The following is a 54402-nucleotide window of genomic DNA, read 5'->3' as shown; positions in this document are numbered from 1 at the left end:
ACGGCACGATCGACGCGCTGGCCGCGGTCAGCACCAACCCGGTTCCGCCGCCCAGCACCGCCAGGCCCAAACCACTGCCGCTCGCCGCTCCGCCGGTGCCCGGGCCGCCGGATCGTCACGCCCGGGACACCGCCTTCCGCGGTGCGGCGATCTGCCTGGCGGTGCTGACCGCAGCACTCGTCGCAGGCGCCGCGTCGCGCCGGTTACGGCGGTCCCGCGGCGACGGTGTCGCGGGCGACTGACGCGTTCTGCCGGCTCAGTTCCGGTCCGGACGGCAACACCGCCAGCACCGGCCACGGCGCCGGGACCGCTGCCGACGTCAGCCCCAGGTCATGCGCCGCGTCGTCGTCATGGATCGCGAACCGCACCCCGGTTTCGGTGACGAGGTATCGTCTGCCCGCTCGCACGTAGGCGGTGCGGCCGGGCGGCAGGTAGACCGCGTCGAGCGCGGGACCGTTTCCGTCGGCTTGGGACATTCGCGCCGCCGCGTGCCCGGCTGGGAGCGGCAAGCCGGTGCCGGTCAAAAACGCGATGTCGGCGTGGCGTCCCGAACCGGGCGCCCAGGTCGCGCAGACGGCGTTCCCACCAACCACGAGTGTTGGCGCCCGGCCCGGAAAGGTGGTGACCGGCAGTGTGTTCACCACCGGAGCGGCGCGGATCACGTCGGGCGCCACCGCGATGACGTGCACCGCGCCCTGCGAGTTGCTGAACATCAGCAGATCCGCAGCGACCCGGCCGATTCGCTGCGCTCCAGTGACCAAAACCACGTAGTACTCGTCACCATCGCCCCGTGTGATGCGCAGCACGCTGCCGACCGGAAACCCGGCGAGCCCGCCCTGGGCCCGACCGCCCGCGCCGCGGATGCGTGGGACAGCGATCGACGGTACCTCGGGAACGGCGTTCAGCAACGACTGTGCGACGGTGACGGGCGCCCGGCCCTCCAGCCGCAGGGCACGCACAACCGCCGGGTCGGCGAGATCCACCATCGCCCGTCGTCCGTCGTAGAGCAGATACGCCGGCGAACCGGAGGCGGGCGCGACCAGGATCGCCTCGCCGGGTGCCAGACGACGCAGGGCGGGTCCCACGACGGGTCCGACGACAACGGTGGTTGCCGCGCCGCGGTCGGTGTCACAGATCGCCCAGGTTGATTCGTCACCGGTCAGCGGCTGCCCGAGGAATTGCGGCGCACCCGGAATACCCAACAGCGGACCACGTTTGGCGCGGCTCAACTCGGATTCGCGTACCGGCCGCGGGCTGGCGTCGGTCGCCGCGATCAACCGCGCCGAAGCCAGGTTCAGCACCGGATGCCAGGTGTCGCCCACCCGTACGTACAACGCGCCGGATTGCTGGCCCATCACGATCTGCTCGCGATCCAGCGCCGGCTGCGGCTGCAGCAAAGCCAGAAAGCCGCATCCGGCCAACCCGACGAACGTCAGCACACATCCCAGCGCCAACGACGCCGTACGCGTGCGCAGCGGTTCGTTGACCGTGCCGAGATCTCTGCGCAGCAACGCGCACTCGACCCGACGCAGTAGAAGCCGGTGACCGCTGACGTGCAGCCGTGTCGTGGGTTGCCGCGGCACTGAATCCCCCGGGAATCGAATTGACTGCGCCCAAAATAGGCCGCCAAGGCGGCCGCGAGCAGACCACTTTGCACAGCCGATACACAGCTGCGGGCGTTTCCTGTCACCCGGTTACGGTTAAAATTTCGGGGTGAACCTCCACCGCATGGGTCGCTGGGTCAACTCAGGAGCTGCCGTCCTGGCCGTCGCTACCGTTGTGGCCACGCCGAGCGGTATTTTCGGCGCCCTTCCGAAGGCGTCAGCCGCTGATTGCACGGACGCCGAGGTCGTCTTCGCGCGCGGCACCAGCGAGCCGGCCGGCGTTGGCCGGGTTGGCCAGGCCTTCATCGACTCCCTGCGCCAGCAGGCCCCCGGCATGAACATCGGGGTGTACGCGGTGAACTACTCCGCCAGTCGCCTCCAGCTGCACGGCGGCGATGGCGCCAACGACGTCATTTCGCACGTCAAGTCCATGGCGTCGTCGTGCCCCAATACCAAGATCGTGCTGGGCGGCTACTCCCAGGGCGCCGACGTGATCGACATCGTCAGCGGTGTTCCCATCGGCGGTCTCAATTTCGGCAGCCCGCTGCCGCCCGAGTATGCGGACAACGTCGCGGCGGTCGCGGTATTCGGCAACGTGGCCAACCGCGCCGGCGGATCGCTGACCACCCAGAGCGCGATGTTCGGCGCCAAGGCGGTCGACCTGTGCAACCCCAACGACCCGATCTGCCACGCGGGTCCGGGCAACGAGTGGAGCGGGCACACCGAAGGCTATGTCCCCGTCTACACCACCCAGGCAGCGGCTTTCGTGGCGTCCAAGCTCTTGGCCGGGCACGGCCAGCAGGTACCGGGGTTCGGTCCGCAGCTGCCCGGCCTCTCCCCGCAGGCGCCCGGGCCCACGCAAGCACCCGGCCCCACCTCCCAGGCGCCCGGCCCGGTCCCGCCTGACGCCGCACACGGCTCCGTCGTGGGCGCCCCCGGAACCGGTGTGCAGGTTCACTGACGGTCCGTAATTAGGCCCGTTAACATCGGTGCATGAGGCTCCGCCGCCTCACGGCCGTCGCATTGCTCGCACCGACGTTGATGGTTGCCCCGGCACCGGTGGCAGCGGCAGCGTGCCCGGGTGCTGAGGTGGTATTCGCGCGTGGTCGCGAGGAACCGCCTGGCGTCGGTTTAGTCGGCGACGCGTTCGTCAATTCGTTGCGCGGCAAGACGCCTATGTCGGTCGGGGTGTACGGGGTCAACTATCCCGCCAACATCAGCGTCGACAGCGGCGCCAACGACATGAGCGGCCACGTTCAGTTCATGGCGAAAAATTGTCCGAACACCCGCGAGGTGCTCGGCGGATATTCCCTCGGTGCTGAGGTGGCTGACCTCGCCACCTGGAGCCGTCTGCCGGCGGGTGTGGATCAGCACGTCGCGGCGGTGGCGTTGTTTGGTAACGGCACCAGGCGGATCGCCCCCGCCTTTGCCGGGAAGACGATCGATCAGTGCGCCAACGGCGACCCGATCTGTGGCAGAGGCACGAACTGGCCGTCGCATCTGCAGCCCTCATACATCGGCTCCGGGCTGGTGGATCAGGCCGCCGCCTTCGCCGCCGGGAAGCTCTAGCGCACGCTCACATTTAGCGCGAGCGCAGATCGCGGGTGATCAGGTTCCGCGACTCGAGCTCATTGTCGGGCGGATAGTCCACTCCGACGAGCGTCAAACCGTGCGCCGGCGCGATCGCGAAATCGCTGGACCGGCCTGTCGCAGCGAGTAACTCACGGCACCAGGCCGCGGTGCGCCGATGCTCGCCGACCGCCAGCAGCGCGCCCACCAGCGATCGCACCATCGACCAGCAGAATGCATCGGCGGTCACGTGCGCGGTGACCAGGTCGCCGTCGCGCGACCAGTCCAGTCGTTGCAGGTCGCGGATCGTGGTGGCACCGTCGCGATGCCGGCAAAATGCCGCGAAGTCGTGCAACCCCAGCAAGTCTCGTGACGCGACGCCCATCGCCTCCACGTCCAGCGCGCGCGGCCAGGCGGTGACGTAGCGCGCCTGCTGCGGCTGCACTCCGTACGGCGCCGTCGACAACCTGTAGACGTAGTGACGGCGCAGCGCAGAGAATCGGGCATCGAAACCCGCTGGCGCACGCGCTATTTCGAGCACCCGGACATCGGCGGGCAGGAACCTGCCGAGACGCTGTAGCAGTGGCGAGAATTCCGGATCGCCGTCGCGCGGCGAACGGCCGTACACGTTGGGCAAAGCGTCGGCCGGCACATCCATGTGGGCCACCTGACCGGTCGCATGCACCCCGGTGTCCGTACGGCCCGCAGCGCGCAGCCGCACCGGAGTGCGGAAGACGGTCGTCAGCGCCTCGTCGAGGACGCCGGCGACCGTCCGCTGCTCCGGCTGCGCTGCCCAGCCCGCGAAATCGGTTCCGTCGTAGGCGATGTCAAGCCGAAGACGGACATCCCCACTAATTCTCGGGGGCCTCTTCGGGTTCGTCGACCCCGGCCTGCGGCGCCGCGGCCGCCGCCTCGGGTGCGGCTTCGGTGGTGGTGTCGTCGGCCGTGGCGGTTTCTTCGGCAACCTCATCGGCCGTCGGACCGACGGCGGCCTCGGGCTCGACCGCCGCTTGCGGTGCGGCCGCTGCCGCCGCCGGAGCGGCCTGCTCTGCCTTCTTGGGCTTGGCCTGTGCACCTGCTACCCGACGCGCCCGGTTGGCCTCGGCCGTCACCGTCTTCTCCCGCACCAGCTGGATCACCGCCATCGGAGCGTTGTCGCCCTTACGTGGCTCGACCTTGATGATGCGGGTGTAGCCGCCGTCGCGATCGGCGAAGAACGGCCCGATCTCGGCGAACAGCTTGTGCACCACGTCCTTGTCGCGGATCTTCTTGAGCACTTCGCGCCGATTGTGCAGCGCGCCCTTCTTGGCGTGCGTGATCAGCTTCTCCGCATAGGGCCGCAGTGCCCGTGCCTTCGGCTCGGTGGTCTTAATCTGCTCATGCTCGAACAGGGACGTGGCCAGGTTGGCCAGAATCGCCTTCTGGTGCGAAGACGACCCGCCGAGGCGAGGACCCTTGGTGGGCTTGGGCATTGCGCGCTCCTGTGTCTAGTACGAAAAGCCTTAAAGCTGCTCGGTTTCGGCGTAGTCCTGGTCGTCGTAGGCGCCCTCGGTGGACCAGGTGCCGGTGGCGACGTCGTAGCCGGCGACCTCCGACGGGTCGAAGCTCGGCGGGCTGTCCTTCAGCGACAGGCCCAGCTGGTGCAGCTTGACCTTCACCTCGTCGATGGACTTCTGACCGAAGTTGCGGATGTCGAGCAGGTCGGACTCGGTGCGTGACACCAGCTCGCCGACGGTGTGCACACCCTCGCGCTTGAGGCAGTTGTAGGACCGCACGGTGAGATCCAGGTCGTCGATCGGCAGCGCGAACGACGCGATGTGGTCGGCCTCGGCCGGCGACGGCCCGATCTCGATGCCTTCCGCCTCGACGTTGAGTTCGCGTGCCAGGCCGAACAATTCGACCAGTGTCTTACCGGCCGACGCCAGCGCGTCGCGTGGGGTGATCGAACTCTTGGTCTCCACGTCGAGGATCAGCTTGTCGAAGTCGGTGCGCTGCTCGACACGGGTCGCGTCCACCTTGTAGGTCACCTTGAGCACCGGCGAGTAGATGGAATCGACTGGGATACGGCCGATTTCGGCGCCCGAAGCCCGGTTCTGCACCGCCGGGACGTAGCCGCGGCCACGCTCGACGACGAGCTCGACTTCCAGCTTGCCCTTGTCGTTCAGCGTCGCGATGTGCATGGCCGGGTTGTGCACGGTGACGCCGGCCGGCGGGACGATGTCACCCGCGGTGACCTCTCCGGGGCCCTGCTTGCGCAGGTACATCGTGACCGGTTCGTCCTCTTCCGAGGACACGACCAGGCCCTTGAGGTTCAGGATGATGTCGGTGACGTCTTCTTTGACGCCGGGCACGGTGGTGAACTCGTGCAGTACACCGTCGATGCGAATGCTGGTGACCGCCGCGCCGGGAATCGACGACAGCAGGGTTCGACGCAGTGAATTGCCCAGGGTGTAACCGAATCCGGGCTCCAGCGGTTCGATGACGAACTGGGACCGGCTGTCGGTGAGGATTTCCTCGGACAGTGTGGGGCGCTGTGAGATCAGCATGGGTGTTTCATTTCTCCTTCTCGGCACCCGCTATTTGATGCCGTTAGGTTCCTGCCGCTGCGGTCGCAGTGGCAGAAGTCTGCGGTTACTTCGAGTAGTACTCGACGATCAGCTGCTCGGTCAGGGGCACGTCGATCTGCGCGCGGTCGGGCAGCTGGTGGATCAGGATGCGCTGCCGCTCCCCGACCACCTGCAGCCAACTCGGGATCGGGCGGTCGCCCGCCGTCTCCCGCGCGATCTGGAACGGCACCGTGTTCAGCGAGTTGTCACGCACGTCGATGATGTCGTACTGCGACACGCGGTAGCTGGGAACGTCGACGCGCACGCCGTTGACGGTGAAGTGACCGTGGGTGACGAGCTGACGGGCCATCCGCCGAGTCCGGGCCAGCCCGGCGCGGTAGACGACGTTGTCGAGCCGGCTTTCCAGGATCCTCAGCAGTTCCTCACCGGTCTTGCCGGGCTGCCGAACGGCCTCTTCGTAGTAGCGGCGGAACTGCTTTTCCATCACGCCGTAGGTGAAGCGGGCCTTCTGCTTCTCCTGCAGCTGCAGCAGGTATTCGCTCTCCTTGATCCGCGCGCGGCCATGCTGGCCGGGCGGGTAGGGACGCTTCTCGAAGGCCTGGTCGCCGCCGACGAGGTCGGTGCGCAGCCGGCGCGATTTGCGGGTGACGGGTCCGGTGTAACGAGCCATGGTTTGTCTCCTGACCCTTCTAAACTCTTCTGCGCTTGGGCGGGCGGACGCCGTTGTGCGGCTGGGGGGTGACATCGGAGATCGCGCCGACCTCCAGGCCCGCGGCCTGCAGCGACCGAATCGCGGTCTCGCGGCCCGAGCCCGGGCCCTTCACGAACACGTCGACCTTGCGCACTCCGTGCTCCTGCGCCTTGCGCGCGGCGTTCTCGGCGGCCAGCTGAGCGGCGAAGGGTGTCGATTTCCGCGATCCCTTGAAGCCGACGTGGCCCGATGACGCCCAGGCGATGACGTTGCCCTGCGGGTCGGTGATCGTCACGATCGTGTTGTTGAAGGTGCTCTTGATGTGGGCAGCGCCGTGCGGAACGTTCTTCTTTTCCCGCCGCCGGGTCTTCTGTCCCTTTTTCGACGATGAAGTCGTCGTCTTCTTCGGTGGCATCGGTTACCTGGCCTTCTTCTTGCCTGCGATGGTGCGCTTGGGGCCTTTGCGGGTGCGCGCGTTGGTCTTGGTCCGCTGGCCGCGCACCGGCAGGCCGCGGCGGTGCCGCAGACCCTGGTAGCAGCCGATCTCGATCTTGCGACGGATGTCGGCCTGCACCTCGCGGCGCAGATCGCCCTCCACCTTCAGGTTTGCTTCGATGTAGTCACGCAGGTGGGTCACCTGGTCATCGGTGAGGTCCCTGGTGCGCAGGTCCTTGTCGATGCCGGTGGCCGCCAGGATTTCGTTGGAGCGGGTGCGGCCGATGCCGAAGATGTAGGTCAGCGCGACCTCCATCCGCTTATCGCGCGGCAGGTCGACGCCTACTAGTCGTGCCATAGGTGGCGTTTCCTCTTATCTCAAGCGGAGGTCTGATCCCAGTCCGTTCCTGCCCCCAAAACGGACTTGGGTGCGGGGCCCGGCCTCCGTCCGGGCGTGGATGAGCCGGCCCATCTCTATAGATGCCAGCCGCTCATTGGTGCTGGGAGGTCTGCATTCAGTTGTCTGGTTGTCCGGCAGCTAGCCTTGCCGCTGCTTATGGCGCGGATCGGAGCAGATCACCATGACCCGCCCATGCCGGCGGATCACCCTGCACTTGTCGCAGATCGGCTTGACGCTCGGGTTGACCTTCACGGCTCTTTCGATCCTGTTCTTTGCTCTGGTGTTCGTTACTTGTATCGGTACACGATGCGGCCCCGGGACAGGTCGTAGGGCGACAACTCCACCACGACGCGGTCCTCGGGCAGGATGCGGATGTAGTGCTGCCGCATCTTGCCGCTGATGTGGGCGAGCACCTTGTGACCGTTCTCCAGCTCAATGCGAAACATCGCATTGGGCAGTGGTTCGACCACTCGACCCTCGACCTCGATGGCACCGTCTTTTTTGGCCATTACTTCTTGGCGATCCTTCTCTATCCCTCGTCAATGCATCTGGTTCGGCGCAGCCTGTGTCCGGACTACACAACGTGAGCCGGTGGTGGAAATTCCGCGAAGTGCTCCGAGAAATTTCAGAACTGGGCACGCCAAGAGTCGGCACGGACGCCGCACCGTTGTCCCACCTTACCCGCATCGCCGTAGTCGGCGCAAAACCGCAGACGTCAGGGCAATATGTCGTTACCGGCGGCGTCGGCAAACGCGGCTTGATTTGCTCATTTTTGCCGCAGCGCGAAAACCTTGTTGTTGTTGCCGGCGACGTACACGGTGCCGTTGTTGTCGACCGCCAGGCCCCACGGATAGTCGAGGTCGGTGAACGGCAGCACAACTTGCTGGGCCGTGCCCGCGGGAAGTTTCAGCACACGATTGTCCACGCTGTCGGTGACGTATATTGAACCGTCGCCGTCGACAGTCACACCGCCGGGGTCGGAAAGGCCGGTGAAGGGCACCTTTACTTGTTGGTTTGAACCAGGCGTCAATTTCAGCACCTGATTGTTGCCGCCATCGGCGACATAGATGGTTCCGTCGTTGCCCACCACCAGGCCGGTCGGAGAATTCAGACCAGTGAACATGATCTCACTTTGCTTGTTGGAGCCGGCGGTGAGGGAAAAGATCTTGTTCTTGACGGTGTCGGTGACGTAGACCGTGCCGGCGGTGTCCACTGATAGGCCCGTCGGACGTTCCAGGCCGGTGAACTGAAGCACGCTCTGCTTCTTCGTGCCGGCGGACAGCATGACCACCCGCTTGTTGCCGGCGTCGTTGACGTAGACATTGCCACTGCGATCAGCTGTCACACCGGTCGGAAAGTTGAGGTCTTGGAAGGGCAGCTTGTCGGGGTGCGGAGCGCCCGCCGGTAACGCCCATATGTTGTTGTGCAGGGTGTCGGCGACATAAACGGTGCCCGCGCTATCAACCGACAACCCCTGTAACCGGAGTCCGGTGAACGGCAGCGTCGTCTGCTGGGAATTCGTGGGAGTTGAATCGTGGCCCATGAAAGCGATAGCCCCGACAACCACAGCGACGGTGAGCACGGCCGCGGCAGCGATGATGCCGGCCTTGCCGCGCCACCACGGCGGGGACGGTGCGAGTGGGGTTGGCGCCGTGGGCCGGGGGGTTTGCGGCGAAGGGGGCGGAGTAGCGGGTGGCCGGACCACGAGCGGTTCTCGCCGGGCGGCGGTGTTCGCCTCGAGGGCTGGCTTGCGCAGGGTTTCCTCGCCGGAGGGGTTCTGCGGCACGGGGACCGGCCTACGTCCATAGTCGGCGCGGGGCGGCGGCATGCCCGGCTGCGGCATGCCTGGCTGCGGGCCGGTCGGCCGCCGAACTGGAGGGCGCGGCTCCGGTGGCCGCGGCACGGGCACGGGCGCGGTGATGGCGTTGCGGGCGGCTCGCGCCAGCTCCACTGCGGTGCCGTAGCGATCGGCGGGGTTCTTCGCCATGCCCTTGGCGATGACGCTGTCAAGGCTTCGCGGCAGCCCAGGGTTGGTATTCGACGGCCGCGGCGGCGGAGTAACCAAGTGGTTTCCGATTTGCTGTTCCAGGCTGTCGCCGCGGAATGCATGCTGTGCGGTCAAGCACTCATACAGCACGCAAGCCAACGCGTAGATATCTGAGCGGGCGTCGATGGGCGGGGCGCCGGCGTCTTGGGATTTGAACCGCTCCGGGGCCATGTAGTGGAACGTCCCGATGACGTCGCCGACGGTCGTCAATCCCGCCTCGCCTACCGCCAGCGCAATGCCGAAATCGATCAGGTAGGCGTCCCCGTCGTCGTCGATCAAGATGTTGGACGGCTTGACATCCCGATGCAACAGCCCGATCTTGTGGGCGGCGTTCAATGCCTTGGCGATCTGCTCGATGATGGCAACCGCCCGGGCCGGCGGCAGCGGGCCCCGGTCGAGGATCGACTGTAGGTCTCGGCCCTCGATCAGCCCCATTTCCACGAACAGCCGGCCGTCGATTTCCCCGTGGGTGTGAATCGGCACGATGTGCGGACTTCTCAATCGCGCAGCGGCGTGGGCCTCACGACGAAATCGCTTCTGAAACACGTCGTCTTGGGAAATCTCGGCAGGCAAGATCTTGATCGCGACGATCCGGTCGATGACGGTGTCGTGGGCTCGCCATACCTCGCCCATGCCGCCACGGCCCAGCAACTCGATCAGCTGGTACTGTCCGAACGAAGTTCCCTGCAACGAGCCTCCCACAGCAACTGCTCAGCACCATAACGCGCCACCAGCAATGGTGGCAGGTCTTTCCGCGCGCTCCGGTGCGGCACGCAGTCCGGCTCGATGTGGCACGGGTGATCCCGGCACCCGACCACACGCCCCGCCCGCGAGGCGAGCTTCCCGCCGAAGGGACATATGTAGACGATACCAATTCGGGTATGCGCACGTGATTACGCGAGCAATCCGGACGCGGTTTGCGGCCGCCTGAAGTGAAAATTCGTCGAATTTGCTGGCCGCTTTCACAAAATTCGATCGCTCACCAGTGAGCGCTTTTCACAGCGGAACTAATTCCGCTGTCCACTTAAGCATGCGTAAATAATGTTTTGTCCGGCAGGGCCCTGATTCGAGCGCGACGCCGTTGCCGGCTGGGTCAATCGGTGCGTCCGGCCCGGAATAGGACAGCTCGGCTCGGAGGTTGGAGCAACCATGACCGATGCTCACGCGACTTCTGCCTCCAGTGCAACCAGCAAGCCCAATCTCGGCCGGTTCGGATCGTTCGGACGCGGCGTTACGCCGCAACAAGCCCAAGAAATCGAAGCCCTCGGTTACGGCGCCGTCTGGGTGGGCGGCTCACCGCCCGCCGAGCTGGCCTGGGTGGAACCGATCCTCGAGGCGACGACCACGTTGCAGGTGGCCACCGGGATCGTCAACATCTGGACCGCGTCGGCCAAGCCGGTCGCCGAATCGTTCCACCGGATCGATAAGGCCTACCCCGGCCGCTTCCTGCTGGGGATCGGCGTCGGTCATCGCGAGGCGATCAGCGAGTACCGCAAGCCATACGACGCGCTGAGCGAATACCTGGACCGGCTCGACGACTACGGCCTGCCCGCCAACCGTCGCGTGGTGGCGGCGCTGGGCCCGCGGGTCCTCAAGCTCTCCGCGCAACGCAGCGCGGGCGCGCATCCGTACCTGACCACTCCGGAGCACACCGCGCAGGCCCGTGAGCTGATCGGTCCGTCGGCATTTCTGGCGCCGGAGCACAAGGTCGTACTGACCACCGACACCGACAAGGCGCGCGCGGCGGGTCGCAAGGCGCTCGACATCTATCTCAACCTCGCCAACTATCTCAACAGCTGGAAACGACTGGGCTTCACCGACGACGATGTCGCCCGGCCGGGCAGCGACCGCCTCGTCGACGCCGTGGTCGCCTACGGCACGCCCGATGCGATCGCGGCCCGGCTGAAAGAGCACCTCGACGCCGGCGCTGACCATGTGCCCGTGCAGGTCCTTACCAAGAGTGAAAATCTGGTCCCCGCGCTGGCCGAACTGGCCGGTCCGCTGGGTCTGAACTCCTGACCAACGCTAGGGTTTTGACCATGCGGCTGCTGGTCACCGGCGGCGCCGGCTTCATCGGCGCGAACTTCGTGCACAGCACCGTCCGCGAGCGACCCGACGTAGTGGTGACGGTGCTCGATGCCATGACCTACGCCGGCAGACGAGAGTCCCTGGCCGACGTCGACGACGCCATCAGGCTGGTAGAGGGCGACATCGCCGACAGCGAGCTGGTTTCGCGGTTGGTCGCCGAGTCCGACGCCGTCGTGCATTTCGCCGCCGAAACCCACGTGGACAACGCGCTAGATGATCCGGAACCCTTCCTGCACACCAACGTGGTCGGGACATTCGTGATCCTGGAAGCGGTGCGACGGCAGGGCGTGCGGTTGCACCACGTCTCGACCGACGAGGTCTACGGCGACCTGGAGCTGGACGACCCGCGGCGGTTCACCGAGTCCACGCCCTACAATCCATCGAGTCCGTATTCGGCCACCAAAGCGGCAGCCGACATGCTGGTGCGGGCCTGGGTGCGGTCGTACGGGGTGCCCGCGACAATCTCCAACTGCTCCAACAACTACGGCCCGTACCAACACGTCGAAAAGTTCATCCCACGTCAGATCACCAATGTGCTCACCGGGCGACGACCCAAGCTGTACGGCACCGGTGCGAACGTCCGCGACTGGATCCACGTCGACGATCACAACGACGCGGTCTGGCGAATTCTCGAAAAAGGTCAGATCGGCCGGACCTACCTGATCAGCGCCGAGGGAGAGCGCGACAACCTGACGGTGCTGCGCACGCTGCTGAAAATGATGGGCCGCGATCCCGACGACTTCGACCACGTGACCGACCGGGTCGGTCACGATCTGCGTTACGCGATCGACCCGTCGGCGCTGTACGACGAATTATGCTGGGCCCCAAAGCACACCGACTTCGATGATGGTTTGCGCGCAACCATTGACTGGTATCGTGCCAACGAATCCTGGTGGCGCCCGTTGAAGGACGCGTCGGAAGCCCGATACGAAGAACGCGGCCAGTAGATGCACGTTCGCGAACTCGACGTCCCGGGCGCGTGGGAGATCACCCCAACCGTTCATGGCGATTCCCGCGGGTTGTTCTTCGAGTGGCTCACCGATCGCGAGTTCAGCGCCTTCGCAGGTCACCATCTGGACGTCCGGCAGGCGAACTGCTCGGTGTCGTCGGCCGGCGTGCTGCGTGGGCTGCACTTCGCCCAGGTGCCACCCAGCCAGGCCAAGTACGTGACCTGCGTGTCCGGCTCGGTGTTCGATGTCGTCGTCGATATCCGTTTGGGCTCACCGACTTTCGGGAGGTGGGCTTCGGTTCTGCTGGACGACACCGACCGCAGGACGATCTACGTCTCCGAGGGCCTTGCGCACGGGTTCCTTGCGTTGCAAGACAATTCGACAGTCATGTACCTATGCTCAGCGGAATACAGCCCGCTGCGCGAGCACACCATCTGCGCCACAGATCCGGCTCTGGCCATCGATTGGCCGCTGGTCGACGGGGTCGCCGCCAGCATGTCCGACCGCGATGCCGCGGCTCCCAGCCTCGACGAAGTGCGCACGGCCGGCCTCTTGCCCACCTGGGACGAGACGCAGCAGTTCATCGGTAAGATGCGCGGTGAATAGCGTTGTGGCCGTGCATGTTTGGATCTGACAATGGGAGAACTTGGTGAAGCCTGAGTGGTTGATCGCCGCCAGCGCCGCGATCATCGTCGCTGGGGTGGCGGGGTGTTCCCACGACAACAAAGCGTCAGGTCCTCCAGCACTCCCGTCGCGACCGCTGGAACGAAGGTCGTTGTCGACGGCAAGCCGCAGAATGTCACTGGCCCGGTGGTCTGCTCAATGACCAACGGCAAGTTCTCCATCGCCGTCGGAAAAATGCTGACCGGCATCATCATCGGCCTGGAACCGGATGGATCGGCTGTCCACAACGCCGGGCTCGGCACCGTTGACGGCGCGGTCATGAGTTACACCGAGGGTGTGCCCGGCAACGACGCGAAAGCCAGCAAGTCCGGCAATACATACAAGATCACGGGCAACGCCAGCGGCGTGGACAACGCGGGCCAGCCGGTCAACAAGCCCTTCGATGTCGAGGTCACCTGCCCCTAGAAGGGCGGGGCTCGTTGTTTGCGACAGTGGGCTTGAACCGTTCATCGCACGAAAACTGCCTCCTCAACGGGGGCGAAGCTGGCGGTCGGCGATACACAACATGACCGTCATCACTTCAGCAACCACACTGCCTAGCGCACAGGGCGACGGGTCCCATCCGTGCTCGGTGAAGCCCGCGACCCCCACGGTCCTCGACAGGATAAACGCCACCAGGGAGCCGAGAGCCACTGCAGCGGACGCCCAGCGAAGCCAACCGGGTCCGCCAACCAGAATCAAGATCGCCAACGCGTACGAGACGCTGGCCTGTACGAGAAAGCCGGTTCCAATAGTCGGGATGTGATGGTAGCCATGGACATAGAGGTAGGAATGAATGGCAGCGCTGACGGCCAACGAAGCCGCCAGACCAAAGCGGACCGCGATTTCCCTTGAATTCATTGCAGCGTCCGCTCTTTCAGAGCCAACGCGTGCTGTCCACTGGTGTAGCCGACCTCGCGGACGCCGAGGACGTCCCGGAGCTTACCGGCCGGCAACGTCACCGGCTTTGGAGCCGGCCCGTCGCCGGGATGCGGTAGCGGATAGGCGGTGGCCGCCCCGCTATAGAAGTTCACCTGACCCTCGGTTTTGGAAAACAGTTGGTGGACATGTCCATTAAGACAGGTAACGGAGGAAAATCGGCGCAGGTAGCTCAACGCCTGGGCGGCGTCGTCGGTACCCCAGCCCCAGTCCGGGTACATCGCGAACAGCGGGATGTGGCTGATCACGATGATGGGCGTATCGCTCGACAGCGACGCGACGTCCTTGGCGACGAAGTCGAGCTGTTCGGCACCCAAGTGCCCAAGCTTCTTCAGGTTCAAAGTGTTGACCAGTGCGATCACGTGCACGCCGGCGATATCGAAGCTGTACCACCCGTCACCCGGTCCGCCCGTGCCGAAGAAGCTTCGATATTTCTGTCCCGCATCATCAACCGAGTCGTGCTCGCCAGGCACGGTGAACACGTGCGGTGTCTTCAGGCTGCTCATCATCTGCTTCGCCTGGTCGAACTGCTGGGGACTGGACAGGTGCGTGATGTCGCCGCTGTGAATGACGAAATCCGGTGTGTAACCGAGGTTGTTGATCCGATCGATCGCGTGGCCGAATGTGTCGGCGACGTCGAGGTTGGCCGGTCCGGAGAATCCGAGATGGCTGTCGCTGACTTGCGCGAACCGCAGGGTGGGCCGGGAAGCAGCATGGCCTGCCGCACCGGCATGTGAGATGACCTCGCCCCCGACGACGGCGAAACCGACCGCGGCGCCGAACCATGCGGTGTGGCGGATGAGCTGGCGGCGACTCATCGCGTTCGCATCTTTGGTCATTGGGTCACCACCACGGTGCCGTGCATCATCGGGTGAATCGAGCAGACGTACTCGAACTTTCCGGGGCTGGAGAAAGTGTGCGAAAAGGTAGCCCCCGTTCCCATTCCGGGTGAGCGGAACGAACCGTCGCTCGCCGCCACCGTGTGAGGTTCTTCGTCGCGGTTGGTCCACGTGACGGTGCTGCCCGCGCTCACGGTCACGGTGAGCGGGACGAACGCGAAATCGTCGATGCTGATTTGATTGCCATTCAACAGCGCGACGGGTGCGGTGACCGACATGCTGGGCGTCGGGCCGATGGTGGCGCTGGGCTTAGATACCGAGCACCCGGCCAGCAGCAACACGCCCAACGCCAACCACGCCAAGGGTTTGCGAGTCATGCCAAGAGATAGGGCCACGGGTTACGTTTCCGGTCAGGGCCTCCACCGAGCAGCGCGACGGGAGACTCAGGCTGGGCGGGTCGGCGCGAACACTTCAATGGCGTCGTCGACCTCGCGAACCATCAGTGTGGGCAACGGCTTTGGGGCGATCGGCAACTGGTGGGTGAGCACCTGGCCGCTAGGCGCAAACGACGTCGAGTGGCATGGGCAGCGCAGCCGATCGTCGGGCGCGTCGAACCATAGTCGGCACCCTTGGTGTGTGCACACCCCCGATACGGCTTCGACCTTGCCGTCCACCCGTCTAACGAACCCACTGACCGTGCCGAGATCAAACGGATGCATGAGCCCGTCGGGCACCTCTTCACTGGCCGCGACGCGCGTCCAGCGTCCATCGCTTGGCGTGAGTTGACCACCAGCAGTGGGTGGTTCGGTGGTTCGGCCCCGGACGGCGAGTCGATCGACGGACACCGCCGCCGCAGCGGCGACCGCGGCGGCGGACGTGCCTACCATCACCTGACGACGCGTCGTGCTTTGCTTCGGCATCGGTTGCGGCGAGTTGGCACTCATCTGCTCCGCGAGGCGCCGGTGCAGATCGGTGAGGAATCCATCGCTGGGTACATCGCCGTCCGGTCTGGCCGCTCGCAGCTCGATCGCCGCTCGCAACTGCGCCGCCTCGAAGTCGTCGGCCTGGAAGGGCTTTGGCCGGCGACCCCGCAGTAGGTCGTCGATATAACTGCGCAAACCTCGCGCGTTCATGGCTGGCCCTCGTCGGTGACTTGTGCCGCCAGGCGCAGCGCGCGGTGTTGCAGCACTTTGGCGTTGGCAACGCTGACCCCGAGCTCGGCGGCGGATTCTTTGATCGAACTGCCTTGCAAGAAACGCAGTTCCAGGACTCGGCGGTAGCGGTCCGGCAGTCTGTCGAGAACCTGGGCGACACGCTGAGGCGCGGTGCTGATTGCTTCCTCACTATTTGGACTATCGGTGCCCAATTGTTCGAGGGCCTCAATCGAGGTTATCTCCCGGCCCATCTTTTCCCGCCAATGCGCGGCCAGCACCGTTCGGGCGGTGGCCCGCAGGTACGCGCGCACCTCGGGAACGCTTGCCGTCAGGCGCAGCGGTCGCAGCGCTGCGAGGAAGACCTCGGCGGTGAGGTCCTCGGCGTCGGCCCTGTTGCCGACGCGCGCGAACAGCGTGCGGTACACCCACGTCGCGTTGTCCTCGTACACCGCTTCCCAGTCGGCATAGCCCTGGAAGCCTTGGTCGGGCACCGCGCGCAGGGGTCGCGGGCCGACGGGCTCGTTCCGTGCCGTCACGTGCCTCCTTCGCCGATCAATATCGGCGTGGGTTACACGAGACGTCGGGTGGCCGGGTTCAGGTGGCGCCGGGACCCGCGTTTGCGAAGGCCGCGAGGCATTACTAGGATATGCAAGTATCCCCCTACTTCTTCCCTACTGATCTTTTGGATGGCCATGACCACACAAATTCCGCATTTCATCGACGGGCGGCGCAGCGACGGCCAGTCCACTCGCACCGCTGACGTCTTCAACCCCAGCACCGGCGCGGTCCAGGCCATTGTGCCAATGGCCGGGCAGGCGGACGTCGACGCCGCGGTGGCCTCGGCCGCAGCGGCGCAGAAAAGCTGGGCTGCGTGGAATCCTCAGCGCCGCGCCCGGGTACTGATGCGGTTCATCGAACTGGTCAACGACCGCGGCGACGAGCTGGCCGAACTGCTGTCCCTCGAGCACGGCAAGACGCTGGCCGATGCCCGGGGCGACATTCAGCGCGGTATCGAGGTGATCGAGTTCTGCGTCGGGATCCCGCATCTGCTCAAGGGCGAGTACAGCGAAGGTGCCGGCCCGGGCATCGACGTCTACTCGCTGCGTCAGCCCCTCGGCGTCGTGGCCGGCATCACCCCGTTCAACTTCCCGGCGATGATCCCGCTGTGGAAGGCTGGTCCGGCCCTCGCGTGCGGAAATGCCTTCATTCTCAAGCCCAGTGAGCGTGACCCCTCAGTTCCGGTCCGACTGGCCGAACTGTTCCTCGAAGCCGGACTGCCGCCCGGAGTCTTCCAGGTGGTGCACGGCGACAAGGAAGCCGTCGACGCCATCCTGAACCATCCCGACATCAAGGCGGTCGGATTCGTCGGCAGCTCCGACATTGCTCAGTACATCTACTCCCACGCCGCTGCGACCGGCAAGCGTTCGCAATGCTTCGGCGGCGCCAAGAACCACATGATCGTCATGCCCGACGCTGACCTCGATCAGGCCGTCGACGCGCTGATCGGCGCGGGTTACGGCAGCGCCGGCGAACGCTGCATGGCGATCAGCGTCGCGGTACCGGTTGGCGAGCAGACCGCGGAACGATTGCGCGCCAGGCTGGTTGAACGGATCAACGGCCTTCGCGTAGGGCACAGTCTGGATCCCAAAGCCGACTACGGGCCGCTGGTCACCGAGGCTGCGCTGACCCGGGTGCGTGACTACATCGCCCAGGGCGTGGAAGCGGGTGCCGAACTGGTCGTCGACGGCCGCGAACGAACCAGCGACGACCTGACATTCGCCGACGCGAACCTGGAAGGCGGCTTTTTCATCGGTCCGACAATGTTCGATCACGTCACCCCGGAGATGTCGATCTACACCGACGAGATCTTTGGGCCGGTCCTGTGCATACTGCGCGCCCACGACTACGAAGAGGCGTTGCGACTGCCTTCCGAGCACGAGTACGGCAACGGCGTGGCGGTCTTCACCCGCGACGGCGACACCGCCCGGGATTTTGTCTCCCGGGTGCAGGTGGGCATGGTCGGCGTCAACGTGCCGATCCCGGTTCCGGTGGCCTACCACAGTTTCGGCGGCTGGAAGCGTTCCGGCTTCGGTGATCTCAATCAGCACGGACCGGCGTCGATCCAGTTCTACACGAAGGTCAAAACGGTCACGTCACGCTGGCCGTCCGGCATCAAGGATGGCGCCGAATTCGTCATCCCGACAATGAACTAGGGCTGGCACCGACATGCAATTCTTAGCCCTCAACGACGACGAGCGAGTGATCACCGAGACGGCGGCTGCCTTCGCCGCCAAGCGCATTGCCCCGTACTCCCTGGAATGGGATGCGACCGAACACTTTCCGATCGACGTGCTCCGCGAAGCCGCCGAACTCGGTATGGCGGCGATCTATTGCCGCGATGACGTGGGCGGCAGCGGACTGCGCAGGCTGGACGGCGTGCGCATCTTCGAGCAGTTGGCCATCGCCGACCCGGTCACCGCTGCCTTCCTATCCATCCATAACATGTGCTCGTGGATGATCGACAGTTACGGCACCGATGAACAACGCAAGACCTGGATTCCGCGTCTGGCGTCGATGGAAGCCATCGCCAGCTACTGTCTGACCGAGCCCGGGGCCGGATCCGACGCCGGCGCGTTGAGCACTCGCGCAGTCACGCAGGGCTCAGGAAAAAACGCAGACTATGTGCTCGACGGCGTCAAGCAGTTCATTTCCGGGGCGGGAGCCTCCGACGTATACGTGGTGATGGCACGTACCGGAGGGGAAGGCCCGCGCGGCATATCGGCTTTCATCGTCGAAAAAGACACGCCCGGAATCAGTTTCGGTCCACACGAAGAAAAGATGGGCTGGCACGCGCAACCCACCGCGCCGGTGATCTTGGAGGGAGTGCGGATACCGGCCGACGCGATGCTCGGTGGCGCAGACGGCGAGGGTACCGGCTTTGGCATCGCGATGAACGGCCTCAACGGCGGCCGACTCAACATCGCGGCGTGCTCACTCGGTGGCGCTCAGGCCGCCTTCGACAAAGCCGGTGCATACGTTCGTGAACGGCAGGCGTTCGGCGGCTCCCTGCTTGACGAGCCCACCATCCGGTTCACCCTGGCCGACATGGCGACCGGGCTCGAGGCATCACGAATGTTGTTGTGGCGAGCGGCAAGCGCGCTAGACGCCGATGATCCCGACAAGGTCGAGTTGTGCGCGATGGCCAAACGCTATGTCACCGACACGTGCTTCGAGATCGCCGACAAGGGTCTGCAGTTGCACGGTGGCTACGGTTATCTGCGCGAGTATGGTCTGGAAAAGATTGTCCGCGATCTGCGGGTGCATCGAATTCTGGAAGGGACCAACGAAATCATGAGGGTGGTCATCGGCAGGGCCGAAGCCGTGCGGTTGCGTGCTGGTTAGCACCATCCGCTAGAAAAGGGAAGCATGACGGAACATCTCACGATCGCCTTCCTGGGGCTGGGCCACATGGGTGCGCCGATGGCCGCGAACCTGCTCGCCGCCGGCCACGCCGTACGCGGGTATGACCCGGCGCAGGCCGCGGCCGCCGCCGCTGCGGAAAAGGGCGCCACCGTGTTCGACAGCGCCGCCGCCGCCGTGGCCGACGCCGACGTGGTCATCACCATGCTGCCCAACGGCGACGTGGTCAAACGCTGCTACGCCGAGGTCCTGCCCGCCGCGCGAGAAGGCGCGTTGTTCATCGACAGTTCCACGATCTCGGTCAACGACGCACGCGAGGTGCACGCCCTGGCCGGCTCACATGGCATGCCGCAGCTGGACGCGCCGGTGTCCGGCGGCGTCAAAGGCGCGGTGGCCGGCACGCTGGCGTTCATGGTCGGCGGTGACGAGTCGGCGCTGCAGCGAGCGCGCCGGGTGCTGGAACCCATGGCGGGCAAGATCATTCACTGCGGGGCGGCCGGGGCCGGTCAGGCCGCCAAGGTGTGTAACAACATGGTGCTGGCGGTACATCAGATCGCGATCGGCGAGGCATTCGTGCTGGCCGAGAAGCTCGGCCTCTCGGCGCAATCGCTGTTCGATGTCATCACCGGCGCGACCGGCAACTGCTGGGCGGTACACACCAATTGCCCGGTGCCGGGCCCGGTCCCGACATCGCCGGCCAACAACAACTTCCAGGCGGGCTTCGCCACCGCACTGATGAACAAGGACCTGGGCCTGGCCATGGACGCCGTGGCGTCAACCGGTTCGACGGCGCCGCTGGGAACCCACGCCGCGGAGATCTACGCTGCGTTCATCGCATCCGATGCCTCCCATGGTGAGAAGGACTTCAGCGCGGTGATCGAAACGCTGCGCGGCAGCTGAGTCCGGGGCGAGCGTTCACTGCACCTTTCGGCCCAGAAATGCGGCCAGTTGATCGGCGGGCGGGCGCTCCGGTGAGCAGGGCTGCTCCTCGCCGAAAGGCTTGCCCGGCCCGCGAAACTGAGGCCCCACGAAGGCGCGTGCGGCGGCCAGCTGCTCGGTTGCCAGCTCGGGCTCGATATCCGTAGGTTGGCCACTCGCAGCCGCGAGATCCCATGCGTGCGTTAACACATCGGTGGTGCGGAGCCCGACGAAGAGCTGCCCGGGAAGCTCCCCGAACGGCAGTTTGAACGTGGTGGACAGTCCGTCGGGCGCCGCGAAAACCGCTTGAGCGGCCCCGGCCGCAGTTCGGTGGGCCGCAGCGACGTCGTCGGGCCGGGCCGGCGGCTCGACGGGGTTGACAGCCCACATTCCGACGTGCTCGTTGCCGCCGATGACGTGTTCAACCAAATCCTGAATCGTCCACTCCGAGCACGGCGTCGGCGCGCCAAGTTGGTCAGCGTTGATGTTGGCAAGGACGCCAGCGAATGCGTCCTGAGCGCGCTGATGAGCAATCAATGGGTCCACTGTCCCGCCTTTCTCGCAGACGCGTCGTCGGCATGACGACAAGTGTGCCACTGCAACCTAGGCCACCATCAAGTTTGGCCGACGTGGCCAGGGACGCGCGCGCTCAGAAATCACCCGCGTTGCGCCGCAGCGTTTCGATCGAGGAAACCAGCGACTGCGACTCGTCAGCGGCCATCCCGATGTTCGCGAAGACCTGCTCGTTAAGCGTGACGGTGGCGTCTTCGACGGTGGAGCGGCCGAGGTCGGTGATCTGCACCAGCGTCGTCCGCCCGTCGGTGGGGTGCGGCACTCGCTGCACCAGCCCGTCGGCCTCCAGCCGCCGGATCGCGTGGGTGACGCTGGTGACATGAACCTGCAGCCGATCGGACGCTTTAGTGATCGGTAATGCCCCGGTCCGGCTGAACGCCAACAGCCGCAGCAATTCGTAACGCGAAAAGCTCAGGTCATAGGGACGCAACGCCGTCTCAACGCGGGCGAGCAAGATCTGGTGCGCACGCATCACCGAGGTCACCGCGACCATGCCCTGCGACACATCGCCCCATCCGGCGCGCTCCCAATTGGCCCGCGCCACGGCGATGGGGTCACGTTTCTTCTCCGGGGCCACACACTTTCTTACCGCACATGCGGCGGACGTGGGGCCCGGATTCAGCTTGCGGTAGCTGCGGGCTTTGCCACCGCGTCCAGGACCGCCAGTGTGGACTCGCGGCTACCCACGGTGATTCGCGCGCCGCCGTCGGCGTAGAACCGGATCTGCAGCCCGCTGCCGGCGAACACCTCACGCCACGACAGGCCGCGGGACGGTAGATACACGAAGTTCGCATGCGCGTCCGGTGTGTATATCCCGATCGCGCTCAACCGCCGCCGTAGATAGCGACGTTCGGCGGTGATCGACCGGACCCGTTGCAGCAGTTGATCTTCGGCATCATAGGAAGCCGCGACCGCGAGCAAGCTGGTGATTGCGATGCCGAACGGCAACTGCTGCGTCCACAGCGTCCTGGCCAGCTCCGCGGAGGCCACGCCGTAGCCGATTCGCAGGCCGGCCAGTCCGTACGCCTTGGAGAAGGTGCGCACCAGCACCACGTTGGGAAAGTACGCAGTCAGGCCCCAAACATCGATCCGGTGCTGTGGGGCGGCGAATTCGATATAGGCCTCGTCGAGCAAGACGATCGTGTCGCGCGGCACCCTGCGCAGAAACTGCACGATCTCGGCCGTCGGCTCCAGCGTGCCGGTCGGGTTGTGCGGCCGGCACACCACCACCACGCGGGCATTCGCGGCAGCGTCGGCCAGCCCGTCGAGATCGTTGTGGCCGTGCTTGTCCAGGGGCACCGTCACCGGCTTCAACCGCGCCATGTCCGCCATGATCGGATATCCGTCGAAAGTCGGCGACGCCATGGCAATCGAGTCGCCCGGAACAGTCAATGCCTGCAGCGCCTGCAGCACCACGCCCGTCGCACCGGCGCCGAGCACCACCTGGTCCGGGGGCAGACCGATCCGACCGGCGATCAGGCTACGCAGCCGCTCGGGCAGAAACTCCGGATACCGGTTGGCCGCATCGATCGAGCGATACAGCGCCGAGCGCACCGCGGGAAGCGGCGGATACGGATTTTCGTTGAGCGACAACGCAAACGGATCGATAGCGTCAGGAAACGTGTCGCCGACTTCGGCGGTGGCGGGACTCGCAAACGCTGACATCAGGCGCGTCCGCCCCAGCGGACCGCCGCTGCGCCGGCGAAGTCGCCGGCGTGCGCGAAGGCCGCCATCAAGACCAGATCTCCGTCCTTGACCTGCCCGTCGGAGATCGCGTGGTCCAGGTTGACCGGGATGCCCGCACCGAAAAGGTTGCCGCACTGGTCGAAGGTGTCCCGATGACGTTCGGCGGGCAGCTCCAACGCTTCGCGCCAATTGCGCAGGAACACCCGGTTGGGCTGATTGGTGACCAGCAGGTCGACGTCTTTGGGAGACATGCCGATTCGGTCGCAAACTGTCAGCGACACCTCCGGAACCTGCCGGTTGCCGCGGGCCAGCACCTTGGTGATCTTGCTTTCGGTGAAGCCGATGCTGCCCTCGCCGTGCCCGGCGGCCCACCACTTGCGAGGCGGGTCGTAAGAAAGAGTCATTTCACCGGCGTACTCGCCATAGGTGCGGCACTCGACATCGAGGATGGGCGATTGGTCGGACAACGCGACCAGGCCCACCGCCGCCCCGTCGCCCGGCACCGCAGACTGCGCCTTGCGGCGAATTGTGGGCTGATCGAAGAACTGCCCGGCCGCATTCGCCGCGATGGCAATCAATGCGGTGTGCCCCGCTCCCGACGACAGCAGTTTGCGAGCCACGTTGAGCGCCAACACGAATGCCGCACACCCGCCGTTGTTCAGGTCGAGCACCCACGACGGCCGCAGGCCCAAGCGGTGCGCGATGCCCCCACCTTCGCCGTAGAACGCCATGTCCGGCACCTGGGTGTGGGTGATCAACACGTCGACGTTCTCGATGACGTCATGGCCATGCCGATCGATCAGCCCCTGCGCCGCACGCTCCACCATGTCGGTCGCGGTCTCGTCCGGCGCGACGTGGTGGCGAAACTTCGGCGCGCGGAACATCAGATTGTCACGCAGGTCATCGGACTCGGCGAATTGCGCGTAGTACTCCGCGCCGATCGGCTCGCCCGGCAAGTAGGTGGAAACGTCGATCAGACTGACGTTCGGCTTGCTCATAGTGCTCTCGCTTCTTCTTTTCAGGACATCCAATTCGGGGTCACCGGCAGTCCGTTGCGGTGCCGATACTCGGCGATTGCCTTGAGGTTCTTCAGTTCCAGGAGGTGGCCGGGACCGAACATGTCCCAGAAATCACCGACCCAAACCGGGCGCTGCGCCGGCGCGGTCTCCGGATACGGGTTCTTGTCATAGAACGGGTGGTGGCAATTGGTCCACAGCACAACCGAACCGGGCTTGTCGAGGACCACCTGGGCGTCGATGACGCGCATCAGATAGATCATCCACAAGTGCTTGCCCTGATCCCATGCGCAGTGGTAATCGACGGTACGGGCCTGCTCGTCGGCGATGGTGCGGGTGTAGATCTCGGTCTCCGTGCCGAGCCGGTCGTACGCGAGCCAAAGGCCGGGTTCGTCGGTGGTGGTGAAGCCGCGCAGACTGTAGGTCCACTCCTCGAGGCTGCGGGTGTCGGCCATGTAGGCGTATAGCTCGTCGGGCGGACAGTCGACGTAATCGTTGACGGTGCAGTACTGCCCGAAGACCTCGTCGTGCGGGTACACCGACCGCATCATCTCCATGATGATCGGGGTGGCCTTTTCCCTGGGGCTGTTTTCGATCCGGACCAAACCGTCGATGGCCTCATGGAGGCCGGTCTGGGCCAAGTGATGGGTTTGAATATCGTCAAGCGCTGGCAGCGACATCGGTGTGGTTCTCCTTAGCAGTTGTAATCGTTTCCTTGACAGGTCTTTTGTCCGCTGGCCCGCTGAGAAAGGCTGCGAAAGGCGGGATTTCGTCGGCAGCACATTCGACGCTGACGACAGCCGGTCCATCGATGTCCAGCACAGCGCGCATCGCGGCGGCGAAGCCGTCGAGGTCGCCGACGTCGATGGACGCCAGACCCGGGAACATCGCCGCCAGGCCGGCACCCAGTCGGCTGGGCCGGAATCGGTTGTAGCTGTAAAGGTCGTCGTAGAACAGCTGCTCGCGGGTGACGCACATGGCGTGGGCATTGTTGTTGAACAACACGAACGTCACCGGAAGCCGGTAGTGCACCGCGGTGTGCACCTCCATGCCGTGCATGAAAAACGCTCCGTCCCCGGCGATCACCACGGTGCGCCCGGGGGGACGTCCGGCGTTGGGGCGTCCGAACGCCATCCCGATGCCGGCGCCGAAGCTATAGCCCATGCCCCCCATGCCGAGCGCGACAGCGAATCTGCCACCACGCCGCGCGGGCAGGTAGTGGATCGCCGACGCGCCGGTGTTGCCCGCGTCGACCACGATGTCCGTCCCGTCGGGCAGGGCGCCGTCGAGCACCGCCATGGCGTCGCGGTACCGCACGCCGGTCCCGAAGTACGACGGGGGCTTGAGTTCCGTGCGCCGCACCGCATCTGGCACCCGCAGGCCCATTGGTCGTCCACGTCCGGACAAGGCCTGGATCATCATCCGCAGCGACCCACGCAAGTCATCGGTGTGCACGTGGGTGCACGAAATGTACGGCGGCGCAGAGCCGATCGAGACCGTTCGCACCCGCGACAGCACATCGTCGAGGCCGGCGCGCGCGGTGACCGACAGCCGGGTGCCCACCACCAGGCACACGGCGCTGGCGGCCACCGCTTCGGCCACCCCCGGGTGGCCCATCACACCGCTCACGCCGAGCGCCGAGGACGACCCCAAACCCGGCGTGCCGGCGACGTCCTTGGCGTCGGGGACGGTGGCCACCCGTGCCCGCAGCACCGCGCGCAGCGTCTCGAGCTCGGCTCGAGCGTCGTCGCGGGCCACCTGCTCGCCCACGATGATGGTGACCGGACCGTTCGCGTCGCGCAGCACTCCGACAATCGGATGGGGATTGCCGATGGGCCGCGGATCCTGAAGGGCATATCCGTTGAGTCGGCGCGCGATCTCGATGCTGCCCTGCTGAATATCCTTGGGCAACAACAACACTGCCGGCCCGCCGGTGCGCGCGGCCGCGATCGCGCGCGGCAGCGCGGAGGCGATACCGGCCGGTGTGAGCACTCGCTCACATGACACCGACACCGCGGAAAACAGCGCCTCGGCGTTCAGCGATCCATTGCGGCCGCTGGTGTCCTGGAAGCTGCCCAGCCCGTCCATCGTTGTGGGGGCCTGGCCGACCAGCGCCAACATCGGAACACGGCTTGCCAGAGCCTCGCCCAGTCCCGCAACCAGATTCAGCGCACCACCACCCGAGGTCGCTGCTACGACACCTAGTCCGGCCCCGCTGCGGCTGTACCCGTCTGCCATTGTGGCGGCGGAGAATTCGTGCTTGGCCAGCACCGCAGCGATGTCGGACCGGAAATGCGCCGCGTCGTAGAGGTCCTCGATGTTGGCGCCATCCACACCGAAAATGTGGTCGATTCCAATTGCGGCCAGTCGGTCGACGATGTAGTCGACCACCCGGTACTCACCTGGCATCTGCTCACCTAAATCTGATTGGTTGAGACGATGCCAATGACACGACGTGCGGCTACATTCAGTTCACCGCGGCTTAAAAATTAGAGCGAGCGCTGCAGCAGAATCTGACCGTTGTCCGCGGAAACCACTTGCACCGCGGCGATCTGGTTCATAGGCGTCGAGATGCTGCCCGCGGGCGTCGCGGTGTGACCGGGCTCGGCCACCCAGGTGGCCAGCCGGGTTTGGCTGCCGTCGCGTCCAACCACGACCATCGCCAGCGTGTCATGGTGCGCCTCAAGCGGTGCAAGGCACACGCAGCGCAGGTTGATGAACGTGCCCCAGTGCTGGGGGGTGACCGCCACCGTCGAGGCCAGCATGCTAGTCCCCACTTGCGCCATCGGCTGGGAAGATGCCGTCACCTGCTGGGGAGAGGTCGCGGTGTGGCCCTGAACTCCGACGAACACGCCGACCCCCAGCACCACGGCGGCCGCGGCCGAAGCCGCCCAAGTCGTCATGCGGGTACGACGGCGGCGCCAGCGCACCTTCTGCAATAGCGTCGGCAATAACTCCGGTGACATCGCTGGTGTCGGCGAAGGAGTCCCCGCACCGCTGCCTGAGTCACCTATCGCGGCCACTTCTTCACGGTCGAGCTGCGAAAGCAGCGCCGGCACGCCACTGAGGTCCGCGACGGCCTCCCGGCATTGCGGGCATTGGGTCAGGTGCGACTCGAATTCGCGTCGCTCGGCGGGAGAAAGTGACCCCAGCACGTACGCGGCGTCCCACGTCGCGTAGTGGTCATCACCCATCGTCAGGTCACGTATCTCTCTGTCACCGGGTGTGTCACCCGGCGGGCCGATTCCCCGAAGCGGCGTCCTCATGTCATTTCTCCCGTCACCCTCAAGTATTCGGAGCCGATCGCCAGCCGGATGAGCCCGAAATTGAGCTTCCAGAAAAACCCAGCTGTCATCGGGTTACTCCAAGTTCCTGCAGAGTGAGCCGCAATGCCCGTACCGCATAGTGTAGTCGCGACTTCACTGTTCCTTCGGCGATTTCAAGGTCGGTGGCAATCTGCGCGGTGGTCCATCCGCGGTAGTAAGACCGTTCGATGACCGCCCGGTGCTCGGCGGACAACTGGGCCATCGCGTCGCCGATCAGCATCCGGTCCAGCGCCGCGTTCACCTCGTCCGGCGTGGACTGCTCGGGCGCGCCCACCTCGTCGGTCGAACCGACGACATTGCGGAATCGCGCGCTGCGCCGATCGTCGATGATCATGTTGCGAGCGACGGTGAACAGCCACGCCCGCGCCGAGCGTTCTGAGTCGCCGACCACCTCCGGATGTTGCCACGCCCGCAACAGCGTCTCCTGGACCACGTCCTCGGCCTGGCTCGCATCGCCCGTCAGCCGCAGCGCGTAGCGCCACAAGACGGCGGCATGCTCGTCGTAGAGCGCCTTCATCAGAGCGGCTTCTGCAGCCACCGCGCCGGCAACCCGAGCCACTCGATCACCTCCCGCAATAAATACGAGCCGAGCACGTATTTAGTTCAGGCGAGGGTCAGGACACGCGGTCCGCTCTCGGTCACCGCCACCGTGTGCTCCCAATGTGCCGCACGCGACCCGTCGGCGGTGGTGACCGTCCATTCGTCATCGAGGACCACCGTCTTGCCGGTTCCCAGGGTCAGCATCGGCTCGATGGCCAGCACCGACCCGGCCGCCAACAGCGGACCGCGCCCAGGCGAGCCTTCGTTGGGCAGGAACGGATCCATGTGCATATGCCTGCCGATGCCGTGGCCCCCATACCCCTCCACGATCCCGAACGCCCGTCCGTAGCGGACCTCCGCCGCCCGCGTGCCCAGCTCGATGGCGTGTGCGACATCGGTCAGCCGATTACCGACAACCATGGCCGCGATTCCGGCTTCCAGCGATTCTCTGGTGGCCTGCGACAGCGCTTCGTCGGCCGGGTCGAGGATCCCGAGGCCGAACGTGATCGCGGCATCACCGTGCCAGCCGTCCAGGACCGCGCCGCAATCGATGGAGACCAGGTCACCGGCCGCGAGGATCTCAGAGGCCGACGGGATGCCGTGGACCACGCGGTCGTTGACCGATGCGCAGATCGAGGCCGGGTAACCGTGATAGCCCAGGAACGACGGTGTGGCGCCCGCTTCGCGGATCACCGACTCGGCGATTTCGTCGAGCCCGAGGGTCGATACCCCGGCAACAGCGGCGGCGTGGACGGCTTTCAGCGCGACCGCGACGACGGCACCGGCGGCGGCCATCGCGTCCAGCTCGCCGGCGCTGCGCTGCGGCACGACCCTGCGACTTCGCAGTCGTGCCAAAGCACTCATGGTTAGTGCCCTAGTGCCTGCAACGCGCGCGCGAAGACTTCATCGAGACTTCCGACGGCGTCGACGGTCTTCAGCTCGCTGTTGTAGTACTCCAGCAGCGGCGCGGTTTCGTCGCGGTAGACCTTCATCCGGTTGACGATCACCTCTTCGGTGTCGTCGGCACGGCCTCGCCCTTTGAGTCGCTCCAACAGCTCTTCCTGTGACACGCGGAACTCCACCACCGCGTCGATGTCGGTGCCCCGGCGCTCGAGCATCTCGTGCAGCGCCTTGGCCTGCTCCAGTGAGCGCGGATACCCGTCCAGGATGAAACCGTTGGCCGTGTCGGGACGGTCCAACCGGTCGTCGACGAGCTGGTTGGTCAGCTCCGAGGGCACCAGATCACCGGCGTCCAGATAGCGCTTGGCCTCAAGGCCCAGCTTGGTGCCGTCCTCGATGTTCTGCCGGAACAGTTCGCCAGTGGAGATCTGCGGGATTCCGAGCTTCTCGGCGAGCTTTTGGGCCTGGGTCCCCTTGCCCGCTCCCGGCGGTCCCAGCAAAACAACCCTCACTTGAGGAACCCTTCGTAATTGCGCTGCATGAGCTGACTCTCTATTTGTTTGACCGTATCCAAACCGACACCGATCATGATCAGAACGGCCGTCCCCCCGAAGGGTAGGTTCTGGACCCCTCCGCCGTTGCCGATCTGAAGGAACAGATTAGGCAGCACCGCGATCACGCCGAGGTAGATCGAGCCTGGCAGCGTAATGCGGCTCAACACAAAGCGCAGATAGTCGGCGGTCGGCCGGCCCGGCCGGATGCCTGGGATGAAGCCGCCGAACTTCTTCATCTCGTCGGCCCGTTCGTCGGGGTTGAAGGTGACCGACACGTAGAAGTAGGTGAAGAAGATGATGAGCCCGAAGTAGATGACGATGTAGACCGGATCGCTCGGGTTAGATAGGTACGTCCCGACGAACTTGTCCCACCAGCTGTTGGCCGCCCGGCCACTGCCGCCGCTTCGGACCAGCTGGGTGATCAGATGCGGAATGTAGATCAGCGAGGACGCGAAGATGACCGGGATAACGCCGGCCTGGTTGACCTTGAGCGGCAGGTAGGTCGATGTGCCGCCGTACATGCGCCGGCCCACCATGCGCTTGGCGTACTGGACCGGGATACGGCGCTGGCCCTGCTCGACGAACACCACCCCCACGATGATGAGCAGCGCGGCCCCGCATACGGCGGCGAAGATGGGTCCGCCGCGGCTATCCAGGATCTGCTTGCCTTCGGGGTAGATGCGCGCGGCGATACCGACGAAGATCAGCAGCGACATCCCGTTGCCGATACCGCGTTCGGTGATCAGCTCACCCATCCACATCACTAACGCGGCACCGGCCGTCACCACCAACACGATGACGACCAGGCCGAAGATGCTCTGGTCGGAGATGATCTCTTCCTGGCAGCCCTGCAGCAGCTGGCCGCTGGCCGCCAGTGCCACGATACTGGTGGCTTGCAGGATGGCCAGCGCGATCGCCAGATAACGGGTGTACTGGGTCATCTTGGCCTGGCCGGCCTGACCTTCTTTGCGCAGCTCTTCGAAGCGCGGGATGACCACGGTGAGCAGCTGCACGATGATGCTGGCGGTGATGTAGGGCATCACCCCCACCGCGAACACCGTCACCTTCAGCAGCGCACCGCCGGAAAACAGGTTGATCAGCGAGTACATCTGACCGGCCTCGCCACCGGTGGCCACTTTGATGCACTGCTGCACGTTCGCGTAGTTGACGCCCGGCGACGGCAGCGCGGCGCCGACGCGATACAGAACGACGATGCCCAGCGTGAACAGGATCTTCCGTCTCAGGTCGACTGTCCGCAGCGACGAGATGAAAGCCGAAAGCATTTTCCTCCTGCGCAGCCCGGGGTCATCCTGAGTTACGCGCCCAACACCCGCAGGTCACGACGTACGGCGTCGCGCGTCAAACCGTGTACGAGACTAACAGCTGGTCTGGGCTGGTCCTTTCAGGGCCGTCGGGGAAGCAGCGGAAGCGGGTAGAGTTTCGGGTAGCTCATTACATTTGCTAAATATCCAACGCGCGCTCATCGAGAGGGAGCACCATGACACGCACTGACTCACCACGATCCCCTGGGGACAGCTGGGACCTGGCTTCCAGTGTCGGTGCTACGGCGACGATGGTGGCCGCCGCGCGTGCGCTGGCCACCGAGGAGACCAACCCGATCATCGACGACCCGTTCGCGGCTCCGTTGGTGCGTGCGGTCGGTCTCGACTTCTTCACCCGCCTGGTCGACGGCGAGATTAGCCCAACGGTGGATGCCAGCGACGCCGAACGAGACTTGCAGTTCGAGACCGACTCGATGGCGGTGCGGACCCGTTTCTTCGACGAATTCTTCCTCGACGCGGCCCGCGCGGGCATTCGCCAATTCGTGATTCTGGCCGCCGGCCTCGACGCGCGGGCGTACCGGCTGTCCTGGCCGGACGGCAGTGTGGTCTTCGAAGTGGATCAGCCCAAAGTCGTCGAGTTCAAGAGCGCCACCATGTCCGCCCTGGGCGCTGCTCCGGTCGCCGATCGCCGGGCCGTCAGCATCGATCTGCGCGAAGACTGGCCGGCCGCGTTGCGCGGCAGTGGATTCGACGATACGAAACCCACTGCATGGAGCGCGGAAGGCTTGCTGATGTATCTTCCGCCGCAAGCTCAGGACCGACTGTTCGACAAGATCACCGAGCTCAGCGCGCCCGGGAGTAAGTTGGCCACCGAATTCCACCCGGAGTCGTCCGGCTCCGATGTGACAATGTCGCAACGCGCACAGGAATTCAACCAGCGGTGGGTCAATCTGGGGTGCGACATCGACCTGTCCGGACTGTTCTACGACGGCGAGCGCAGCAATGTCGTTGAGTACCTGGACGATCAAGGCTGGCAAGTCACCACCCGGCCGCGTCGGGACATGTTCGCCGACTACGGCCGCACTTTCCCGGACGACGATGAAGCGGCCCAGTTCCGCAGCATCGCCGCCGTCACCGCGACGCGCACATAGGACTGTTTCGATGAGCGATACCGATGCCGGTGCCAAACGATCCGACGGCGACAGCTGGGACCTGGCGTCCAGCGTGGGGGCAACCGCCACGGCGGTCGCTGCCCGGCGAGCGATGGCCTCCAAAGGGCCCACTCCACTGATCGACGATCCCTTCGCCGAGCCACTGGTGAGAGCCGTCGGCGTCGACGCATTCATCCGGATGATGGACGGCGACATCGAGCTCGCCGAAGACGATCCCGCGTTCACTCCGCAGCGGCTCAGTGAAGGAATGGCGGTCCGCACCCGGTTCTTCGACACGTTCTTTCTGACCGCCACAGCCGCCGGCGTACGCCAGGCCGTCATCCTGGCCGCCGGACTCGATACCCGCGCGTATCGGCTGACCTGGCCGGCCGAAACCGTGCTCTTCGAAGTTGACCAGCCCCGCGTGATCGAGTTCAAGGCCCGCACCCTGGCCGGCCTGGGGGCAACACCGGCCGTCGATCACCGCGCGGTCGCGGTCGACCTGCGCGACGATTGGCCGGGTGCGCTGCGCGACAGCGGATTTGACCCGACGAAGCCGACGGCCTGGATCGCCGAAGGATTGCTGGCGTACTTACCGCCGGACGCCCAGGACCGCTTGTTCGACCACATCACCCGGCTCAGCGCCCCCGGCAGCAGGCTGGGCACCGGCTATGTTCCGGACATTCGCAACCGTCTCGAGAAGCGGGGCCGCGAGATCAGCGAACGATGGCGGCGCCTTGGGTTGAATCTGAACTGGGCCGACTTGATTTACGACGGCGAACGCAACGATGTCGCGGGGTACCTGGCGGATCGCGGTTGGCAGGTGACGGTGCGCAGTACACCAGAGCTCTACGCCGACAACGGCTTTGAGTTCCCGACCGAGCCATCGATGGTCGCCTTCGGCGATATCAGGTACGTATCGGCCTCGACTTGACCAGCCTCGGCTGTTAGTCAGTCCTCCGCCGACGTGGTGGCCACGCTGAAGCCATACAGGTCGAAACCATGCGGCAACGGTCTGCCGGGGTTCAGGCGGTTTCCGGAACAGCGGGTCGCGCCGGCGTCGATCAGGTGGGCCAGGACCGCCTGCCCGAGGAATATCGCCAGTCCGGCACCCGGGCAGCCCTGCGGGCCGTGGCTGAAGAAGTTGTACGACCAGTCGTCGCCGGCGTCCCCGCTGACCCATTCGCCCGGCGAGAACTTGTCCGCGTACGGGATTCGCTCGCGGTTGCGGTGGTTGAACACGTTGTAGATCAGCACCTGCTGGCCCTCGGGCAACACGGCGCCGTTGGGGAACTCGACGTCACGAGCGGTCACCCGGCCGAACAGCTGGGTGGTGGGCCAAAGCCGCATCGCCTCGAACAGGCACCCGGCCAGGTATTCAAGCTTGGCGATGCCGGTGGCCGAGCCGATGTCGGCGCCGGCCATCTCGGCGTTCACCTCACGCAGCTGCTCACTGTGCGTCGACAGCACGCCCAACGTGCGAAACGCGTTGGCGGCCAACGTGTCTCCGGTCGCGAACAGCCAATGCACGAGCTGGCCGGCTGGTGACACGCCCGGATCGGGCGCCTGCGGTATCAGCGCGGCCAGGCTGTCCGCTCCGGGGTCCGACAGGTAGCTCTCGATGCGGGAGATGAACTCGTCGTAGCGCGGCGCGGGTTCACCGGGCATGCGATTACCTGCCGACATCAGCTCGCCCAGCAGCTCGGTCAACTCGGTGTCGTCGGCGGCCGCGGCACCGAACACCACTCGCCGGGTCATGCGCTGGAACGCCTCGTTGAAGTTCTGCCAGCGGATGGTGCCCGATGCGAGTTCCTGTGCGGTTTGCGCGGCCACATCGACGAATGGCTGGGCGAGCCGATGCAACGGCTTGTCCGTGTCGAGTACGGCCTCGGCGAACTTGCGGCGATCCTGCCACTCCTGGCCCCGCGAAATCGTCAGCGCCTCAGGCTGAAACGCGGTCATCCCTTTGCGTTTGGCGTCCGGGTCGGAGGCGAAGGGATCCGGGGAGCCGCCGAGCACGAATCGCAAGTCGTCGGGATGATGGACCAGCAGCGCCTCGTCGCGGGCCACACGGACGTAGAACGGTCCCGGCCCGTAGCTGCGCACCATTCCGTCCACCAACCGGTAACCGAGGTAGTCGGCGGCCACAATCGAGGCGACCCGGGTGGGGACTTCCCGCTTGCTGAAAAGTCCGAGGATGATGTTGGGAGCGCCGATCTGGGCGGTGAAACGCAGGCCCTCCAGGACGGACGCGTGCGGAAAGTCGGCCACGGACTTACCCGCCCCACGGCATGTACGCGCGGACCGAGTCGGCAAGACGCAGCACGGGGTGCTTCTTGCCCTCTACCGCTGCGCCTAGCTTCGGCCATGGCGCGAAAACCCGCTCCGCGTCGCCGATCACCGGCTGTAGTTCCGGATAGTGGCGCAGCAGAACATCTTTCATCGTCGTATGGTTCACCCAGTCGTATCCGACCTGTGTGTACACCTCGGGGCGGAAATCGTTGGTGAAGAATCGGTCGCTCTTCAGTCGGCGCGATGCCATCAGGATGAAGATGCGGAATGCGGTGTCGGAGAACCCGAAACCCTTCGGTGGCTGCTCTGCCTGCATGCCGATCTGCAGGTCGACGGAATCCACGTCGCCGTTGTAGACCTCGTTGATTTCGGCGGCCCATACTTTGTTCGGCGTGATCTCGTCGATGGACTTGCGGCGCGGCATCCGGATGGCCTCGCGGAAGTCGTTGTAGCGCGGCACGCCACGTTCCCGGTCGCGCACGATGTCCAGGGTGGCAAGGTCGGTGATCTGCCCGTCGACGCGGGTAAGCCGGCGCAGTGCGTTCGGATAGTTGTGCAGGCAGACCGCGCCCGCACTGGCCAGACCGAACGAGTACCACATGTCCCCCATTTCCATGCGGTCCATGAAGTCGCGCGTGAAACCTCCTTGCAGCTCGGTGAAGTCGCGCTTTTCGAGGTGCTCACCGGTTTCCAGCGAGAAGAAGTTCCAGTCGTCGGGAATGAGCGGGTGCATGCGGTAGACCGATACGAACTCCTCGGTCAGCGAGAACGCGGCGCTGTGGTGATCGGCCGACGAGCCGATGATGCCGGACAGCGCCTCGCTGTCACCGATGCGGCCGATCCGGTCTTTGAACGTCTCGCCGAGTGCGCCAAACCAGTTGGCGTTCATGCCGATCTGCAGCGCCGGGTGGCGCAGCACGCATGTTGTCCATTCCACCGTGTGGATCTTGGCGATCAGCGCCGAGACCACCAACACGCCGACCTCGAAAAGGCGTTGGTCGTCGAAGCTGGGGTAAGCCTTCTTCAGCGCGTCACAGACGGCGTTGTGCTCGCGCGCGAACAAGGTGTGCAGCAGACCCACACCGACCCACCAGTTCTCCCGCATGCCGGTGAGGTCGATACCGGGTATATCGCTCTTCGGGAGCCTGCCGTCGCCGCCGACCTTGATCTTGCCGTCGACGAAGGTACGGACCTCGGCCTGACGTTCCTTGCCGCTGCCATAGATTTGCGAACCGTCCCACCAATGGGTTTCGACGTTTCCGAACACCGGCGCCGGGCAGCCGTCCACGATATCTCCGCGCGGCGGGATGGTACAGCGGATCCGCATCGGGTCCTCGGGGAAGTCGTCGCCCTTGCGCAGTGGAATGTCGATCGTCTTGTCCGCCACACCGTCACCGTGGAAGAACCAGTTGTGGTTTTCGAACTGCAGCCAGGCGGCCGCCAATGCGTTGATGATTCCGGCGGGCTTGAATTCGTCACGCGCCATCAAGCGACGGCTGATAAGCCGCGGATCGGGGTCGAGTAGCCGTTTGGTGTCGGTGACCGTTTTGGCCAGTGGGACATTGCGCCCAAACCCCGATCCCTTCGAGCCCATCCACGGATCGGACAGATCGTTGAATGTCCCTTCCGGGGTCCGCGCCCGCTTGACTTCCTCGGTGGGCTCGCCGAGATCGTCCTTGGGGCGAATGCCGTCGCCTTCGAACAAATTATGGTTGCGCAGGTCGTCGCGCAGACCTGAAAGCGCTTTCAGTTGCAGAACCAGCGACGGATGCTCATACCATTGACGACTCACTTGAACCACCGTTCTGTCGAAGTTGCCATGCTCTGCTCGGCCTATGGGAATGGGCCTGGTGGGGACTAACCGGGATTCGCCGCGGGCGCGCGGACGACCAGGGGCACGGCGGGGAAATACCACGCCATCTCCGACCGCGACTTGCGTAGCGCGGCGGTGCCGTAGCCCCTCTTGCGGTGCTCGGGGTGGATCCAGATGCGGACGTTGACCTCGCCGCGAAGTAGTTCGCCGAAAACCATGCCAACCTTCTGCCCGGAATCGACGGCGACGAACCATGCCGCTTCTTCGGCGTCGACGCGGTCCAGTGCCGCACGGATCTCGTCGTCGATGTTGCCGGCCGGCCGGCCGGATCCGTCGCCGGCGGTGTGCATCTCCTCGGTGCGGGTGATGAAAATGTCGCGGTCCTCCGGCGCGGAGAAGGGGCGGAGTTCGAGACTCTCACCCGAGCTTGCCGGACGGTCGCCGAGCGCGAAGCTCAGCTGTTTGTTCAGGTCGTCGAGTTCGGCGAGGACCTTCGTGCGCGCGTCCTGAGTGAGCTGGTCGAACCTCATGCTCATCACGGCTTCGGCGGCCTGCTCAGAGGTGTCGAGCAGTTTCACGATCGCCTTGACCGCGGCCGCCTTGTTCGGCGACTCCACCACGACATCGGCTATCTCGTGGCGACGTTCAAGGGCTTTGAGCAGGGCGTCTGTGATCTCGCGGCGGACAGCTGTGCGATCGTGATCGGTCATCGCCTAAGCCTAGAACGACTTACCAGGTCTCGCGCCAGACTTCGGCCAGATGCCACTGGCCCTATGGTGGCGACCCGCTTCGCCCGGCTACGCCGCCCTCGCGATCGCCACTAGCCCCGCGGGGCCTGGTCGCTCAGGTCGAGAAACCGCCGATAGCGGTCCTCAACCACCGACGCCCAGGCCGGCTGTGGGTCGACGACGCGATCGATCCGCGCCCAGCGCGTGGCGTCGGTGATCGTCGTTTCCAGACCGACCGCCATGCGGGCGAGGAAGGCCGCGCCCAATGCCCCGCCCTCGGCCACCCCGGACACCTCCACCGGCCGACCGGTGGCGTCGGCGATGGCCTGGATCCAGGGCGATAGCCGGCTGCCGCCGCCCGCGGCCACAATGCGCGCCACCGGCGCCCCGCTCAGTTCGATGAGTTGACGGACGACGAAACCCGAAGCCTCGTAGGCCGCCCGCCGCACGGATGCGGCGTCGTGCGTGAGATCCAGTCCGTCCAGCATTGCCCGGCGATTGGGATCGTGGAACGGGGTGCGCTCGCCGCGGATATACGGCGACCAGACCGGCACCCGGCGCGGATCCGCAGGCTGCTCATCACCCGCCGGATCACCCGGTGCGACAAGGCGATTCACCCAGTCCAGGAATAGTCCGCCGGCGTTGCTGGCTCCCCCGATCTTGCTCATGCCGGCGACCGTATGCGGGATTGTCCACAGCCCGGGCACCCGTCTGGTGCCCGCGATCGTCGTCCACACGATCAGGGTGGTGCCACACAGCACCAGCACGTCGCCTTCCCGGTCGGCACCCGCGACGAACTGTTCACACAAGGCGTCGACCGCGCCGGTGGCCAGCACCGAATCGGTGCCGTGCACTTGCCCGACAGCCACCCCGAACGATTCCACCCGGGGCATGCGGTCAACCGTCACGCCGCAGTCCGCACACGCCTCCGGGCTCCAGCCGGTCCCGTCGAACAGCGGAAGGCTGGTGATCGCGGTGGCGGAGTCGATCACCGCCTCCCCCGCCAGGGCGTAGTTGGCCACCGCCGCCGCCGGCCAGTAACCGGCCGCGTCGGGCGCGTGGGCGGCCGTCCAGCGCAGAAACTCGGCGGCCTCGCCCACGGCGGGCAGTGGCAAGTCGGCTGCGGCCGGTACTTGGCCCCTGGCGTCCCCGTAGAGCAGACCGGGTGAGATGGGCCGGCCGCCGGAATCGACGGCGGTCATCGACGGGACCATTGCCGCCACGGCCACCGCCCGGGCGTTCGATTCCGGCGGTAGGGCCAGTTGATCCAGGGCCGCCAACGGCCCCCGCCGCCATGACTCGTCGGCGTCGTGCTCCAGGAGATCCGGCGCCGGCACCCGCAGTTGGTGGGGAATCCGCAGCCGCGCCGTCACGCGACCGTTCTCGTCGGCGGCAACCGCTTTGACTGCCGTGGTGCCTATGTCGATGCCGATTGTGACGTCTTCGCGTGACACGGGCGCCACCGTACGCCAGCATTGGCATTCGTGACGTCTCGACCACGTGCACTGGTGACAGCTCCGCTGCGGGGACCCGGCTTCGACAAGCTCCGCGGGTTGGCCGACGTCGTTTACGACCCCTGGATCGATCAGAGCCCGCTGCGGATCTACAGCGCCGAGCAGCTGGCCGATCGTGTTGCTGACGAACGCGCCGATGTCGTTGTGGTGGAGAGCGACTCGGTTTCCGGCCCGGTGTTCCAGCTCGGCTTACGAGCGGTCGCGTCCACCCGGGGCGATCCCAACAACGTCGACGTCGCCGGAGCCACGGCAGCCGGGATCCCGGTACTCAACACCCCGGCCCGCAACGCCGATGCCGTGGCCGAGATGGCGGTAGCGCTGCTGTTGGCCGTCACCCGTCATCTGCTGACCGCAGACTCAGATGTGCGCAGCGGCAACATGTTTCGTGACGGCGTTCTTCCCTACCAGCGCTTCCGCGGCTGGGAAATCGCCGGCCGTACCGCCGGGCTGGTCGGTCTGGGCGCCGTCGGCCGCGCCACGCAATGGCGACTGAGCGGGCTGGGCATGCGCGTCATCGCCTACGACCCGTACAACGACGAAGCCCGGCACAGCCTCGACGAGTTGCTAAGCGAGGCCGACATCGTCTCCCTGCACGCACCGGTCACCGACGACACCGTCGGAATGATCGGCGCCGGGCAATTCGCGGCCATGCGCGACGGCGTCGTCTTCCTTAACACCGCCCGGGCCCAACTGCACGACACCGACGCGCTGGTCGATGCCCTGCGCGGCGGCAAGGTGGCCGCAGCGGGCCTGGACCACTTCGTCGGCGAATGGCTGCCGACCGATCACCCGCTGGTGGCGATGCCGAACGTCGTCCTCACTCCACACATCGGGGGGGCCACGTGGAACACTGAGGCCCGGCAGGCGCAGATGGTTGCCGACGACCTGGAAGCGTTGCTGTCCGGCCAAACGCCCGCCCACATCGTCAATCCGGAGGTGCTAGGCCCATGACATCCGTGAAATCCGTCGTCAATCCGGAGTCCGCGGTGCTGGCGGCGGCCAAAGACATGCTGCGCCGAGGGCTGGTCGAGGGAACCGCCGGCAACATCTCGGCCCGGCGGTCCGACGGCAACCTGGTGATTACGCCGTCGTCGGTCGATTACGCCGACATGGAACTCGACGATCTCGTACTCGTCGATCCCGACGGCGCGGTACTGCAGGCCAAGGACGGGCGTATGCCGTCGACGGAGATGAAGCTGCACCTGGCGTGCTATCAGGCGTTCGACGACATCGGCAGCGTCATACACAGCCATCCGGTGTGGGCGACCATGTTCGCCATCGCGCACGAGCCGATTCCGGCGTGCATCGACGAGTTCGCGGTCTACTGCGGCGGGGACGTTCGCTGTACCGAGTACGCCGCGTCCGGCACACCCGATGTCGGCGTGAACGCGGTCAAGGCGCTGGAAGGCCGCGGCGCCGCGCTGATCGCGAACCACGGCCTGGTCGCCGTCGGTCCCCGCCCCGACAAGGTCCTGCATATCACCGCGCTGGTCGAACGTACGGCCCAAATCGTTTGGGGTGCAAGGGGTCTTGGTGGCCCCGTACCCATTCCCGAGGACGTGAACCGCAACTTCGCCGGCGTCTACAGCTACCTGCGCGCCAACTAGGTATGGGTCGAGTCCGGCTGGGCCGCGCGGCTGTCGCGCGCGTCGTAGAACTACGGTTCGACCTGGCAACACGGTTCTTCTTAAAGACGTCCCCGTCGGGGTGGCGGGACAATGCCGATCTGCTGGTGCCGGACTTCTTCAACCCTGACACCGACGAGTGGCACATCGCTATCCAGAGCTGGGTCATCGAGGTCGACGGCCTGACCGTTGTGGTGGACACCGGCGTCGGCAATGACCGGGTGCGCCCGCAAATGCCACCGCTGGACCATCTGAACACCGGGTTCTTGGCCGCCCTGCGGTCGACGGGCATCGACCCCGGCGCCGTGGACGTGGTGGTCAACACCCACATCCACTCCGATCACGTCGGCTGGAACACCATGGCGCAGGACGACAGCTGGGTACCGACGTTCCCAAACGCCAGATATCTGGTGCCCGCCCCCGACTACCGCCACTTCCACCCAGACGGGGATGCGGCGCGGCGACCGCCTCGCACCGAGCAAGAAGAATTGCAACAGCGCGGTGACCGACTGGTGTTCGAAGACAGCGTCTTACCCGTCGGCCCTCAGATCGTCCAGTGGTCGGACGACTATGAGATCAGTCCGTCACTGCGGCTGCGGCCCGCCCCCGGGCACACACCGGGCTCCTCGGTGCTGTGGCTGGATGCCGGAGAGCCGGCGGTCTTCGTCGGCGACCTCACCCACAGCCCGCTGCAAGTGCGATTACCCGATCACCCCTGCGCCTTTGACGTGGATGCCACCGCTGCTGCGGTTACCCGCCGCCGGATATTCGCCGAGGCCGTCGAGAGTGGAGCCGCCGTCATACCCGCGCACTACCCGGGCCGCGGCGGCGCAACACTTCGCGCCGTCGGCGACCGATTCGACCTCGACGATTGGTTGGACCTCGAAACCCTTTGAGCCGGACTGCCTCAGCCGCCGCATCAAGTCACATCCGCCACATTGGCCTCGATGCGGAAGGCACTTGTCCATTTATCCAGCTCCCAGCGACAAATTAGCTTGGCGTACAACGGTTGTCGCGCGGAGGTGGACAACGAGAGATGTCTTCCTGGACGGATACGCCTGTGGCGCAAGTGACTTAATGGAGTGGCCCTGCGCGACGACATCCAGAGTTTTCAGACTGTCACATGTACCGGCGCCAGTTGCGCGGTGAGGCGCCGTGCGCGCGGGTGAACAGCCGACTGAAGTAGCCCGGGTCGGTCACCCCGACCCGACGGGCGATCTCTGCGACCGGCAGGTCCGTCTCGCCCAGCAATACGCGCGCTTCGGCCATGCGGCGTTCGATGATCCACTCCTGCACGGTGCGTCCGGTGCGGCGACGCACGACGGTGGTCAGGTGTCCTGGCGTCATGCCCACTTCGCCCGCCACGTCGCGCAGCGAAAGCGGCTCGGTATGACGCCGGTCGATCACCGCGAACACGTCGGCCAGCAGCGGTTCACCGCTGCGCCGCAGATCGGCCACCACGTCGCGGGCCAAGCGTGCGAGCTCGATCAGCAACAGCGTCAAGTGCGCCAGAGCGGCCTGCCGATAGCCCTCCTGCCTGGCGCTCAGCTCCGTCTCGATCGAGCGGATCGCGTTGTCCCACGCGGGGCGCCGGGCCTCAGGCACCTGCAGTCGCAGCACCCCGCCCGACTTTCCGTGCAGGAACGGGAAGAGCAGCGGGTGCGCCCGCCACGCGGGCCACGGCGATCGCCCGTCCTCGCCAAGTGCGGCGGGGTCGAAAAACACCGCAACCCCGTCATCCAAGCGCTGCAGCTGCCGGGGATCGAGCACCTCACCGGCGGCCGCTACGAACACCGTGCCCTGCAAGGGGACGTACCAGAGTGCCGGGAAATCATGAATGTGACGCTCAAGTTCCCCGAAAACGCCGTCGGCGTGCCGATGCACCGATATGGGAGATGCCCCCGGATCGGTCCGGTATCGGTAGATGGGCACACCGTCACGGTGGCTGATGACCCGAGTCGCCTGCGTCATGTCACGTCACTAAAGATCGTCCTACTTTTGCCAAGTATCGCCCAATTCTAAAGTCATCCCCGGGCGCAGTATGGATTCTATGGTCAAACATCATCCACATGACTACCTCCCAGCTGCCGGCCACGATGCGCTGCTGCCAGGTTATGACCTTCTGACCCGTCTCTTTGGCTTCAACCGCGTCTATGCGAAGCTCATCGCCCAGGCCGGGCTCACAGACGGTCAGCGCGTCCTGGAAATCGGCTGCGGCACTGGCAATCTCACCACCCGGGCGAAACGCGATCATCCCGGAGTGGAACTGATCGGATGCGACCCTGACCCGCGTGCGCTCAGTCGGGCGCAGCGCAAGTCTCGCCGATTGACCGGTATTCGCTTCGAACGTGGTTACGCGCAACGGCTTCCCTACGCCGACGGCGAATTCGACCGGGTGCTGTCGTCGATGATGCTGCATCATCTGGACAGCGAAGCGAAAACCGATGCGGCAGCCGAGATTTTTCGTGTGCTGCGTCCGGGCGGCAGACTGCATTTGGTCGATATGGGCGGCAACATGACCGAGCACGACGGCCTGGCGGCCCGACTTGTCAAGCACAGCCCCCACGCCGCTGGCAACCTAGGCGACGCCATTCCGCGGCTACTGGAGGCGGCAGGGTTGGACTGCACCGAGGTCGCCACGGAGCGGCACCGCTTCGTTGGACGACTCACCTACTATCGCGCCACCCGCCCCGCCTAGCGCTGGTCGAGGGCGGGCCTAATCGGCGTCGAACAGGCGCAAGCCCTCCACCCGATCGAAGTGTTTGCGGTTGCGTGTTGCGAACGGCAAGCCGAAATTCAAGCAGATGCCAGCCTGCAAGCAGTCGGCCAAGCCGATGTCCTTGCCGGCTCGTTTCAGCGCTGCGGCCACTTCACCCGCGCGAAGCGCGCTACCAGGGTCGAGTGGAAAGGTCCGGGAGCGCACCAACCGAAGGATGTCGTCTCGACGCAGCAAGAAATCGGCACCCACACGCAGTTCGAACGCGGTTATCGCCGTGACGCGCAAACTATGGCTGACGATCAACTCGCGAACCAACGACGCCCCAGGACCTTTGCCGCGGAGAAAGTCGATCACCAGATCGGTGTCGACGACTACGAGACCCGCCATGTAGTTCTCACATCATCGATGCGAGAACGCATCTCGTGCGCATCAGAGTCGGTGAGCACACCCTCCAGTCCCAGCAGGAGGTCGACTTCGTCGACGTTCAAGTTGGCTAGATACCCATCCAGGGCTTCCTGGACGAGCAGCGAAAACCCACGTACGCCGCGACGCTGAGCGATCGCACTCAGGGCGCGATGCTGTTCGTCGGTAATCTCCACCGTCGTCCGCATGCATGCATGCTAGCACATGCCTGCGAGGGCTAGCCCTGGCGCTGATCGAATGCCACCTTCACCGCCCCGCTCTCGCCCTGGTTGGCGATCGCGAGGAACGCCTCGCGCCACTGTTCCAGCCGGAAAGTGTGAGTCAGCATGGGCCGCAAGTCGATTCGGCCCGTAGTAACGAGCTCGAGGTAGTGCGCGATCGCGTGTTTGCGCGCCCCCTCGATCTCTTCGATCCCGAAGGCATTGGAGCCTGCCCAGCTGATCTCCTTGAAGTACAGCGGGCTCCACTCCCACCGGCCGGGCGCGTGCACACCGGCTTTCACCAATGTCCCGCGGGAGACCAGCACCCGCACCCCAACTTCGAACGTCTCCGGTTTGCCCACGGTGTCGTAGACGACGTCGACCGCGCCCGGGTACGCCATGGGCAGGCCCTGCAGGGGCTGCCGCAGCCGGCCACCGCCCCAGGCGGCCAGCTCTTCGACGACGGCCAGGCGCGGCTCGTGCGCCAATACTTTTTCGGCGCCGAAGCGGCGGGCCAGTTCGGCCTGGGCCGCGAACCGCGCCACCACCGCCACCGCCACGTCGGGGTAGAGCGCCCGCAGGATCGCCACCGCACACAAGCCGAGCGACCCTGCCCCGTACACCAGAACCCGGCCCGAGCGGGGCGGCGGGTGGCGGGTAATCGCGTGCAGCGACACCGAGAACGGGTCGGCGAACACAGCTAGCTCGTCGGGCACAGACTCGGGCACCGGGAACAGCATGCTGTCGTGGGCGGGCATCAACTCCGCGTATCCACCGGTCACATCCGCCGACACTCCGGTGTGGATGCCAGGCTTGATGTCGCCGTCGGTGAAGCTCCAGCACAGGCTGTAGTCACCGGTTTCGCATGCGGGACAAGGTGGTTCGATGCCACGCGGCCCGCAGGACAGCCACGGGTTAAGCACCACCCGTTGCCCCACCTCCAAGCCCCGTGCCTGCGGTCCCACCGCCACCACATCGGCGACCACCTCGTGACCCATCACTTGGGGAAAGGAACAGAACGCCGCCATCGCGTTGTCGACGTCGTCCTCGCCGAAGTCCATCAGGATCTGCTTGGAATCCGACCCACAGATACCGGTCAGCCGCGGCCGGGTGACCACCCAGTCCTGGTGCAGCGGTTGCGGATCCGGCACCTCTCGCAACGCCGTCGGAGTCCGCGACAGGTTCTGGGTCAACACGTTGGCGTTCTCGCGCACCGCGAACGGCTCCGGTGGCACGCCGTAAACCAGCGCCTTCATCGCGGCGCCATCAGGGCCGAGCCGGCGATGAACGCATCGAGGTCCGCGTTCTTGGCGTCGACCACCGCTTTCATGTCCGGAACATAGTGCTCGAAGCGGTCGCCGCCCATGGCCGCGATAATGCCTTCGGCCACCTCATCGGCTGTGAACTTGGGCCCCTGGTAGAGGGGTTCCTCGTTGCCGCGCTGGTCCCAGATCTCGGTGTCCACCGGTCCCGGCTCGATCAGCTTCACGGAGACTCCACTGCCGTGCAGGTCGACGGCCATCGCCTCACTCCATCCGCACAACGCGAATTTGCTTGCACAGTACGCGGTTTCATGGATGATTCCGAGACGGCCACCGACGCTCGACACGTTGACGATCAGGCCTGAGCCGCGCGCCAGCATCCGCGGCAAGACGGCGAGCGTGAGCCGCATCGGGGCGAAGAAGTTGACCCGCATGACCGCTTCCACCTCGGCGGGCGCCAACTGGCTGACGGGCCGGCGCTTCGGGATTGCCGCGTTGTTGATCAGCACGTCGACACCGCCGAGCACATCCCAGGCTTGCAACGCCAACTCGCTCAGGGCCGCGGTGTCGGCCAGGTCGGCTACCCACATCGCCGAGGATGGCGACGTCCGCCGGCAGTCGGCCACCACGTCGCTCAGACGATCGCGCCGACGGGCGACCAGCCCCACCACCGCACCCTTGGCGGCCAGCTGTCTCGCCATCGCCGCTCCCAACCCCGACGAAGCACCAGTGATCAGCACCCGCTTGCCGGCGGCCGAGTACGCCATTGCTCCAGGTTGCACTGCGCGTCAAGTCTGCGGGAACCTTTTGCGCGCCGCATTTGTTATATTGGCTAAGTATCAACTACTACAGGGGCAACACATGACGTCCACCGGTTCCACCAGGTATGAGGGCGACACCTGGGATCTGGCATCCAGTGTCGGGGTGACGGCGACGATGGTCGCCGCGGCCCGTGCGATGGCAACCCGCGCCGACAACGCGCTGATCAACGATCCGTTTGCCGAGCCGCTGGTCCGGGCGGTCGGTGTGGACCTGCTCACCAGGCTGGCCAGCGGCGAAGTCGACCCGGCCGACCTGGACGACAAGGATCATCCGGGTCGCTCTTCCGGGGCGATGGCCCGCATGACCGACAATATGGCCGTCCGCACGAAGTTTTTCGACGACTTCTTTGTTGACGCCACCAAGGCGGGCATCCGACAGGTGGTCATCCTGGCTTCCGGGTTGGATTCGCGCGCCTACCGATTGCCGTGGCAGGCCAGAACGATGGTCTACGAGATCGACCAGCCCCAGGTCATCGAATTCAAATCCCGCACCCTCGCAGAGCTGGGTGCCGCGCCCACCGCCAACCGCCGGGCGGTGGCCATCGATCTGCGCGACGACTGGCCCGCTGCTTTACGCGCGGCAGGCTTCGATCCGGCCCAACCGACCGCGTGGAGCGCCGAGGGGCTGTTGGGATACCTGCCACCGGACGCGCAGGACCGATTGCTCGATACGGTCACCGAGCTCAGCGCGCCGGGCAGCCGATTCGCCACCGAAAGCGTCAGCAACGTGGACCCGGCCGATCAGGAGAAGATGAAGGAGCGCATGCAGACGATCTCCGAGCGTTGGCGGGCGCACGGCTTCGACATCGACATGACCGGGCTGGTGTACTTCGGCGACCGCAACGAGGCGGCAACGTATCTGGCCGGCCATGGTTGGCGGCTGACCACCATCAACGCCCGGGACCTGTTGACTGCCAACGGACTTCCCCCCTTCGAAGACGACGACATGCCCCGGGCGGATCTGTTCTACGTCAGCGGAACTCTCGACAAGAACACCAGACAGGAGTTGGCTGAATGACCACCGATTCGGGACGAACCGACGGCGACAGCTGGGGTCCGTCATCCAGTGTGGGAGCGACCGCGACCATGGTCGCCGCCTCGCGCGCCCTGGCCTCTCAGGGACCCAACGCGCTGCTCGACGACCCGCTGGCCGACCCGCTCGTGCGGGCGGTGGGCCTGGACCCGTTCATTCGCATGATCGACGGCGAGAACACCGTCGAGGATGACCCGCTGTTTCGGCGCGAGGCGATGAACGAGCAGATCGCCGTCCGCACCAGATTCTTCGACGACTTCTTCACGGGGTCTGCCGGGGCCGCCGCTGCCGGCGTCCGCCAGGCCGTGATCTTGGCCTCCGGCCTGGACACCCGTGCCTACCGGCTGCGCTGGCCGGAGGGCATGGTGGTCTACGAGATCGACCAGCCACAGGTCATCGACTTCAAGACACGCACACTTGCCGATCTCGGCGCCGCCCCGACGGCGGACCGGCGGCCGATCGGCGTGGATCTACGAAACGACTGGCCGGCGGCGTTGCGGCAGCAGGGCTTTGACGTCAACCAGCCGACCGCATGGTCTGCCGAGGGTCTGCTGGTATATCTGCCGCCCGAGGCTCAGGATCGACTGTTCGACAACATCACAGCGCTCAGCGCACCGGGCAGTCGGGTTGCCACCGAGCATCTCCCCGACCCTCAGGCCTTGTTCGACGATCGGGCGCAGCGACTCTCCGAACGCTGGAACCGATTGGGAGTCGAGATCAACATGTCCGACCTGATGTACGACGGCGAACGGAACACCGTCATCGACTACCTGACCACGCACGGCTGGGACGTGACCGCTCGCACCGCCAGGGAATTGTACGCACACAACGGCTTTGAATTCCCCGACGACGAGATGGCAGCGGTATTCGGCAAGGGGAGTTACGTCGTCGCCACCCTTCGGTAGGGTTTCCTCATGCCACGCGCTCACGACGACAACTGGGATCTGGCCTCCAGCGTCGGCGCGACCGCAACAGTGGTTGCGGCCGCCCGGGCGATGGCCACCAAGGATCCCCGCGGTTTGATCAACGACCCGTTCGCCGAACCACTGGTGCGCGCGGTCGGGGTGGATTTCTTCGCCAAGATGATGGACGGCGAACTCGACCTGACGGCGATCGAGAACTTTTCGCCGGCGCGGGCCCAGGCGATGGTCGACGGGATGGCGGTGCGCACCAAGTACTTCGACGACTACCTCGTCGGGCCTCTTGGGGCCACCAAAACCGGGGTGCGTCAGGTGGTGATCCTTGCCTCTGGGCTGGATTCGCGCGCCTACCGGCTGGCTTGGCCAACCGAGCCGACTCGGACGGTGGTGTATGAAATCGACCAACCGCAGGTGATCGAGTTCAAGACGACCACTTTGGGCGATATCGGTACCGAACCGACGGCAACCCGGCGAACCGTCCCCATCGATCTGCGTACCGACTGGCCCGCGGCGTTAAAGGCGGCCGGACTGGACACCTCGGCACCGACTGCGTGGCTGGCCGAAGGCCTGTTGATCTACCTGCCGCCCGATGCCCAGGATCGGTTGTTCGACAACATCACCGCGCTCAGCGTTCCGGGAAGTACCATCGCGACCGAATTCGTGCCCGGCATAGTCGATTTCGATGTCGCGCGGGCACAGGACATGCCCAGTCCCCTGCGAGACCACGGCGTGGACATCGACATGGCGTCGCTGGTCTACACCGGCGAGCGCAACCACGTCCTGGACTATCTGGCGGCTAAGGGGTGGAAGGTCGACGGGGTGACGCGGGCGGAACTATTCGTCCGCAACGGCTTGGATGTGCCCGCCCCGGAAGACGACGACCCGCTGGGTGAAATCATCTTCATCAGCGGCAGTCTGAGCGGCTAGAAACGCGAGTCGCCCAGCCACAGCACGTTGGCCCCACTCATCGTCTGCTCGACGCGTTCGATGATCCCGGCAACCGAGCGGCTCAACAGTGCACCGACCGCCTCCGGCAGCGACGCCGCAGCCGGTTGCGACGAGGAACGAGGTCGCACCAGGTCCAGCAACGACGAGCTGGGGTAGCTGACGATGCGGACCTCGTCGTCCTCGTCCAGACCTGCCAGCAGCTTGGCGCGGCGCAGCGCGGTTCGCAGCCCGCCGAGTTCGTCGACCAGACCGCGCTCGTGCGCGTCGGCGCCGGTCCAGACCCGGCCTCGCGCAACGGCTTCCACGGCTTCGGTAGCGAGGTTGCGACCCTCGGCAACGCGTTCCACAAAGTCGCTGTAACACAGGTCGGCCTCGGCCACCAGCTGTGCCTGCTGTTCCGGTGTGAATGGCGAATCCATCGACCAGGCATCGGCGTTGGCGTTGGTGCGCACGGTATCTGACCCGACGCCGAGCCGGTCCTTGAGGTCGCGTACCACCAGCTTGCCGGTGATCACCCCAATCGAACCGGTGATCGTCCCCGGGTTGGCCACGATCGCGTCGGCGGCCATCGACACGTAATAACCGCCGGAGGCCGCCACTGAGCCCATCGACACCACCACCGGTTTGCCGCTCTCACGAACCCTCTTCACCTCGCGCCAGATAGTCTCCGACGCGGTGACCGAACCTCCCGGACTGTCGACCCGGAGCACAACCACCGACACCGCATCGTCGGCCGCCGCCTCTCGCAGTGCCGCCGCTATGGTGTCAGCGCCGGCGGGAGCGTTACCGAACGGCAGGAATTGAGGCCCACCTCGTCCGTCGACAATCTGGCCCGCGATGGTGACCACGGCGAACGTGGGTTTGGAACGGCGGCCGGGAATCGGAAGCGCGGGCGGTGCCAGCCGTGACTGTGCTGCACCGGCGTAGCGCGACAGGTAGAGCCGCGGCACGGCCTCTTCCGCGTTAGCCTGTGAATCGTCTTTGTCGGGTGAAACAGCTTTTCCCCCAACCAGTTCCGCGATCCTGGCATAGGCCTGGTCGTGAAAACCGACCCGATCGATCAGACCGGACGCGAGCGCGTCATCGCGTAATAGCGGAGCCCGGTCGGCCAGCGCATCGAGGCCGGCGGCGTCGATCCTGCGTGATTCGGCGATCGACTGCCACACCTGGCCTTGCAAGCTCTCCAGCATCCGGGTGACGGCCTCGCGATGGGCGTCGGTGAAGCCGCTCTCGGTGAAAAGGCTGGCACGCGATTTGTATTCGCCCCGCGCGACAATCTGCGCTTTGATTCCCGCTTTGTCCAGAGCGTCGCGCAGGAACATCGCGTTGCTCGCGAAGCCGATCAACCCGACATTGCCCGACGGCTGCATCCAGACCTCGCCGAACGCCGAAGCCAGATAGTAGGACAGCGTGCCTGGGTAAGTCTCGGCCCAGGCCAATGACGGCTTGACGGCGCTGAAAGCAGCGATGGCCTCCCGCAGTTCCTGGACCGCAGCCGGCGGCGATGCCCCGAGCTGCACGCGGGCGATCAGCCCGGCGACCCTGGGGTCCTTGGCGGCGCGGTGAATCGCGGCGACGGCATCGCGCAGCGCCATCGGCCTGCCACCCCCCGTGATGATCGCGAGCGGATCGAAGCCCGTCGTCTCCGGCGGCAACGAACGCAGGCTGAATTCGAGCACGCAGCCGTTGGGTACGCCGTGGTGGCGGGCGGTATCGACGCGATTGGCCAGGCCACGCAGGTCATCAACACCGGGAAGCGAAGGTCGAAAGGCAAACATGCTCGCAGCCTACCCATCAGCCGCCGTACGGTGGTCGGGTGAGGTTCTCGATCGCCATCCCCCAGTTCGACTACGACGACTCCGGGGGCTTTGACGCTGAGGGCCTGCGTGCGTATCTGGCGCGCGCTGAGGAGCTCGGCTTCGAAGGCGGTTGGGTGCTCGAGCAGATCATCGGTCCGGCACCGTTGCTGGCACCGATGGAGCTGCTGGCCTACTGCGCGGCCTGCACCGAGCGGCTGCGCCTAGGAGTTGCCGTCCTGGTGACGTCGTTGCATGATCCGCTGCAGTTGGCATCGGCCGCGACCGCCGTCGACCGGCTCAGTCACGGACGGCTGGACCTCGGCGTCGCACCTGGCGGCGGTACTCGCAAGTTCGCCGCCTTCGGTGTCGAGAAGTCCAGCTACATAAGCTATTTCACCGAAGGCCTGAATCTGATGAAGGCGGCCTGGTCCGACGAGCCCAGGGTGACGTTCCATGGCCGCTTCCGCGACGTCGACGACCTTCCCATTCAGCCGAAGCCGATGCAACGTCCACACCCGCCGATCTGGTTCGGCGGGCTGGCCCCTAAGGCGCTGGCCCGCGCGGTCCGGCATGGTGATGCGTTTTTGGGCGCCGGATCGTCGACGACCGATGCCTTTGCCGGTGCCGTCGCCGAAGTACGGCGCGAGCTTGCCGAACAGGGCAAAAACCCTGAGCGGTTCACTATTGGCAAACGCGTCTATCTGACCGTCGACGACAGTGCCGACCGCGCGCGCGAGCGCGTACTTGCCGGCCTGCGACGCATTTACGGCCAGATGCCCGGCGTCGACGCGGTTCCGGTGTCGGGCACACCCGACGACGTGGTCAGGGGGCTGAGTCAGGTGATCAACGCCGGTGCTCAGATGCTGCTGCTCAACCCCGTCGGCCCCGACGTCACGGAAAACCGTGAACAGATGGAACGCCTTGCCGCCGAGGTGATTCCACGGCTGACTTAGGTTGCGCGAGCAGACGCAAAAGCCCCCGACACGCCGAGCGCGCGGGCGCTTTTGCGTCTGCTCAGGTATAACCATTCGATGGTCCTCAAGGTCAGCGTGTCACCGGATCTGGTCGGCGGAAGCGTCGACGAGGGATACGGCAAAGTCGCCGATGCGTTCCGCGCCAACTTCGCCCGCGGACATGAAATCGGCGCCGCTGTCGCGGTCTATCGTGACGGCGCCAAAGTAGTCGACCTGTGGGGCGGCTACCGCAACGGCATCAGCAAGGTGTCGTGGCAGCACGACACCATGGTGAACATGTTCTCGACGACCAAAGGTGTTGCGTCCCTCGCCGTCGCCGTCGCTGCCTCCCGCGGACTGATCTCCTATGACACCAAGGTCGCCGACTACTGGCCGGAGTTCGCGCAGGCCGGCAAGTCCGAGGTGACGGTGCGGCAGCTGCTGTCTCATCAAGCCGGACTGCCCGCGCTGGATGCGCCGCTGCGGTTGGCCGACCTGGCCGACCCGGACCGGCTGTCGGCGGTGCTGTCGGCGCAAGCCCCGGCCTGGACCCCCGGGACACGGCATGGCTATCACGCGCTGACCCTGGGCTGGTATGAATCCGAACTCATCCGCCACGCTGATCCGGCGGCTCGCACACTGGGCCGGTTCTTCGCCGACGAGGTCGCCGGCCCGCTCGGCCTGGACCTGCACATCGGATTGCCCGCGTCGGTTGACCGGGACCGCGTCGCGCAGTTGCACGGCTGGCGTCGCGTGGAAGCGCTGTTGCACCTCAATACGTTGCCGCCTCGACTCGCCCTGGCCCTATTCAATCCCGTCGGCCTCACCGCCCGGAGTGTCAACCTGCCCAACGATATCGACGTGATGACCGAATTCAACCGCGAAGAGGTGCGCACGGTCGAGATGCCGGCAGCCAACGGAATTGGCACCGCCCGATCGGTCGCCAAGGCGTACGGCTGCGCTGCTACCGGCGGTAGCGAACTCGGCTTAGCCCCAACCACTCTCGACGCGCTGACTGAGCCGGCAGTCACGCCGACCCACGGAGTACGCGACATGGTGCTACACGTCGATTCGGTATTCTCGCTGGGCTACTGCAAACCGGTGCCGCACTTCCGGTTTGGTTCCTCCGACAAGGCTTTCGGCACGCCCGGCCTCGGCGGGTCGTTCGGGTTCGCTGACCCCGACACCGGCGTGGGATTCGCCTACGTGATGAACCGGCTGGGTTTCCACCTGTGGAGCGATCCGCGAGAAATCGCCCTGCGTCAGTCCCTGTTCCGCGACGTGCTCGGCGTCAGACCACAGACTTAACTTGCGCGAGCAGACGCAAAATCGCACAAATCCGATGGATCGAATGCGATTTTGCGTCTGCTCGCGAGGGGGAGGTGCCCCGCTCGCGGTACTAAAGTTCGGTAGCCGAGCCGCCGGCGGCGGTGATCTTTTCGCGCGCACTGCCGCTGAACTTGTGCGCCGACAAGTCCACCTTGACGGTCAGTTTCCCGTCGCCGAGGACCTTGACCAGAGAGTTCTTGCGAACGGCGCCCTTGGCCACCAGTTCGTCCACACCGACGGCACCGCCCTCGGGGAACAGCCGGTTGATGTCGCCGACGTTGACGATCTCGTACTCGGTGCGGAACCGATTGCGAAATCCCTTCAGCTTGGGCAGCCGCATGTGGATGGGCATCTGCCCGCCCTCGAAGGTCGCCGGCACGTTCTTGCGGGCCTTGGTGCCCTTCGTGCCACGGCCCGCGGTCTTGCCTTTCGAGCCATCGCCACGACCGACACGGGTACGTGCGGTCTTCGCGCCGCGCGCGGGCCGCAAGTCGTGCAGCTTGATCGTCATTTGGCGTCACCTCCAGCCGGCTCCACCTCGACGAGGTGTCGCACCACCGCAATCAGCCCGCGAGTTTGTGGGTCGTCCTCGCGGATCACCGAATGCCGAATCCGTCGCAGGCCCAGCGTGCGCAGGCTCTCGCGCTGTTTCCAGCGTGCCCCGATCGTGCTGCGCACCTGGGTGATCTTCAGTTGGCTCATGGCTGTGCCGTTCCTTCCCGGCCCCCTGAATTGAGAGCGGCACTGGCCAGCGCTTCACTTTCGCGGCGCGCCTTGAGCATCCCGGCGGGGGCGACGTCTTCGATCGGCAGTCCGCGACGGGCGGCCACCTCCTCGGGACGCTGCAACAGCTTGAGTGCGGCCACGGTGGCGTGCACAACGTTGATCGCGTTGTCGCTGCCCAGCGACTTGGCCAGAATGTCGTGCACCCCAGCGCATTCCAGTACCGCGCGGGCCGCGCCGCCGGCAATCACACCGGTACCGGGGCTGGCCGGACGCAACAGCACCACGCCGGCGGCCGCCTCACCCTGAACCGGGTGAGTGATGGTGCTGCCGATCAGAGGCACCCGGAAGAAGCCCTTGCGGGCCTCCTCGACGCCCTTGGCGATCGCGGCCGGAACTTCCTTGGCCTTGCCGTAGCCGACACCGACCATGCCGTTGCCGTCACCCACGATGACCAACGCGGTGAAGCTGAAGCGACGACCACCTTTGACCACCTTGGAGACGCGGTTGATCGCGACAACCCGCTCGAGGTAGTTGCTCTTGTCGCCGTCACGGTCGCGACCGCGGCCGCCGCCGTCGCGCCGTCCGCGCGAGTCACGGCCGTCGCGCGAGTCGCGGCTATCGGCGCGGGTGTCTCCGGCGCCTGCCGACTGCTCCGCCATTATGCGGTCCTCCCGTTCATCAGGCCTGTGCTGTCCATCAGAAACTCAATCCGTTCTCGCGCGCGGCATCGGCCAGCGCCGCGATCCGTCCGCCGTAGGTGTAACCGCCGCGGTCGAACACCACGGTGTCGATACCGGCGGCCTTGGCGCGCTCGGCGATCAATTGACCGACCCGCACGCTGTGAGCCTTCTTGTCACCTTCCAGGCCGCGGACATCGGCCTCGATCGACGACGCGGCAGCCAAGGTGGTGCCGTTGAGGTCGTTCACCAATTGCACGTGTATGTGCCGCGCCGACCGGTGCACCACCAGCCTCGGGCGCTGCGCGGTGCCCGCGATTTTCTTGCGCAGCCGCGCGTGCCTGCGCAACCGGGAGACCCGCCGGTTCGCGGAGACGCTCTGCCCCGCCGACTTTCGCGCAGCCGTGTCAGCTTGTGATTGCGCCATGATTACTTACCTGTCTTTCCGACCTTGCGGCGGATCTGCTCGCCCTCGTAGCGCACGCCCTTGCCCTTGTACGGGTCGGGACGGCGCAGACGGCGGATGTTCGCCGAGATCTGGCCGACCTTCTGCTTGTCGATGCCCGAGACCGAAAACTTCGTCGGTGTCTGGACTGCGAACGTGATGCCTTCGGGTGCTTCGATTACGACCGGATGGCTGTATCCCAGTGCGAACTCGAGATTGCTGCCCTTGAGCTGCACCCGGTAACCGACGCCGAAGATCTCCATCTTGGTGGTGTAGCCCTCGGTCACACCAGTGACCAGATTGGACACCAAGGTGCGGGACAGTCCGTGCAATGAGCGGCTGCGCCGTTCGTCGTTCGGCCGTGAAACCACGATCGCGCCGTCGTCGTTGCGCGCCACCGTGATTGGCTCGGCGACCGTCAAACCCAGGGTGCCCTTGGGCCCCTTCACCGATACCTTCTGGCCGTCGATCGTGACGTCGACCCCGGCGGGGACCGGAACCGGCTGCTTACCAATGCGCGACATGCTTACTCCCTCACCACACGTACGCGAGGACTTCGCCGCCCACGCCCTGTCTGGCTGCCTGACGGTCGGTCAGCAGACCCGAGGAGGTCGAGATGATCGCCACCCCCAGGCCCCCGAGCACCCGCGGCAGGCTGGTGGATTTCGCGTACACCCGCAACCCCGGCTTGGACACCCGGCGCAGCCCGGCGATGCTGCGCTCGCGGCTCGGCCCGTACTTGAGCTGGATGACCAACGACTTGCCGACCCGAGCTTCCTCGGTGCGGTAATCGCTGATGTAGCCCTCTTTCTTGAGGATCTCGGCGATGTTGGCCTTGATCTTCGAGTGCGGCAACGTCACC

62 protein-coding genes and 1 pseudogene (2 of these 63 running past the window's edge) are annotated in these 54402 nt (G+C 65.6%); 21 read left to right on the top strand and 42 right to left on the bottom strand.

Annotated features, from left to right (window positions below):
- A protein-coding gene (gene mycP, locus AC5Y21_RS05260) for a type VII secretion-associated serine protease mycosin (RefSeq protein WP_499910113.1) crosses the window boundary here: on the top strand, positions 1 to 242 show its 3' portion. It extends 1123 nt beyond the left edge of the window; 242 of the gene's 1365 nt are visible here — the last part of the coding sequence; its start codon lies beyond the left edge, outside the window; its stop codon occupies positions 240 to 242.
- Here the strand turns inward: mycP and eccB are convergent.
- A complete protein-coding gene (eccB, locus tag AC5Y21_RS05255; protein ID WP_499910111.1) occupies positions 204 to 1583 on the bottom strand; it encodes a type VII secretion protein EccB in 1380 nt (459 codons plus the stop codon). The genes mycP and eccB overlap by 39 nt on opposite strands.
- A gap of 145 nt (positions 1584 to 1728) precedes the next feature.
- On the opposite strand from eccB, the gene AC5Y21_RS05250 reads away from it, so the two are divergent.
- On the top strand, positions 1729 to 2565 hold the full coding sequence (locus AC5Y21_RS05250; protein ID WP_499910178.1) for a cutinase family protein: 837 nt from the start codon (positions 1729 to 1731) through the stop codon (positions 2563 to 2565).
- 32 nt (positions 2566 to 2597) lie between these two features.
- Entirely contained in the window at positions 2598 to 3173 is a 576-nt protein-coding gene (locus tag AC5Y21_RS05245; RefSeq protein WP_499910109.1) for a cutinase family protein, read from the top strand.
- A gap of 13 nt (positions 3174 to 3186) precedes the next feature.
- Here the strand turns inward: AC5Y21_RS05245 and truA are convergent, their stop codons facing one another.
- From truA to AC5Y21_RS05200, 9 genes are all read right to left on the bottom strand, one after another.
- Positions 3187 to 4143, bottom strand: coding sequence for a tRNA pseudouridine(38-40) synthase TruA (gene truA, locus AC5Y21_RS05240; RefSeq protein ID WP_499910107.1), 957 nt, complete (start codon positions 4141 to 4143; stop codon positions 3187 to 3189).
- Positions 4025 to 4645: a 50S ribosomal protein L17 gene (gene rplQ / locus AC5Y21_RS05235; protein ID WP_499910105.1), complete on the bottom strand. Its 621-nt coding sequence runs from the start codon at positions 4643 to 4645 to the stop codon at positions 4025 to 4027. The genes truA and rplQ overlap by 119 nt, the downstream gene beginning before the upstream one ends.
- Before the next feature lie 30 nt (positions 4646 to 4675).
- Positions 4676 to 5719 carry a DNA-directed RNA polymerase subunit alpha gene (locus AC5Y21_RS05230; RefSeq protein WP_499910103.1) on the bottom strand — a complete coding sequence of 348 codons (1044 nt, stop codon included), beginning with the start codon at positions 5717 to 5719 and terminating at the stop codon, positions 4676 to 4678.
- 85 nt (positions 5720 to 5804) lie between these two features.
- Positions 5805 to 6410: a 30S ribosomal protein S4 gene (gene rpsD, locus AC5Y21_RS05225; RefSeq protein WP_499910102.1), complete on the bottom strand. Its 606-nt coding sequence runs from the start codon at positions 6408 to 6410 to the stop codon at positions 5805 to 5807.
- A 19-nt stretch (positions 6411 to 6429) separates the two neighbouring features.
- A complete protein-coding gene (gene rpsK / locus AC5Y21_RS05220) occupies positions 6430 to 6846 on the bottom strand; it encodes a 30S ribosomal protein S11 (RefSeq protein WP_499910100.1) in 417 nt (138 codons plus the stop codon).
- Positions 6847 to 6849: 3 nt separating this feature from the next.
- Positions 6850 to 7224 carry a 30S ribosomal protein S13 gene (rpsM, locus tag AC5Y21_RS05215; protein WP_499910098.1) on the bottom strand — a complete coding sequence of 125 codons (375 nt, stop codon included), beginning with the start codon at positions 7222 to 7224 and terminating at the stop codon, positions 6850 to 6852.
- A gap of 180 nt (positions 7225 to 7404) precedes the next feature.
- Positions 7405 to 7518 (bottom strand): 50S ribosomal protein L36, encoded by a 114-nt coding sequence (rpmJ, locus tag AC5Y21_RS05210; protein WP_003879483.1) that lies wholly within the window; start codon positions 7516 to 7518, stop codon positions 7405 to 7407.
- A gap of 35 nt (positions 7519 to 7553) precedes the next feature.
- The gene (gene infA / locus AC5Y21_RS05205; protein ID WP_003418601.1) at positions 7554 to 7775 is read right to left on the bottom strand and encodes a translation initiation factor IF-1; all 222 of its coding nucleotides are present in this window, start codon (positions 7773 to 7775) and stop codon (positions 7554 to 7556) included.
- A gap of 257 nt (positions 7776 to 8032) precedes the next feature.
- Entirely contained in the window at positions 8033 to 10003 is a 1971-nt protein-coding gene (locus tag AC5Y21_RS05200; protein ID WP_499910096.1) for a serine/threonine-protein kinase PknD, read from the bottom strand.
- Between the two features lie 459 nt (positions 10004 to 10462).
- Between AC5Y21_RS05200 and AC5Y21_RS05195 the strand changes: the two genes are divergently transcribed.
- The 4 genes and pseudogenes from AC5Y21_RS05195 (at position 10463) to AC5Y21_RS05180 (ending at position 13440) form a co-directional block, all read left to right on the top strand.
- Positions 10463 to 11332 carry an LLM class F420-dependent oxidoreductase gene (locus tag AC5Y21_RS05195; protein ID WP_499910094.1) on the top strand — a complete coding sequence of 290 codons (870 nt, stop codon included), beginning with the start codon at positions 10463 to 10465 and terminating at the stop codon, positions 11330 to 11332.
- Positions 11333 to 11352: 20 nt separating this feature from the next.
- A complete protein-coding gene (rfbB, locus tag AC5Y21_RS05190; RefSeq protein ID WP_499910093.1) occupies positions 11353 to 12348 on the top strand; it encodes a dTDP-glucose 4,6-dehydratase in 996 nt (331 codons plus the stop codon).
- Complete coding sequence (gene rfbC / locus AC5Y21_RS05185; protein ID WP_499910091.1) at positions 12349 to 12957, top strand: dTDP-4-dehydrorhamnose 3,5-epimerase; 609 nt, start codon at positions 12349 to 12351, stop codon at positions 12955 to 12957.
- 43 nt (positions 12958 to 13000) lie between these two features.
- Positions 13001 to 13440, top strand: a pseudogene (locus tag AC5Y21_RS05180) (lipoprotein LpqH).
- A 63-nt stretch (positions 13441 to 13503) separates the two neighbouring features.
- On the opposite strand, the gene AC5Y21_RS05175 reads toward AC5Y21_RS05180, so the two are convergent.
- From AC5Y21_RS05175 to AC5Y21_RS05155, 5 genes are all read right to left on the bottom strand, one after another.
- Positions 13504 to 13875, bottom strand: coding sequence for a hypothetical protein (locus tag AC5Y21_RS05175; protein WP_499910089.1), 372 nt, complete (start codon positions 13873 to 13875; stop codon positions 13504 to 13506).
- Positions 13872 to 14792, bottom strand: coding sequence for a metallophosphoesterase family protein (locus AC5Y21_RS05170; RefSeq protein ID WP_499910087.1), 921 nt, complete (start codon positions 14790 to 14792; stop codon positions 13872 to 13874). Before AC5Y21_RS05170 ends, AC5Y21_RS05175 begins: the two co-directional genes overlap by 4 nt.
- A complete protein-coding gene (locus tag AC5Y21_RS05165) occupies positions 14789 to 15169 on the bottom strand; it encodes a cupredoxin domain-containing protein (RefSeq protein WP_499910085.1) in 381 nt (126 codons plus the stop codon). Before AC5Y21_RS05165 ends, AC5Y21_RS05170 begins: the two co-directional genes overlap by 4 nt.
- A 66-nt stretch (positions 15170 to 15235) precedes the next feature.
- The gene (locus AC5Y21_RS05160; RefSeq protein ID WP_499910083.1) at positions 15236 to 15925 is read right to left on the bottom strand and encodes a Rieske (2Fe-2S) protein; all 690 of its coding nucleotides are present in this window, start codon (positions 15923 to 15925) and stop codon (positions 15236 to 15238) included.
- On the bottom strand, positions 15922 to 16482 hold the full coding sequence (locus tag AC5Y21_RS05155; RefSeq protein ID WP_499910081.1) for an RNA polymerase sigma factor: 561 nt from the start codon (positions 16480 to 16482) through the stop codon (positions 15922 to 15924). The genes AC5Y21_RS05160 and AC5Y21_RS05155 overlap by 4 nt, the downstream gene beginning before the upstream one ends.
- A gap of 156 nt (positions 16483 to 16638) precedes the next feature.
- Here AC5Y21_RS05155 and AC5Y21_RS05150 point away from each other — a divergent pair, with 156 nt between their 5' ends.
- From AC5Y21_RS05150 to mmsB, 3 genes are read left to right on the top strand one after another with little or no spacing between them, the layout of a single operon-like run.
- Complete coding sequence (locus tag AC5Y21_RS05150; RefSeq protein WP_499910079.1) at positions 16639 to 18159, top strand: CoA-acylating methylmalonate-semialdehyde dehydrogenase; 1521 nt, start codon at positions 16639 to 16641, stop codon at positions 18157 to 18159.
- 13 nt (positions 18160 to 18172) lie between these two features.
- On the top strand, positions 18173 to 19348 hold the full coding sequence (locus AC5Y21_RS05145) for an acyl-CoA dehydrogenase family protein (protein ID WP_499910077.1): 1176 nt from the start codon (positions 18173 to 18175) through the stop codon (positions 19346 to 19348).
- A gap of 24 nt (positions 19349 to 19372) precedes the next feature.
- A complete protein-coding gene (gene mmsB, locus AC5Y21_RS05140) occupies positions 19373 to 20266 on the top strand; it encodes a 3-hydroxyisobutyrate dehydrogenase (protein WP_499910075.1) in 894 nt (297 codons plus the stop codon).
- Positions 20267 to 20281: 15 nt separating this feature from the next.
- On the opposite strand, the gene AC5Y21_RS05135 is transcribed toward mmsB, so the two are convergent.
- The 11 genes from AC5Y21_RS05135 to secY form a co-directional block, all read right to left on the bottom strand.
- The gene (locus tag AC5Y21_RS05135) at positions 20282 to 20830 is read right to left on the bottom strand and encodes a TIGR03086 family metal-binding protein (RefSeq protein WP_499910073.1); all 549 of its coding nucleotides are present in this window, start codon (positions 20828 to 20830) and stop codon (positions 20282 to 20284) included.
- A 103-nt stretch (positions 20831 to 20933) separates the two neighbouring features.
- Entirely contained in the window at positions 20934 to 21434 is a 501-nt protein-coding gene (locus AC5Y21_RS05130; protein WP_499910071.1) for a MarR family transcriptional regulator, read from the bottom strand.
- Positions 21435 to 21475: 41 nt separating this feature from the next.
- Positions 21476 to 22522: a pyridoxal phosphate-dependent aminotransferase gene (locus tag AC5Y21_RS05125; protein WP_499910069.1), complete on the bottom strand. Its 1047-nt coding sequence runs from the start codon at positions 22520 to 22522 to the stop codon at positions 21476 to 21478.
- Positions 22522 to 23541 carry a 3-oxoacyl-ACP synthase III family protein gene (locus AC5Y21_RS05120; protein WP_499910068.1) on the bottom strand — a complete coding sequence of 340 codons (1020 nt, stop codon included), beginning with the start codon at positions 23539 to 23541 and terminating at the stop codon, positions 22522 to 22524. The genes AC5Y21_RS05125 and AC5Y21_RS05120 overlap by 1 nt, the downstream gene beginning before the upstream one ends.
- A 20-nt stretch (positions 23542 to 23561) precedes the next feature.
- Complete coding sequence (locus AC5Y21_RS05115) at positions 23562 to 24239, bottom strand: SRPBCC family protein (protein ID WP_499910066.1); 678 nt, start codon at positions 24237 to 24239, stop codon at positions 23562 to 23564.
- Positions 24220 to 25968: a thiamine pyrophosphate-binding protein gene (locus AC5Y21_RS05110; protein ID WP_499910064.1), complete on the bottom strand. Its 1749-nt coding sequence runs from the start codon at positions 25966 to 25968 to the stop codon at positions 24220 to 24222. Before AC5Y21_RS05110 ends, AC5Y21_RS05115 begins: the two co-directional genes overlap by 20 nt.
- Before the next feature lie 80 nt (positions 25969 to 26048).
- Positions 26049 to 26825, bottom strand: a complete 777-nt coding sequence (locus AC5Y21_RS05105; RefSeq protein WP_499910062.1) for an anti-sigma factor family protein — start codon at positions 26823 to 26825, stop codon at positions 26049 to 26051.
- An 85-nt stretch (positions 26826 to 26910) separates the two neighbouring features.
- Positions 26911 to 27444, bottom strand: coding sequence for a sigma-70 family RNA polymerase sigma factor (locus AC5Y21_RS05100; protein ID WP_499910060.1), 534 nt, complete (start codon positions 27442 to 27444; stop codon positions 26911 to 26913).
- 44 nt (positions 27445 to 27488) lie between these two features.
- Positions 27489 to 28289 carry a type I methionyl aminopeptidase gene (map, locus tag AC5Y21_RS05095; RefSeq protein WP_499910058.1) on the bottom strand — a complete coding sequence of 267 codons (801 nt, stop codon included), beginning with the start codon at positions 28287 to 28289 and terminating at the stop codon, positions 27489 to 27491.
- A gap of 2 nt (positions 28290 to 28291) precedes the next feature.
- Positions 28292 to 28837, bottom strand: a complete 546-nt coding sequence (locus AC5Y21_RS05090) for an adenylate kinase (RefSeq protein ID WP_499910056.1) — start codon at positions 28835 to 28837, stop codon at positions 28292 to 28294.
- Entirely contained in the window at positions 28834 to 30162 is a 1329-nt protein-coding gene (gene secY, locus AC5Y21_RS05085; protein ID WP_499910055.1) for a preprotein translocase subunit SecY, read from the bottom strand. The genes AC5Y21_RS05090 and secY overlap by 4 nt, the downstream gene beginning before the upstream one ends.
- Positions 30163 to 30377: 215 nt before the next feature.
- On the opposite strand from secY, the gene AC5Y21_RS05080 reads away from it, so the two are divergent.
- Together AC5Y21_RS05080 and AC5Y21_RS05075 are read left to right on the top strand one after the other, a co-directional pair.
- Positions 30378 to 31313, top strand: coding sequence for a class I SAM-dependent methyltransferase (locus AC5Y21_RS05080; RefSeq protein ID WP_499910053.1), 936 nt, complete (start codon positions 30378 to 30380; stop codon positions 31311 to 31313).
- 10 nt (positions 31314 to 31323) lie between these two features.
- Positions 31324 to 32247: a class I SAM-dependent methyltransferase gene (locus AC5Y21_RS05075; RefSeq protein WP_499910052.1), complete on the top strand. Its 924-nt coding sequence runs from the start codon at positions 31324 to 31326 to the stop codon at positions 32245 to 32247.
- Between the two features lie 17 nt (positions 32248 to 32264).
- Here AC5Y21_RS05075 and AC5Y21_RS05070 read toward each other — a convergent pair whose 3' ends face one another.
- The 4 genes from AC5Y21_RS05070 to AC5Y21_RS05055 all read right to left on the bottom strand — a co-directional run bounded on the left by AC5Y21_RS05070 (position 32265) and on the right by AC5Y21_RS05055 (position 37600).
- A complete protein-coding gene (locus tag AC5Y21_RS05070) occupies positions 32265 to 33584 on the bottom strand; it encodes a cytochrome P450 (RefSeq protein ID WP_499910049.1) in 1320 nt (439 codons plus the stop codon).
- A gap of 4 nt (positions 33585 to 33588) precedes the next feature.
- Positions 33589 to 35397, bottom strand: coding sequence for a peroxidase family protein (locus AC5Y21_RS05065; protein ID WP_499910047.1), 1809 nt, complete (start codon positions 35395 to 35397; stop codon positions 33589 to 33591).
- Between the two features lie 65 nt (positions 35398 to 35462).
- Positions 35463 to 36128, bottom strand: coding sequence for a GNAT family N-acetyltransferase (locus AC5Y21_RS05060; protein WP_499910045.1), 666 nt, complete (start codon positions 36126 to 36128; stop codon positions 35463 to 35465).
- Positions 36129 to 36238: 110 nt separating this feature from the next.
- Positions 36239 to 37600, bottom strand: coding sequence for a xylulokinase (locus AC5Y21_RS05055; protein WP_499910043.1), 1362 nt, complete (start codon positions 37598 to 37600; stop codon positions 36239 to 36241).
- A 30-nt stretch (positions 37601 to 37630) separates the two neighbouring features.
- On the opposite strand from AC5Y21_RS05055, the gene AC5Y21_RS05050 reads away from it, so the two are divergent.
- From AC5Y21_RS05050 to AC5Y21_RS05040, 3 genes are read left to right on the top strand one after another with little or no spacing between them, the layout of a single operon-like run.
- Entirely contained in the window at positions 37631 to 38611 is a 981-nt protein-coding gene (locus tag AC5Y21_RS05050) for an NAD(P)-dependent oxidoreductase (protein ID WP_499910041.1), read from the top strand.
- A complete protein-coding gene (locus AC5Y21_RS05045) occupies positions 38608 to 39267 on the top strand; it encodes an L-fuculose-phosphate aldolase (RefSeq protein ID WP_499910039.1) in 660 nt (219 codons plus the stop codon). Before AC5Y21_RS05050 ends, AC5Y21_RS05045 begins: the two co-directional genes overlap by 4 nt.
- Positions 39268 to 39269: 2 nt before the next feature.
- Positions 39270 to 40181: an MBL fold metallo-hydrolase gene (locus AC5Y21_RS05040; RefSeq protein WP_499910037.1), complete on the top strand. Its 912-nt coding sequence runs from the start codon at positions 39270 to 39272 to the stop codon at positions 40179 to 40181.
- 223 nt (positions 40182 to 40404) lie between these two features.
- Here the strand turns inward: AC5Y21_RS05040 and AC5Y21_RS05035 are convergent, their stop codons facing one another.
- A complete protein-coding gene (locus tag AC5Y21_RS05035; protein WP_499910036.1) occupies positions 40405 to 41256 on the bottom strand; it encodes a helix-turn-helix transcriptional regulator in 852 nt (283 codons plus the stop codon).
- 79 nt (positions 41257 to 41335) lie between these two features.
- Between AC5Y21_RS05035 and AC5Y21_RS05030 the strand changes: the two genes are divergently transcribed.
- A complete protein-coding gene (locus AC5Y21_RS05030) occupies positions 41336 to 41983 on the top strand; it encodes a class I SAM-dependent methyltransferase (protein ID WP_499910033.1) in 648 nt (215 codons plus the stop codon).
- Between the two features lie 18 nt (positions 41984 to 42001).
- On the opposite strand, the gene AC5Y21_RS05025 is transcribed toward AC5Y21_RS05030, so the two are convergent.
- From AC5Y21_RS05025 to AC5Y21_RS05010, 4 genes are read right to left on the bottom strand one after another with little or no spacing between them, the layout of a single operon-like run.
- Positions 42002 to 42391, bottom strand: coding sequence for a type II toxin-antitoxin system VapC family toxin (locus tag AC5Y21_RS05025; RefSeq protein WP_499910031.1), 390 nt, complete (start codon positions 42389 to 42391; stop codon positions 42002 to 42004).
- Positions 42376 to 42615: a hypothetical protein gene (locus AC5Y21_RS05020; protein WP_499910029.1), complete on the bottom strand. Its 240-nt coding sequence runs from the start codon at positions 42613 to 42615 to the stop codon at positions 42376 to 42378. Before AC5Y21_RS05020 ends, AC5Y21_RS05025 begins: the two co-directional genes overlap by 16 nt.
- Before the next feature lie 29 nt (positions 42616 to 42644).
- Positions 42645 to 43883 carry a zinc-dependent alcohol dehydrogenase gene (locus AC5Y21_RS05015; RefSeq protein ID WP_499910027.1) on the bottom strand — a complete coding sequence of 413 codons (1239 nt, stop codon included), beginning with the start codon at positions 43881 to 43883 and terminating at the stop codon, positions 42645 to 42647.
- Positions 43880 to 44656, bottom strand: a complete 777-nt coding sequence (locus AC5Y21_RS05010; RefSeq protein WP_499910025.1) for an SDR family NAD(P)-dependent oxidoreductase — start codon at positions 44654 to 44656, stop codon at positions 43880 to 43882. The genes AC5Y21_RS05015 and AC5Y21_RS05010 overlap by 4 nt, the downstream gene beginning before the upstream one ends.
- A gap of 94 nt (positions 44657 to 44750) precedes the next feature.
- Between AC5Y21_RS05010 and AC5Y21_RS05005 the strand changes: the two genes are divergently transcribed.
- Genes AC5Y21_RS05005 through AC5Y21_RS04995 form a run of 3 tightly spaced genes read left to right on the top strand, consistent with a single transcriptional unit; the run spans position 44751 to position 47590 of the window.
- On the top strand, positions 44751 to 45728 hold the full coding sequence (locus tag AC5Y21_RS05005) for a class I SAM-dependent methyltransferase (RefSeq protein WP_499910023.1): 978 nt from the start codon (positions 44751 to 44753) through the stop codon (positions 45726 to 45728).
- Complete coding sequence (locus AC5Y21_RS05000) at positions 45725 to 46648, top strand: class I SAM-dependent methyltransferase (RefSeq protein WP_499910021.1); 924 nt, start codon at positions 45725 to 45727, stop codon at positions 46646 to 46648. Before AC5Y21_RS05005 ends, AC5Y21_RS05000 begins: the two co-directional genes overlap by 4 nt.
- A 9-nt stretch (positions 46649 to 46657) precedes the next feature.
- Positions 46658 to 47590 carry a class I SAM-dependent methyltransferase gene (locus AC5Y21_RS04995; RefSeq protein WP_499910019.1) on the top strand — a complete coding sequence of 311 codons (933 nt, stop codon included), beginning with the start codon at positions 46658 to 46660 and terminating at the stop codon, positions 47588 to 47590.
- Here AC5Y21_RS04995 and sppA read toward each other — a convergent pair.
- The gene (gene sppA / locus AC5Y21_RS04990; protein WP_499910016.1) at positions 47587 to 49389 is read right to left on the bottom strand and encodes a signal peptide peptidase SppA; all 1803 of its coding nucleotides are present in this window, start codon (positions 49387 to 49389) and stop codon (positions 47587 to 47589) included. The two genes, AC5Y21_RS04995 and sppA, sit on opposite strands and share 4 nt — an antisense overlap.
- Before the next feature lie 38 nt (positions 49390 to 49427).
- On the opposite strand from sppA, the gene AC5Y21_RS04985 reads away from it, so the two are divergent.
- Positions 49428 to 50363: an LLM class flavin-dependent oxidoreductase gene (locus AC5Y21_RS04985; protein ID WP_499910014.1), complete on the top strand. Its 936-nt coding sequence runs from the start codon at positions 49428 to 49430 to the stop codon at positions 50361 to 50363.
- Between the two features lie 78 nt (positions 50364 to 50441).
- On the top strand, positions 50442 to 51671 hold the full coding sequence (locus tag AC5Y21_RS04980) for a serine hydrolase domain-containing protein (protein WP_499910013.1): 1230 nt from the start codon (positions 50442 to 50444) through the stop codon (positions 51669 to 51671).
- Between the two features lie 91 nt (positions 51672 to 51762).
- On the opposite strand, the gene rplO is transcribed toward AC5Y21_RS04980, so the two are convergent.
- The 6 genes in view from rplO to rpsH are tightly spaced (at most 37 nt apart) and all read right to left on the bottom strand, a layout consistent with a single transcriptional unit that may run on beyond the window.
- On the bottom strand, positions 51763 to 52203 hold the full coding sequence (rplO, locus tag AC5Y21_RS04975; protein ID WP_499910011.1) for a 50S ribosomal protein L15: 441 nt from the start codon (positions 52201 to 52203) through the stop codon (positions 51763 to 51765).
- On the bottom strand, positions 52200 to 52394 hold the full coding sequence (gene rpmD, locus AC5Y21_RS04970; protein WP_499910009.1) for a 50S ribosomal protein L30: 195 nt from the start codon (positions 52392 to 52394) through the stop codon (positions 52200 to 52202). The genes rplO and rpmD overlap by 4 nt, the downstream gene beginning before the upstream one ends.
- The gene (rpsE, locus tag AC5Y21_RS04965; protein ID WP_499910008.1) at positions 52391 to 53077 is read right to left on the bottom strand and encodes a 30S ribosomal protein S5; all 687 of its coding nucleotides are present in this window, start codon (positions 53075 to 53077) and stop codon (positions 52391 to 52393) included. Before rpsE ends, rpmD begins: the two co-directional genes overlap by 4 nt.
- A 37-nt stretch (positions 53078 to 53114) precedes the next feature.
- Positions 53115 to 53522 (bottom strand): 50S ribosomal protein L18, encoded by a 408-nt coding sequence (gene rplR, locus AC5Y21_RS04960; protein WP_499910006.1) that lies wholly within the window; start codon positions 53520 to 53522, stop codon positions 53115 to 53117.
- A gap of 2 nt (positions 53523 to 53524) precedes the next feature.
- Positions 53525 to 54064 (bottom strand): 50S ribosomal protein L6, encoded by a 540-nt coding sequence (rplF, locus tag AC5Y21_RS04955; RefSeq protein ID WP_499910004.1) that lies wholly within the window; start codon positions 54062 to 54064, stop codon positions 53525 to 53527.
- 10 nt (positions 54065 to 54074) lie between these two features.
- A protein-coding gene (rpsH, locus tag AC5Y21_RS04950; RefSeq protein ID WP_499910002.1) for a 30S ribosomal protein S8 crosses the window boundary here: on the bottom strand, positions 54075 to 54402 show its 3' portion. The gene runs 71 nt beyond the window's last position; only the last 328 of its 399 coding nucleotides appear in the window; its start codon lies off the right edge, out of view — the gene reads right to left on this strand; it ends in the stop codon at positions 54075 to 54077.

It is taken from the genome of Mycobacterium sp. NGS41 (assembly GCF_059812725.1).
Note: the sequence above shows the minus strand (reverse complement) of the source record. Positions and strands in the feature narration are given on the sequence as shown.

Excerpts from the sequence above, each read along its gene's own strand:
- AC5Y21_RS05005 (WP_499910023.1), top strand. The coding sequence starts at position 44,751 with ATGACGTCCACCGGTTCCACCAGGTATGAGGGCGACACCTGGGATCTG.
- AC5Y21_RS05010 (WP_499910025.1), bottom strand. The coding sequence starts at position 44,656 with ATGGCGTACTCGGCCGCCGGCAAGCGGGTGCTGATCACTGGTGCTTCG.
- rfbB (WP_499910093.1), top strand. The coding sequence starts at position 11,353 with ATGCGGCTGCTGGTCACCGGCGGCGCCGGCTTCATCGGCGCGAACTTC.
- AC5Y21_RS05250 (WP_499910178.1), top strand. The coding sequence starts at position 1,729 with ATGGGTCGCTGGGTCAACTCAGGAGCTGCCGTCCTGGCCGTCGCTACC.
- mmsB (WP_499910075.1), top strand. The coding sequence starts at position 19,373 with ATGACGGAACATCTCACGATCGCCTTCCTGGGGCTGGGCCACATGGGT.
- rpsD (WP_499910102.1), bottom strand. The coding sequence starts at position 6,410 with ATGGCTCGTTACACCGGACCCGTCACCCGCAAATCGCGCCGGCTGCGC.
- AC5Y21_RS05025 (WP_499910031.1), bottom strand. The coding sequence starts at position 42,391 with ATGGCGGGTCTCGTAGTCGTCGACACCGATCTGGTGATCGACTTTCTC.
- AC5Y21_RS05150 (WP_499910079.1), top strand. The coding sequence starts at position 16,639 with ATGACCACACAAATTCCGCATTTCATCGACGGGCGGCGCAGCGACGGC.
- AC5Y21_RS04995 (WP_499910019.1), top strand. The coding sequence starts at position 46,658 with ATGCCACGCGCTCACGACGACAACTGGGATCTGGCCTCCAGCGTCGGC.
- AC5Y21_RS05120 (WP_499910068.1), bottom strand. The coding sequence starts at position 23,541 with ATGAGCAAGCCGAACGTCAGTCTGATCGACGTTTCCACCTACTTGCCG.
- rplF (WP_499910004.1), bottom strand. The coding sequence starts at position 54,064 with ATGTCGCGCATTGGTAAGCAGCCGGTTCCGGTCCCCGCCGGGGTCGAC.
- AC5Y21_RS05125 (WP_499910069.1), bottom strand. The coding sequence starts at position 22,522 with ATGTCAGCGTTTGCGAGTCCCGCCACCGCCGAAGTCGGCGACACGTTT.
- AC5Y21_RS05045 (WP_499910039.1), top strand. The coding sequence starts at position 38,608 with ATGACATCCGTGAAATCCGTCGTCAATCCGGAGTCCGCGGTGCTGGCG.
- AC5Y21_RS05160 (WP_499910083.1), bottom strand. The coding sequence starts at position 15,925 with ATGAACGCGCGAGGTTTGCGCAGTTATATCGACGACCTACTGCGGGGT.
- secY (WP_499910055.1), bottom strand. The coding sequence starts at position 30,162 with ATGCTTTCGGCTTTCATCTCGTCGCTGCGGACAGTCGACCTGAGACGG.
- AC5Y21_RS05030 (WP_499910033.1), top strand. The coding sequence starts at position 41,336 with ATGGTCAAACATCATCCACATGACTACCTCCCAGCTGCCGGCCACGAT.
- AC5Y21_RS05145 (WP_499910077.1), top strand. The coding sequence starts at position 18,173 with ATGCAATTCTTAGCCCTCAACGACGACGAGCGAGTGATCACCGAGACG.
- AC5Y21_RS05170 (WP_499910087.1), bottom strand. The coding sequence starts at position 14,792 with ATGACCAAAGATGCGAACGCGATGAGTCGCCGCCAGCTCATCCGCCAC.
- AC5Y21_RS05075 (WP_499910052.1), top strand. The coding sequence starts at position 31,324 with ATGAGCGATACCGATGCCGGTGCCAAACGATCCGACGGCGACAGCTGG.
- rpsK (WP_499910100.1), bottom strand. The coding sequence starts at position 6,846 with ATGCCACCGAAGAAGACGACGACTTCATCGTCGAAAAAGGGACAGAAG.
- AC5Y21_RS05165 (WP_499910085.1), bottom strand. The coding sequence starts at position 15,169 with ATGACTCGCAAACCCTTGGCGTGGTTGGCGTTGGGCGTGTTGCTGCTG.
- rplR (WP_499910006.1), bottom strand. The coding sequence starts at position 53,522 with ATGGCGCAATCACAAGCTGACACGGCTGCGCGAAAGTCGGCGGGGCAG.
- rpsE (WP_499910008.1), bottom strand. The coding sequence starts at position 53,077 with ATGGCGGAGCAGTCGGCAGGCGCCGGAGACACCCGCGCCGATAGCCGC.
- AC5Y21_RS05195 (WP_499910094.1), top strand. The coding sequence starts at position 10,463 with ATGACCGATGCTCACGCGACTTCTGCCTCCAGTGCAACCAGCAAGCCC.
- AC5Y21_RS05115 (WP_499910066.1), bottom strand. The coding sequence starts at position 24,239 with ATGTCGCTGCCAGCGCTTGACGATATTCAAACCCATCACTTGGCCCAG.
- rfbC (WP_499910091.1), top strand. The coding sequence starts at position 12,349 with ATGCACGTTCGCGAACTCGACGTCCCGGGCGCGTGGGAGATCACCCCA.
- AC5Y21_RS05015 (WP_499910027.1), bottom strand. The coding sequence starts at position 43,883 with ATGAAGGCGCTGGTTTACGGCGTGCCACCGGAGCCGTTCGCGGTGCGC.
- map (WP_499910058.1), bottom strand. The coding sequence starts at position 28,289 with ATGAGTGCTTTGGCACGACTGCGAAGTCGCAGGGTCGTGCCGCAGCGC.
- rplO (WP_499910011.1), bottom strand. The coding sequence starts at position 52,203 with ATGACGATCAAGCTGCACGACTTGCGGCCCGCGCGCGGCGCGAAGACC.
- sppA (WP_499910016.1), bottom strand. The coding sequence starts at position 49,389 with ATGTTTGCCTTTCGACCTTCGCTTCCCGGTGTTGATGACCTGCGTGGC.
- AC5Y21_RS05035 (WP_499910036.1), bottom strand. The coding sequence starts at position 41,256 with ATGACGCAGGCGACTCGGGTCATCAGCCACCGTGACGGTGTGCCCATC.
- AC5Y21_RS05080 (WP_499910053.1), top strand. The coding sequence starts at position 30,378 with ATGACACGCACTGACTCACCACGATCCCCTGGGGACAGCTGGGACCTG.
- AC5Y21_RS05245 (WP_499910109.1), top strand. The coding sequence starts at position 2,598 with ATGAGGCTCCGCCGCCTCACGGCCGTCGCATTGCTCGCACCGACGTTG.
- rpsM (WP_499910098.1), bottom strand. The coding sequence starts at position 7,224 with ATGGCACGACTAGTAGGCGTCGACCTGCCGCGCGATAAGCGGATGGAG.
- AC5Y21_RS05105 (WP_499910062.1), bottom strand. The coding sequence starts at position 26,825 with ATGAGGACGCCGCTTCGGGGAATCGGCCCGCCGGGTGACACACCCGGT.
- AC5Y21_RS05040 (WP_499910037.1), top strand. The coding sequence starts at position 39,270 with ATGGGTCGAGTCCGGCTGGGCCGCGCGGCTGTCGCGCGCGTCGTAGAA.
- AC5Y21_RS05175 (WP_499910089.1), bottom strand. The coding sequence starts at position 13,875 with ATGAATTCAAGGGAAATCGCGGTCCGCTTTGGTCTGGCGGCTTCGTTG.
- AC5Y21_RS04980 (WP_499910013.1), top strand. The coding sequence starts at position 50,442 with ATGGTCCTCAAGGTCAGCGTGTCACCGGATCTGGTCGGCGGAAGCGTC.
- rpmD (WP_499910009.1), bottom strand. The coding sequence starts at position 52,394 with ATGAGCCAACTGAAGATCACCCAGGTGCGCAGCACGATCGGGGCACGC.
- AC5Y21_RS05000 (WP_499910021.1), top strand. The coding sequence starts at position 45,725 with ATGACCACCGATTCGGGACGAACCGACGGCGACAGCTGGGGTCCGTCA.
- truA (WP_499910107.1), bottom strand. The coding sequence starts at position 4,143 with ATGAGGTTGCCGAAGAAACCGCCACGGCCGACGACACCACCACCGAAG.
- AC5Y21_RS05110 (WP_499910064.1), bottom strand. The coding sequence starts at position 25,968 with ATGCCAGGTGAGTACCGGGTGGTCGACTACATCGTCGACCGACTGGCC.
- AC5Y21_RS05060 (WP_499910045.1), bottom strand. The coding sequence starts at position 36,128 with ATGACCGATCACGATCGCACAGCTGTCCGCCGCGAGATCACAGACGCC.
- AC5Y21_RS05230 (WP_499910103.1), bottom strand. The coding sequence starts at position 5,719 with ATGCTGATCTCACAGCGCCCCACACTGTCCGAGGAAATCCTCACCGAC.
- rplQ (WP_499910105.1), bottom strand. The coding sequence starts at position 4,645 with ATGCCCAAGCCCACCAAGGGTCCTCGCCTCGGCGGGTCGTCTTCGCAC.
- AC5Y21_RS05020 (WP_499910029.1), bottom strand. The coding sequence starts at position 42,615 with ATGCGGACGACGGTGGAGATTACCGACGAACAGCATCGCGCCCTGAGT.
- infA (WP_003418601.1), bottom strand. The coding sequence starts at position 7,775 with ATGGCCAAAAAAGACGGTGCCATCGAGGTCGAGGGTCGAGTGGTCGAA.